Origin of the sequence: Limnohabitans sp. TEGF004 (assembly GCF_027924965.1) — a bacterium.
In the GTDB taxonomy this organism is placed as follows: Bacteria; Pseudomonadota; Gammaproteobacteria; order Burkholderiales; family Burkholderiaceae_C; genus Limnohabitans.
The window spans coordinates 166057-221434 of record NZ_AP027056.1 but is presented as its reverse complement, the minus strand read 5'-3'; the positions used below and the strand labels follow the sequence as shown (position 1 = coordinate 221434).

General features: G+C 55.7%; 62 protein-coding genes and 1 tRNA gene (2 of these 63 running past the window's edge). 22 read left to right on the top strand and 41 right to left on the bottom strand.

The window, feature by feature from the left end:
• The 4 genes from LINBF2_RS01200 to LINBF2_RS01185 form a co-directional block, all read left to right on the top strand.
• On the top strand, positions 1-506 hold the 3' portion of the coding sequence (locus tag LINBF2_RS01200) for a TRAP transporter small permease subunit (protein ID WP_281889773.1). 121 nt of this gene lie to the left of the window's left edge; 506 of the gene's 627 nt are visible here — the last part of the coding sequence; the start codon falls outside the window, past its left edge; its stop codon occupies positions 504-506.
• Complete coding sequence (locus LINBF2_RS01195; RefSeq protein WP_104796701.1) at positions 503-2413, top strand: TRAP transporter large permease subunit; 1911 nt, start codon at positions 503-505, stop codon at positions 2411-2413. The genes LINBF2_RS01200 and LINBF2_RS01195 overlap by 4 nt, the downstream gene beginning before the upstream one ends.
• A 172-nt stretch (positions 2414-2585) precedes the next feature.
• On the top strand, positions 2586-5879 hold the full coding sequence (gene icmF, locus LINBF2_RS01190) for a fused isobutyryl-CoA mutase/GTPase IcmF (protein ID WP_281889770.1): 3294 nt from the start codon (positions 2586-2588) through the stop codon (positions 5877-5879).
• Positions 5880-5934: 55 nt separating this feature from the next.
• The gene (locus tag LINBF2_RS01185) at positions 5935-7428 is read left to right on the top strand and encodes an AMP nucleosidase (RefSeq protein ID WP_281889768.1); all 1494 of its coding nucleotides are present in this window, start codon (positions 5935-5937) and stop codon (positions 7426-7428) included.
• A gap of 3 nt (positions 7429-7431) precedes the next feature.
• Here the strand turns inward: LINBF2_RS01185 and asd are convergent, their stop codons facing one another.
• Complete coding sequence (gene asd, locus LINBF2_RS01180) at positions 7432-8259, bottom strand: archaetidylserine decarboxylase (RefSeq protein ID WP_281889766.1); 828 nt, start codon at positions 8257-8259, stop codon at positions 7432-7434.
• Positions 8260-8400: 141 nt separating this feature from the next.
• On the opposite strand from asd, the gene LINBF2_RS01175 reads away from it, so the two are divergent.
• The 5 genes from LINBF2_RS01175 to LINBF2_RS01155 all read left to right on the top strand — a co-directional run bounded on the left by LINBF2_RS01175 (position 8401) and on the right by LINBF2_RS01155 (position 13353).
• A complete protein-coding gene (locus tag LINBF2_RS01175; protein ID WP_281889764.1) occupies positions 8401-9324 on the top strand; it encodes an ATP-binding cassette domain-containing protein in 924 nt (307 codons plus the stop codon).
• A 5-nt stretch (positions 9325-9329) separates the two neighbouring features.
• Positions 9330-10103 carry an ABC transporter permease gene (locus LINBF2_RS01170; RefSeq protein WP_281889762.1) on the top strand — a complete coding sequence of 258 codons (774 nt, stop codon included), beginning with the start codon at positions 9330-9332 and terminating at the stop codon, positions 10101-10103.
• A gap of 174 nt (positions 10104-10277) precedes the next feature.
• Complete coding sequence (locus tag LINBF2_RS01165; RefSeq protein WP_104796707.1) at positions 10278-11126, top strand: 3-hydroxybutyryl-CoA dehydrogenase; 849 nt, start codon at positions 10278-10280, stop codon at positions 11124-11126.
• A gap of 32 nt (positions 11127-11158) precedes the next feature.
• A complete protein-coding gene (locus LINBF2_RS01160) occupies positions 11159-11923 on the top strand; it encodes a metallophosphoesterase (protein WP_281889760.1) in 765 nt (254 codons plus the stop codon).
• Entirely contained in the window at positions 11920-13353 is a 1434-nt protein-coding gene (locus LINBF2_RS01155; RefSeq protein WP_281889758.1) for a bifunctional serine/threonine-protein kinase/universal stress protein, read from the top strand. Before LINBF2_RS01160 ends, LINBF2_RS01155 begins: the two co-directional genes overlap by 4 nt.
• A 65-nt stretch (positions 13354-13418) precedes the next feature.
• On the opposite strand, the gene LINBF2_RS01150 is transcribed toward LINBF2_RS01155, so the two are convergent.
• The 8 genes from LINBF2_RS01150 to LINBF2_RS01115 form a co-directional block, all read right to left on the bottom strand.
• On the bottom strand, positions 13419-14399 hold the full coding sequence (locus LINBF2_RS01150; protein ID WP_281889756.1) for a tripartite tricarboxylate transporter substrate-binding protein: 981 nt from the start codon (positions 14397-14399) through the stop codon (positions 13419-13421).
• Between the two features lie 105 nt (positions 14400-14504).
• Positions 14505-15749 (bottom strand): AMP-binding protein, encoded by a 1245-nt coding sequence (locus LINBF2_RS01145; RefSeq protein ID WP_281889753.1) that lies wholly within the window; start codon positions 15747-15749, stop codon positions 14505-14507.
• Between the two features lie 11 nt (positions 15750-15760).
• On the bottom strand, positions 15761-16570 hold the full coding sequence (locus LINBF2_RS01140) for an ABC transporter ATP-binding protein (protein ID WP_104796712.1): 810 nt from the start codon (positions 16568-16570) through the stop codon (positions 15761-15763).
• Positions 16571-16699: 129 nt separating this feature from the next.
• Positions 16700-18022 carry an ABC transporter substrate-binding protein gene (locus LINBF2_RS01135; RefSeq protein WP_281889751.1) on the bottom strand — a complete coding sequence of 441 codons (1323 nt, stop codon included), beginning with the start codon at positions 18020-18022 and terminating at the stop codon, positions 16700-16702.
• A 43-nt stretch (positions 18023-18065) separates the two neighbouring features.
• Entirely contained in the window at positions 18066-19142 is a 1077-nt protein-coding gene (locus LINBF2_RS01130; protein WP_281889749.1) for a branched-chain amino acid ABC transporter permease, read from the bottom strand.
• Between the two features lie 11 nt (positions 19143-19153).
• Positions 19154-20083, bottom strand: a complete 930-nt coding sequence (locus LINBF2_RS01125; RefSeq protein WP_104796715.1) for a branched-chain amino acid ABC transporter permease — start codon at positions 20081-20083, stop codon at positions 19154-19156.
• 10 nt (positions 20084-20093) lie between these two features.
• On the bottom strand, positions 20094-20876 hold the full coding sequence (locus LINBF2_RS01120; protein WP_104796716.1) for an ABC transporter ATP-binding protein: 783 nt from the start codon (positions 20874-20876) through the stop codon (positions 20094-20096).
• Positions 20873-22819, bottom strand: coding sequence for an AMP-binding protein (locus tag LINBF2_RS01115; RefSeq protein ID WP_281889745.1), 1947 nt, complete (start codon positions 22817-22819; stop codon positions 20873-20875). Before LINBF2_RS01115 ends, LINBF2_RS01120 begins: the two co-directional genes overlap by 4 nt.
• 173 nt (positions 22820-22992) lie before the next feature.
• Between LINBF2_RS01115 and LINBF2_RS01110 the strand changes: the two genes are divergently transcribed.
• The 4 genes from LINBF2_RS01110 (at position 22993) to LINBF2_RS01095 (ending at position 27378) form a co-directional block, all read left to right on the top strand.
• On the top strand, positions 22993-23700 hold the full coding sequence (locus tag LINBF2_RS01110; RefSeq protein ID WP_201746942.1) for a Crp/Fnr family transcriptional regulator: 708 nt from the start codon (positions 22993-22995) through the stop codon (positions 23698-23700).
• A gap of 12 nt (positions 23701-23712) precedes the next feature.
• Positions 23713-24570 carry a pseudouridine synthase gene (locus LINBF2_RS01105; protein ID WP_281889741.1) on the top strand — a complete coding sequence of 286 codons (858 nt, stop codon included), beginning with the start codon at positions 23713-23715 and terminating at the stop codon, positions 24568-24570.
• A 95-nt stretch (positions 24571-24665) separates the two neighbouring features.
• Positions 24666-26627 carry a molecular chaperone HtpG gene (htpG, locus tag LINBF2_RS01100; protein ID WP_281889739.1) on the top strand — a complete coding sequence of 654 codons (1962 nt, stop codon included), beginning with the start codon at positions 24666-24668 and terminating at the stop codon, positions 26625-26627.
• 19 nt (positions 26628-26646) lie between these two features.
• On the top strand, positions 26647-27378 hold the full coding sequence (locus LINBF2_RS01095; protein WP_281891256.1) for a haloacid dehalogenase type II: 732 nt from the start codon (positions 26647-26649) through the stop codon (positions 27376-27378).
• Here the strand turns inward: LINBF2_RS01095 and LINBF2_RS01090 are convergent.
• The 21 genes from LINBF2_RS01090 to rplN form a co-directional block, all read right to left on the bottom strand.
• Positions 27375-28379, bottom strand: coding sequence for a serine/threonine protein kinase (locus tag LINBF2_RS01090; protein WP_281889738.1), 1005 nt, complete (start codon positions 28377-28379; stop codon positions 27375-27377). The two genes, LINBF2_RS01095 and LINBF2_RS01090, sit on opposite strands and share 4 nt — an antisense overlap.
• Positions 28372-28716 (bottom strand): DUF1840 domain-containing protein, encoded by a 345-nt coding sequence (locus LINBF2_RS01085; protein WP_281889736.1) that lies wholly within the window; start codon positions 28714-28716, stop codon positions 28372-28374. Before LINBF2_RS01085 ends, LINBF2_RS01090 begins: the two co-directional genes overlap by 8 nt.
• A gap of 47 nt (positions 28717-28763) precedes the next feature.
• Positions 28764-29630 (bottom strand): alpha/beta hydrolase, encoded by an 867-nt coding sequence (locus tag LINBF2_RS01080; RefSeq protein WP_281889734.1) that lies wholly within the window; start codon positions 29628-29630, stop codon positions 28764-28766.
• A gap of 55 nt (positions 29631-29685) precedes the next feature.
• Positions 29686-29762, bottom strand: a tRNA-Met gene (locus LINBF2_RS01075).
• Between the two features lie 22 nt (positions 29763-29784).
• Positions 29785-30180, bottom strand: coding sequence for a 50S ribosomal protein L17 (gene rplQ / locus LINBF2_RS01070; protein ID WP_108283421.1), 396 nt, complete (start codon positions 30178-30180; stop codon positions 29785-29787).
• A 75-nt stretch (positions 30181-30255) separates the two neighbouring features.
• Positions 30256-31248, bottom strand: coding sequence for a DNA-directed RNA polymerase subunit alpha (rpoA, locus tag LINBF2_RS01065; protein WP_281889731.1), 993 nt, complete (start codon positions 31246-31248; stop codon positions 30256-30258).
• 111 nt (positions 31249-31359) lie between these two features.
• The gene (gene rpsD / locus LINBF2_RS01060) at positions 31360-31983 is read right to left on the bottom strand and encodes a 30S ribosomal protein S4 (protein WP_104796726.1); all 624 of its coding nucleotides are present in this window, start codon (positions 31981-31983) and stop codon (positions 31360-31362) included.
• A 102-nt stretch (positions 31984-32085) separates the two neighbouring features.
• Complete coding sequence (rpsK, locus tag LINBF2_RS01055; RefSeq protein ID WP_100133809.1) at positions 32086-32487, bottom strand: 30S ribosomal protein S11; 402 nt, start codon at positions 32485-32487, stop codon at positions 32086-32088.
• A gap of 12 nt (positions 32488-32499) precedes the next feature.
• Positions 32500-32865 (bottom strand): 30S ribosomal protein S13, encoded by a 366-nt coding sequence (gene rpsM, locus LINBF2_RS01050; protein WP_104796727.1) that lies wholly within the window; start codon positions 32863-32865, stop codon positions 32500-32502.
• 25 nt (positions 32866-32890) lie between these two features.
• Complete coding sequence (gene rpmJ, locus LINBF2_RS01045) at positions 32891-33004, bottom strand: 50S ribosomal protein L36 (RefSeq protein WP_011481465.1); 114 nt, start codon at positions 33002-33004, stop codon at positions 32891-32893.
• A 69-nt stretch (positions 33005-33073) separates the two neighbouring features.
• Positions 33074-34387, bottom strand: a complete 1314-nt coding sequence (gene secY, locus LINBF2_RS01040) for a preprotein translocase subunit SecY (protein WP_281889728.1) — start codon at positions 34385-34387, stop codon at positions 33074-33076.
• Between the two features lie 26 nt (positions 34388-34413).
• Entirely contained in the window at positions 34414-34845 is a 432-nt protein-coding gene (rplO, locus tag LINBF2_RS01035) for a 50S ribosomal protein L15 (protein ID WP_104796729.1), read from the bottom strand.
• A gap of 10 nt (positions 34846-34855) precedes the next feature.
• A complete protein-coding gene (gene rpmD / locus LINBF2_RS01030; RefSeq protein WP_104796730.1) occupies positions 34856-35038 on the bottom strand; it encodes a 50S ribosomal protein L30 in 183 nt (60 codons plus the stop codon).
• 14 nt (positions 35039-35052) lie between these two features.
• Positions 35053-35571 (bottom strand): 30S ribosomal protein S5, encoded by a 519-nt coding sequence (rpsE, locus tag LINBF2_RS01025; protein WP_104796731.1) that lies wholly within the window; start codon positions 35569-35571, stop codon positions 35053-35055.
• 18 nt (positions 35572-35589) lie between these two features.
• Positions 35590-35955, bottom strand: a complete 366-nt coding sequence (gene rplR, locus LINBF2_RS01020; protein WP_281889725.1) for a 50S ribosomal protein L18 — start codon at positions 35953-35955, stop codon at positions 35590-35592.
• An 11-nt stretch (positions 35956-35966) separates the two neighbouring features.
• Positions 35967-36500 carry a 50S ribosomal protein L6 gene (gene rplF, locus LINBF2_RS01015; RefSeq protein WP_281889723.1) on the bottom strand — a complete coding sequence of 178 codons (534 nt, stop codon included), beginning with the start codon at positions 36498-36500 and terminating at the stop codon, positions 35967-35969.
• A gap of 24 nt (positions 36501-36524) precedes the next feature.
• Entirely contained in the window at positions 36525-36920 is a 396-nt protein-coding gene (rpsH, locus tag LINBF2_RS01010; protein ID WP_104796734.1) for a 30S ribosomal protein S8, read from the bottom strand.
• 17 nt (positions 36921-36937) lie between these two features.
• A complete protein-coding gene (gene rpsN, locus LINBF2_RS01005) occupies positions 36938-37243 on the bottom strand; it encodes a 30S ribosomal protein S14 (protein WP_104796735.1) in 306 nt (101 codons plus the stop codon).
• Positions 37236-37790, bottom strand: a complete 555-nt coding sequence (gene rplE / locus LINBF2_RS01000; protein ID WP_281889720.1) for a 50S ribosomal protein L5 — start codon at positions 37788-37790, stop codon at positions 37236-37238. Before rplE ends, rpsN begins: the two co-directional genes overlap by 8 nt.
• Before the next feature lie 2 nt (positions 37791-37792).
• Positions 37793-38113 carry a 50S ribosomal protein L24 gene (gene rplX, locus LINBF2_RS00995; protein WP_281889718.1) on the bottom strand — a complete coding sequence of 107 codons (321 nt, stop codon included), beginning with the start codon at positions 38111-38113 and terminating at the stop codon, positions 37793-37795.
• A gap of 10 nt (positions 38114-38123) precedes the next feature.
• Complete coding sequence (gene rplN, locus LINBF2_RS00990) at positions 38124-38492, bottom strand: 50S ribosomal protein L14 (protein WP_053172537.1); 369 nt, start codon at positions 38490-38492, stop codon at positions 38124-38126.
• A 219-nt stretch (positions 38493-38711) separates the two neighbouring features.
• Here rplN and proC point away from each other — a divergent pair, with 219 nt between their 5' ends.
• Positions 38712-39542, top strand: a complete 831-nt coding sequence (proC, locus tag LINBF2_RS00985; protein ID WP_281889716.1) for a pyrroline-5-carboxylate reductase — start codon at positions 38712-38714, stop codon at positions 39540-39542.
• 52 nt (positions 39543-39594) lie between these two features.
• Entirely contained in the window at positions 39595-39825 is a 231-nt protein-coding gene (locus LINBF2_RS00980) for a hypothetical protein (RefSeq protein WP_104796739.1), read from the top strand.
• Between the two features lie 81 nt (positions 39826-39906).
• Here LINBF2_RS00980 and LINBF2_RS00975 read toward each other — a convergent pair whose 3' ends face one another.
• The 4 genes from LINBF2_RS00975 to LINBF2_RS00960 are packed head-to-tail and all read right to left on the bottom strand — an operon-like array spanning position 39907 to position 45114.
• On the bottom strand, positions 39907-40809 hold the full coding sequence (locus LINBF2_RS00975) for a 4-hydroxybenzoate octaprenyltransferase (protein ID WP_281889713.1): 903 nt from the start codon (positions 40807-40809) through the stop codon (positions 39907-39909).
• A gap of 11 nt (positions 40810-40820) precedes the next feature.
• Positions 40821-41786 carry a LysR substrate-binding domain-containing protein gene (locus LINBF2_RS00970; RefSeq protein ID WP_281889711.1) on the bottom strand — a complete coding sequence of 322 codons (966 nt, stop codon included), beginning with the start codon at positions 41784-41786 and terminating at the stop codon, positions 40821-40823.
• A gap of 14 nt (positions 41787-41800) precedes the next feature.
• On the bottom strand, positions 41801-43936 hold the full coding sequence (gene recG / locus LINBF2_RS00965) for an ATP-dependent DNA helicase RecG (protein ID WP_281889709.1): 2136 nt from the start codon (positions 43934-43936) through the stop codon (positions 41801-41803).
• Positions 43937-43962: 26 nt separating this feature from the next.
• The gene (locus LINBF2_RS00960) at positions 43963-45114 is read right to left on the bottom strand and encodes a hypothetical protein (protein ID WP_281889707.1); all 1152 of its coding nucleotides are present in this window, start codon (positions 45112-45114) and stop codon (positions 43963-43965) included.
• A 195-nt stretch (positions 45115-45309) separates the two neighbouring features.
• Between LINBF2_RS00960 and LINBF2_RS00955 the strand changes: the two genes are divergently transcribed.
• Positions 45310-46065 (top strand): hypothetical protein, encoded by a 756-nt coding sequence (locus LINBF2_RS00955; protein ID WP_281889706.1) that lies wholly within the window; start codon positions 45310-45312, stop codon positions 46063-46065.
• Here the strand turns inward: LINBF2_RS00955 and LINBF2_RS00950 are convergent.
• The gene (locus tag LINBF2_RS00950; protein ID WP_281889704.1) at positions 46062-46316 is read right to left on the bottom strand and encodes a helix-turn-helix transcriptional regulator; all 255 of its coding nucleotides are present in this window, start codon (positions 46314-46316) and stop codon (positions 46062-46064) included. The two genes, LINBF2_RS00955 and LINBF2_RS00950, sit on opposite strands and share 4 nt — an antisense overlap.
• A gap of 104 nt (positions 46317-46420) precedes the next feature.
• Between LINBF2_RS00950 and LINBF2_RS00945 the strand changes: the two genes are divergently transcribed.
• The 3 genes from LINBF2_RS00945 (at position 46421) to tgt (ending at position 49499) form a co-directional block, all read left to right on the top strand.
• Positions 46421-47116, top strand: coding sequence for a hypothetical protein (locus LINBF2_RS00945; RefSeq protein ID WP_281889702.1), 696 nt, complete (start codon positions 46421-46423; stop codon positions 47114-47116).
• Between the two features lie 84 nt (positions 47117-47200).
• Complete coding sequence (queA, locus tag LINBF2_RS00940) at positions 47201-48298, top strand: tRNA preQ1(34) S-adenosylmethionine ribosyltransferase-isomerase QueA (RefSeq protein ID WP_281889700.1); 1098 nt, start codon at positions 47201-47203, stop codon at positions 48296-48298.
• Positions 48299-48308: 10 nt separating this feature from the next.
• Positions 48309-49499, top strand: a complete 1191-nt coding sequence (gene tgt / locus LINBF2_RS00935; protein ID WP_281889698.1) for a tRNA guanosine(34) transglycosylase Tgt — start codon at positions 48309-48311, stop codon at positions 49497-49499.
• 25 nt (positions 49500-49524) lie between these two features.
• Here tgt and LINBF2_RS00930 read toward each other — a convergent pair whose 3' ends face one another.
• The 5 genes from LINBF2_RS00930 to LINBF2_RS00910 all read right to left on the bottom strand — a co-directional run bounded on the left by LINBF2_RS00930 (position 49525) and on the right by LINBF2_RS00910 (position 53053).
• Positions 49525-50805 carry an FIST N-terminal domain-containing protein gene (locus LINBF2_RS00930; RefSeq protein ID WP_281889696.1) on the bottom strand — a complete coding sequence of 427 codons (1281 nt, stop codon included), beginning with the start codon at positions 50803-50805 and terminating at the stop codon, positions 49525-49527.
• Complete coding sequence (locus LINBF2_RS00925; protein WP_281889694.1) at positions 50802-51461, bottom strand: PhaM family polyhydroxyalkanoate granule multifunctional regulatory protein; 660 nt, start codon at positions 51459-51461, stop codon at positions 50802-50804. Before LINBF2_RS00925 ends, LINBF2_RS00930 begins: the two co-directional genes overlap by 4 nt.
• 62 nt (positions 51462-51523) lie before the next feature.
• Positions 51524-52018, bottom strand: a complete 495-nt coding sequence (locus LINBF2_RS00920) for a copper chaperone PCu(A)C (RefSeq protein WP_281889692.1) — start codon at positions 52016-52018, stop codon at positions 51524-51526.
• 15 nt (positions 52019-52033) lie between these two features.
• The gene (locus LINBF2_RS00915) at positions 52034-52585 is read right to left on the bottom strand and encodes a YcnI family protein (RefSeq protein WP_104797135.1); all 552 of its coding nucleotides are present in this window, start codon (positions 52583-52585) and stop codon (positions 52034-52036) included.
• Positions 52586-52696: 111 nt separating this feature from the next.
• Positions 52697-53053 (bottom strand): DUF2946 family protein, encoded by a 357-nt coding sequence (locus LINBF2_RS00910; protein ID WP_281889689.1) that lies wholly within the window; start codon positions 53051-53053, stop codon positions 52697-52699.
• A gap of 137 nt (positions 53054-53190) precedes the next feature.
• Between LINBF2_RS00910 and LINBF2_RS00905 the strand changes: the two genes are divergently transcribed.
• Entirely contained in the window at positions 53191-53556 is a 366-nt protein-coding gene (locus LINBF2_RS00905) for a TraR/DksA family transcriptional regulator (protein ID WP_281889688.1), read from the top strand.
• Positions 53557-53568: 12 nt separating this feature from the next.
• Positions 53569-53940 (top strand): hypothetical protein, encoded by a 372-nt coding sequence (locus LINBF2_RS00900; protein WP_281889687.1) that lies wholly within the window; start codon positions 53569-53571, stop codon positions 53938-53940.
• Between the two features lie 78 nt (positions 53941-54018).
• On the opposite strand, the gene LINBF2_RS00895 is transcribed toward LINBF2_RS00900, so the two are convergent.
• The gene (locus tag LINBF2_RS00895; protein ID WP_281889686.1) at positions 54019-54978 is read right to left on the bottom strand and encodes a fumarylacetoacetate hydrolase family protein; all 960 of its coding nucleotides are present in this window, start codon (positions 54976-54978) and stop codon (positions 54019-54021) included.
• 11 nt (positions 54979-54989) lie between these two features.
• Between LINBF2_RS00895 and LINBF2_RS00890 the strand changes: the two genes are divergently transcribed.
• Positions 54990-55378 carry the 5' end (the start) of a DUF3108 domain-containing protein gene (locus LINBF2_RS00890; RefSeq protein WP_281889685.1) on the top strand. It continues 724 nt past the right edge of the window, so only the first 389 of its 1113 coding nucleotides appear in the window; the start codon lies at positions 54990-54992; its stop codon lies off the right edge, out of view.

Here is a 55378-nt window from a genome sequence, read left to right as displayed (position 1 = left end):
ACAATCCGCACCCTTGGGCCTTTGACGTCATGAGCATGATGTACGGCTCGCTGTTCATGATGGCCGGCGCTTACACCTTGTCTAAAAACGGGCATGTGCGCGGCGACGTGTTGTACGGCTTTTTCACACCGCGCTTGCAAGCAGGTTTGGATTTGGCGCTGTACATCATCTTCTTTATTCCAGGCATCGTGGCCTTGGCTTGGGCTGGCTTTGAATTCGCTGGCGAATCTTGGGCCATCAGCGAGCACTCCAACATCACGGCCGACGGCCCACCTGTTTACCCGTTCAAAACCATCATTCCAATTGCAGGCGTGCTACTGCTGCTGCAAGGCTTGGTCGAGATCGTGCGCTGCGTGGTTTGTTTGCAGCAAGGCGAATGGCCCTCGCGTGGTGATGACGTGGACGAAGTCGACGTTGAAAAACTCAAAGAAATGGTCAACGTGAAAGACGAAGACATCGCCAAGCTCGATGCCTACGTTGTGGGTGACAAGGAAGCACACAAATGAAAAAAGAAATATGGTTCGGCTTATCCATCATGGCCATGGTCGTGTTGGCAGCCTTTATTTTCCTGCCGCCTGCGGCAGAGATGACCAACGGTCACCTAGGTTTACTGATGCTTGCGCTGGTGGTGGTTGCCATCATGTTGGGCTTCCCCACCGCCTTTACCCTGATGGGCATGGGCATGATCTTCGCGTGGCTGGCCTACCGAAGTCAAAACCCTGATCTCGCCGTCATGCAGACGCTTGACCTGATGGTGCAACGCACCTATTCGGTCATGTCTAACGATGTGCTGATTTCAATCCCGCTGTTTGTGTTCATGGGTTACCTCATTGAACGCGCCAACTTGATTGAAAAGCTCTTCAAAAGCATGCACTTGGCCGCAGCTCGCGTGCCTGGCTCTTTGGCCGTGGCCACCATCATTACCTGCGCCATCTTCGCGACTGCGACCGGCATTGTGGGTGCAGTCGTGACCTTGATGGGCTTGCTGGCTTTGCCCGCCATGTTGCGCGCGGGTTACAGCGTGCAGTTGTCGGCGGGTGCGATTACTGCAGGCGGTTGTTTGGGTATCTTGATCCCACCCTCCGTCATGTTGATCGTCTACGGTGCAACCGCCGGCGTGTCAGTGGTTAAGTTGTATGCAGGTGCGTTCTTCCCCGGCATCATGTTGGCCACTTTGTACGTGGGCTACGTGATCATCGTGGCCAAGCTCAAGCCACACTTGGCCCCGCCCATGTCGGCTGAAGACCGCTATGTGCCGCTGCCACCTGTGGCACAAGAGTTGGCCACCACCATCAGCGACAAAGCTGTGCCCGCCTTGATCGCTGCGATCAAAGGCAAGCGCAACGCCGCTGTGCCAATGAACGAACTGCTCAAGCAATTGGGCATTGCCCTGTTGCCTGCCATTTCGGCAGTGGTGATCATGGGCGCGATCTTCATGGCCGTGACTGCACCTGCTCCGGTTGAAGACACGCAAGGCGTGGTCGAGATGAGCAGCGGCTTTGACGACGCAGCCCCTGAAGAGGAAGCTGGCGGCTTGGCTGAACCTGATGCCTTGCAAGCACCTCCCGGCTCTGAAGCCCCGGTGGCCAAAGTGGCTGCCGAAGTTGCACCTGCTGCAGAAGTAGCTCCTACCGAGCCTGCAGCTGCGCAAGAGCGCTTGGATGCGCCTGCAGCTTTCTGGATCGGCTTGGTCAGCGTGATTGTGGCCATGGTCATCTTCTACGCCTACTTCAGCTTCACGCGTCTTGAGATTTTCAAGATGTTGCTGGGCTCGTTCTTCCCACTGGCCTTGATGATCTTGGCCGTGCTGGGCACCATCGTGTTTGGCTTGGCCACACCAACGGAAGCTGCGGCGATGGGATCGATGGGCGGCTTGTTGCTGGCCGGTGCTTACCGCCGCCTCAACATGACGGTGATGCGCGAATCGGTGTACCTAACGGCCAAGACCAGCGCCATGGTGTGCTGGTTGTTTGTGGGCTCTAGCATCTTCTCGGCAGCGTTTGCGCTGTTGGGCGGACAAGAGCTGATCAACACCTGGGTGCTGGGCATGGACCTGACGCCAACTCAGTTCATGATCTTGGCGCAAGTCGTGATCTTCTTGCTGGGCTGGCCGCTGGAGTGGACTGAAATCATTGTGATTTTCATGCCCATCTTCATCCCCTTGCTGCCGCACTTCAACATCGACCCGCTGTTCTTCGGCTTGTTGGTGGCGTTGAACCTGCAAACCGCCTTCTTGAGCCCACCTGTGGCGATGGCAGCGTTCTATCTGAAGGGTGTGAGCCCTCCTCATGTGACGTTGAACCAGATCTTTGCGGGCATGTTGCCGTTCATGGCGATCCAAGTGTTTGCCATCTTCTTGCTGTACATGTTCCCAGCAATTGGCATGTGGCTGCCTAACGTGCTTTACAAATAAGCCCTGACAGCCCCCTTAAAAGCCGCAGCGCCTTTGGCCCTGCGGCTTTTTTATTAGGGCAAATCCTCCCCAATTTCTGCCCACACAGGCAGCCAAATCGTTATGATTGACGTTTACGTAAACGTAAGCTTCAAAGCTTGCGTGACTTCAGCCGTTTTATCGGAGCCACCACATGTCTGACCTGTCCGCCGAATTCCAAGCCCTTGCCAACTACAAGCCAACGCAAAAAGTGCGCTTTGTCACGGCTGCATCTTTGTTTGACGGCCACGATGCCGCCATCAACATCATGCGTCGCATCTTGCAAGGCATGGGCGCTGAGGTGATTCACTTGGGCCACAACCGCTCTGTGGACGAAGTGGTGACGGCTGCGCTGCAAGAAGACGTGCAAGGCATTGCCATTAGCTCGTACCAAGGCGGCCACGTGGAGTACTTCAAGTACATGGTCGATTTGCTGCGCCAACGCGGTGGCGAACACATCCAAGTGTTTGGCGGCGGTGGTGGCGTGATCGTGCCCCCAGAAATTCGCGAGCTGCAAGCCTACGGCGTGACACGCATTTACAGCCCAGAAGACGGCCAGAAAATGGGCCTGCAAGGCATGATTGGCGAGATGATCATGCGCTGCGACAAAGACTTGTCAAACTATGCGCCAACTGCTCTGAAAGAGATTCAAGGCCATGACGAAATGGCTTGGCGTAAATTAGCGCAGCTCATCACCGCGTTAGAAAACGAGAAGGCCGACCACAACATGGTTGAAGCGGTGCGCAAAGAATCGCTCACCCGTCATGTGCCGGTGTTGGGCATCACGGGCACTGGCGGTGCGGGCAAGTCGTCGCTCACCGACGAGCTGGTGCGCCGCATCCGTTTAGACCAAGGCGATGCGCTACGCATTGCCGTGATCTCTATCGACCCATCACGCCGTAAGAGCGGCGGCGCATTGCTGGGTGACCGCATCCGCATGAATGCCATTTCGCCTTGGAGCAGCGGTCAGCGCGTGTTCATGCGTTCACTCGCCACGCGCGACTTTGGCAGCGAAATCAGCGCCGCCCTGCCCGATGTATTGGCCGCCACCAAGTGCGCGGGCTTTGATCTGATCATTGTGGAAACCTCAGGCATTGGCCAAGGCGATGCCGCCATCGTGCCGCACGTAGATGTGCCCATGTATGTGATGACGCCCGAGTTTGGCGCCGCCAGCCAGCTGGAAAAAATCGACATGCTGGACTTTGCCGAGTTCATCGCCATCAACAAATTCGACCGCAAAGGCGCCAGCGACGCGCTGCGCGATGTGGCCAAGCAAGTGCAACGCAACAAAGAAGCGTGGCACACACCGACCGAAGAAATGCCGGTATTCGGCACCATGGCCGCACGCTTCAACGACGACGGCGTGACCGCCCTGTACCAAGCCCTCAAAGGCCGCTTGACCGAGCTGGGCCTGACATTCAAAGAAGGCCGCTTGCCCTTGGTGAACGTGCGCCACAGCAGCAACCAAACACCCGTCGTGCCAGCCGCACGCACACGCTACTTGGCTGAAATTACCGACACCGTGCGCGGCTACAAAAAGCGTGCACGTACACAAGCCAAACTGGCCCGCGAAATTCAACAACTGCGCGAAGCCGCACGCATGTTGGCCGAAGACAAGCCCGGCCGTGCCAAAGCCTCTGAAGCCGCCATCGACTTGGCCTTTGCGCGCGAAGAAAACTTAGGCGGCGCAGAGCGCAAGCTGCTGGCCCAATGGCCAGACATGCAAGCCGCCTACGCAGGCGACGAGTACGTGGTGAAGATTCGCGACAAAGAGATTCGCACCGCACTCACCACCAAGTCACTCAGCGGCACGGTGATTCGCAAAGTGGCGTTGCCCACGTATGAAGACCACGGCGAAATTTTGAAATGGCTCATGCTCGACAACGTGCCCGGCAGCTACCCCTACACCGCTGGCACGTTTGCATTCAAGCGCGAAGGCGAAGACCCAACGCGCATGTTTGCCGGTGAAGGCGACCCCTTCCGCACCAACCGCCGCTTTAAGCTGGTGAGCGAGGGCATGGAGGCCAAGCGTTTGTCCACCGCGTTTGACTCGGTCACGCTCTACGGAAACGATCCAGACCCACGTCCGGACATTTACGGCAAGGTGGGCAACTCAGGCGTGAACGTGGCCACGCTGGACGACATGAAGGTGCTGTACGACGGGTTTGACCTGTGCAATCCCACCACCAGCGTGTCGATGACCATCAACGGGCCAGCACCGTCCATCTTGGCGATGTTCATGAACACGGCCATTGACCAAAACATTGAGAAGTTCAAAAAGGACAACGGCCGCGACCCGACCGAGACCGAGACCGCGAAGATCAAAGAGTGGGTCATGCAAAACGTGCGCGGCACGGTGCAAGCCGATATCTTGAAAGAAGACCAAGGTCAAAACACGTGCTTGTTCAGCACTGAGTTTTCATTGAAGGTAATGGGCGACATCGCGCAGTACTTTGTGCACAACCAAGTGCGCAACTTCTACAGCGTGTCGATCAGCGGCTATCACATTGCCGAAGCGGGTGCGAACCCCATCTCTCAATTAGCGTTCACGTTGTCGAATGGTTTCACGTTTGTGGAAGCCTACTTGGCGCGCGGCATGCACATTGACGACTTCGCGCCAAACCTGAGCTTCTTCTTCAGCAACGGCATGGACCCCGAGTACACCGTGATGGGCCGCGTGGCGCGTCGCATCTGGGCTGTGGCGATGAAAGAGAAATACGGCGCGAATGAGCGTTCACAAAAGCTGAAATATCACATCCAAACTTCTGGCCGTTCATTGCACGCGCAAGAGATTCAGTTCAACGACATCCGCACCACGCTGCAAGCGCTGATTGCGATTTACGACAACTGCAACTCCCTGCATACCAACGCGTTTGACGAAGCCATCACCACGCCCACCGAAGACTCGGTGCGTCGCGCCATGGCGATTCAGCTCATCATCAACCGCGAGTGGGGCTTGGCTAAAAACGAAAACCCAAGCCAAGGTGCCTTCATCATTGAAGACCTCACCGAGTTGGTGGAAGAAGCCGTGCTGGCCGAGTTCGAACGCATTGCAGAGCGCGGCGGTGTGTTGGGCGCAATGGAAACCGGCTACCAACGCGGCAAGATTCAAGACGAATCGATGACCTACGAAATGCTCAAGCACACCGGCGAGCTGCCCATCATCGGCGTCAACACCTTCCGAAACCCGCACGGCGAGCAAGTGATGGACAAGCTCGAACTGGCCCGCTCGACCGAAGAGGAAAAGCTGAGCCAACTCAACCGCTTGAACGACTTCCACACCCGCCACAAGGCCGAAGCCGAGGTGCAACTGGCACGCCTGCAACAAGCCGTCATCGACAACGCCAACGTGTTTGAGGTGTTGATGGACGCGGTGCGTGTATGTTCACTGGGACAAATCACCAACGCCCTGTTTGAAGTGGGTGGACAGTACCGTCGCAATATGTAATGGGGCTGTGACGAGCGCGGTCAGAAGTGACACAAAGCGCTCGTAACATTGGGGCATGAGTATTCGCCCACCCTTCACCGCCCCCACCCGTCACACCGACGCCGACAGCGCACTTGCACAAGTGCAGGCGCTGTACCAAACCAGCCTTGACCACCTGCGCCAAGCCATGCGCGAGTTTGTGGCGGGCACGCACTTTGAACAACGTGTGCGGGCGTTCTACCCGTTTGTGCGCATCCACACCAAGACGGGCGCATTGCAAGCCAACAGCGAAGGTGCAGGCTTGAGCTACGGCTTTGTAGCCGAGCCAGGCAGGTATGAGACCACCCTCACACGCCCCGATTTGTTTGCTGCTTATTACCGCGAACAGTTCAGCCTGCTGCTGCAAAACCACGGCGGCACGCTGGAGGTGGGTGTGAGCCATCAGCCGATCCCGGTGCACTTTTCGTTTGCGGAAAACGATCACATTGAAGGCGAGATGAGCGCCGAGCGCCGCCAGCTGATGCGCGAGGTGTTTGACCTGCCCGACCTGACGGCCATGGACGATGGCATTGCCAATGGCACGTTTGAGGCAAAGCCCAACGAGCCGCAGCCTTTGTCGCTATTCACCGCCGCACGCATGGACTATTCGTTACAACGTTTGCGCCATTACAGCGGTACTAGCCCTGAGCATTTTCAGAACTATGTGTTGTTCACCAACTACCAGTTCTACATTGACGAGTTTGTACGCTTGGGCCATGAGGCCATGCAAGACCCCAACAGCGAATACATCGCGTTTGTGGAGCCTGGCAACGTGGTCACGCGTCGCGTAGGCTTGCCCGCAGAAGCCAACGATATCTTGGGCAAAGTGCCACCTCGTCTGCCGCAAATGCCCGGCTACCACTTGGTACGCCCAGATCACACCGGCATCACCATGGTGAACATTGGCGTGGGCCCAGCCAACGCGAAGAACATCACCGACCACATCGCAGTGCTGCGCCCTCATGCGTGGCTAATGCTGGGCCACTGCGCGGGCTTGCGTAACACGCAGCAGCTGGGCGACTACGTGCTGGCCCACGGCTATGTGCGCGAAGACCATGTGCTGGACGAAGAGCTGCCGCTGTGGGTGCCTATTCCCGCGCTGGCTGAAATCCAAGTGGCGCTAGAGCAGGCAGTGAAAGACGTGACGCAGTGCGAAGGCGCAGAACTCAAACGCATTTTGCGCACAGGCACTGTGGCCAGCACCGACAACCGCAACTGGGAACTGCTGCCAGACAACACGCCCCAACGCCGCTTTAGCCAAAGCCGCGCGGTGGCGCTGGACATGGAAAGCGCCACGATTGCCGCGAATGGATTTAGGTTCCGTGTGCCCTACGGCACGCTGCTGTGCGTGAGCGATAAGCCGCTGCACGGCGAGATCAAACTGCCGGGCATGGCCAACCACTTCTACCGAGAGCGTGTGGACCAACATTTGCGCATTGGCATGCGCGCCATTGAGCTGCTGCGCCAGCAAGGGCCTGCACAACTGCACAGCCGGAAGTTGCGGAGCTTTGCTGAGGTGGCGTTTCAATAAGCTTTAAGCAGCATCACCCATCTTCTCGCCCAAGCGCACACCTTGTGCGGCTTGCCAAGCAGGGTTGAACGCAATGGTGTTCTTAGGCCACAGCAACACCACGGTGGAGCCCAACAAGAAGCGGCCCATTTCGTCGCCTTGTTTCAAGCTCAGGTCTTGGTCGTCATACGTCCACTCACGCACCGTGCCGGGGCGGGGTGGGTTGACCACGCCATGCCATGGCGTGGCCATGCTGCCCACGATGGTCGCACCGACCAACACCAACACGTATTGCTGAGGTTTTTCACCTGAAGCAGCAGGCATGTCAAATACGCACACCACGCGCTCGTTGCGCGCAAACAAGCCAGGCACGCCACGCGCTGTGGCGGGATTGACCGAGAACAAATCACCGGGCACATGAATCATGCGGCGCAAGCGGCCCGCGCTGGGCATGTGGATGCGGTGGTAGTCCTTGGGGCTGAGGTAAATCGTGGCGAATTCGCCATCTTGAAATTGAGCCGCCAAGGTCGCGTCCCCACCCACCAGCGCTTGCGTGCTGTAGCTGTGGCCTTTGGCTTGGAACACTTGGTCGCCATCGATGTGGCCCAGCTGGCTAATCGCGCCATCCACCGGGCACACAAACGCGGCATCAGCCAAGGGGCGTGCGCCAGGCTTTAAGGCGCGGGTGAAGAAGTCGTTGAAGCATGCGTACTGCGTGATGTCGGGCTGTGCCGCCTCGTCCATGTTGACTTGGTACTTGCCCACAAACCACTTGATGAGGGCATGCGTCCATTTGCCACAACGCGCACGCGCCACAGCGCCCGCAAGCTGTGTCAGCAGTTGCTTGGGCATCACATATTGGAAGAGAACAAATAAGGTATCGGACACAGCGTAGCCTTGAAGTAAGTTGCGTAGATTTTAGGCGCTTCACGCCATGTACCCGAGCGACAGACCGCACAGCGAAACTGCCGTGCCACAGGCACAATCAAACCTATGAGCACCCCACTTTTTGAATGCAATCACCTTCTCAAACGCTACGGTGACAACACCGTGGTGAACGACGTGTCTTTCAGCATTGCCCCCGGCGAATGCTTGGGCGTTATTGGACCCAACGGCGCAGGCAAAACCACCACGCTGCGCATGTGCCTTGGGCTTGCACAGCCGGACGGCGGCAGCATCAACGCCTTTGGCTTGTCCATGCCAGATGACGCACTGGCCATCAAAGCACGCTTAGGCGTGGTGAGCCAATTCGACACGCTAGACCCCGACTTCACCTGCGCTGAAAACCTGATGGTGTTTGGCCGCTATTTCGGCATGAAGAAGGCCGACATTCAAGCGCGCATTCCGCAACTGCTGGAGTTCGCTGCGCTTTCGCACAAGGCCAACGCCAAGCCCGGCGAGTTGTCGGGCGGCATGAAGCGCCGACTCAGCCTGGCGCGTGCCCTAATCAACAACCCTGACTTGCTGTTGCTTGACGAGCCCACCACGGGCCTGGACCCGCAAGCCCGCCACCTGATGTGGGAGCGCTTGCAGCAACTGCTGCAACAAGGCAAATCGATTTTGCTGACCACGCACTTCATGGACGAAGCAGAGCGTTTGTGCAACCGTCTGCTGGTACTGGACCACGGCAAAAAAATTGCCGAAGGCACACCGCGTGATTTGATTGCGCAACACCTAGAACCCGATGTGGTGGAGGTGTACGGTAACGGCGCGCTCGCGTTAGTCGACAGCCCGATCACCGGCTTGGCGCAACGTGTGGAAACGAGTGGCGAAACCGTGTTCTTTTACACCCAAGATGCGGCACAACTGCTGCAAGCCCTCAGTGCCCACGCGGGACTGCGCACGTTGCACCGTCCTGCCAACTTGGAAGACTTGTTTTTGAAAATGACCGGACGCCAAATCCGCGAGGAAGGCTAATCGCGATGCACACCTATTTCCGTTTCTGGCCCGTCTTCTTGCGCAACCTCTTGGTCTGGCGCAAGCTGGCTATTCCCAGCCTCGTGGCCAACATTGCCGAACCTTTGATGTGGCTCGTTGCCTTTGGCTACGGTCTTGGCGCCCTAGTTGGCGAAGTGACTTTGGACGAACAAAAAGTCCCTTACATCTTGTTTTTGGCCAGCGGCTCCATCTGCATGAGCGCCATGAATGCTGCGACGTTTGAAGCGCTGTACTCGGCCTTCTCGCGCATGCATGTGCAAAAAACTTGGGACGGCATCTTGAACGCCCCCATGCGTTTGGACGATGTGCTCTTGGCCGAAATGTTGTGGGCGGCCTTCAAAGCCCTGTTCACCATCACCGCCATTTTGGGCGTGATGTTTGCACTGGGCATCACCCAAAGCTGGAAGCTTTTGGCCGCGTGGCCGATCCTTTTGTGCGTGGGCATCACCTTCAGCTGCATCGCGCTCATCTTCAATGCACTGGCCAAAGGCTATGACTTCTTTACCTACTACTTCACGCTGTTCCTCACACCCATGATGTTCTTGAGCGGCGTGTTCTTCCCGCGTGATCAGCTGCCCGGCATCGTGCGCGACATCTCAGAATGGCTGCCCCTCACCCAAGCCATTGCATTGGTACGCCCTTTATTCCTTGACCAGTGGCCCACGAATACAGCGTTACACCTAGGGGTGCTGGCCGTCTACACAGTGGTCGCTTGGAAGATCGCCCTTCACCTAACGAAGAAACGCTTTCGCGCTTAACTACCCGTAAGCGAGTTGGCTTGGGGCGGCTGACGATTTCTGGTACTCCAGCATGAGGAAGACGCCCCAAGCCAACTCGCTGGAGCACAAGAAATTGACGCACGTCAGCCAAACGCAACCCTTCCCCCGCTAATATTGATTTATCAATTCAACCGACAAAACAAGGATTTCCCAATGAGCATTCAAACCGTAGGCATCATCGGCGCTGGCACCATGGGCAACGGCATCGCACAAGCATGTGCTGTGTCTGGCGTGAACGTGGTGATGGTCGACATCTCTGACGCAGCCGTGGCCAAAGGCCTCGCCACTGTGGCGGGCAGCTTGGACCGTTTGATCAAGAAAGAAAAAATCACCGAAGCCGACAAAGCCACTGCCTTGTCGCGCATCAAAACCAGCACCAGTTACGACGACCTCAAAGGCGCGCAACTGGTCATCGAAGCAGCGACTGAGAACTACGACCTCAAGGTCAAAATCGTCAAGCAACTCGACGGCATGCTGGCCCCTGAAGCCATCATCGCGTCCAACACATCATCTATCTCCATCACCAAGCTAGCCGCCGTCACCACCCGTGCCGACCGCTTCATTGGCATGCACTTTTTCAACCCCGTGCCGATGATGGCCTTGGTTGAAATCATCCGTGGCTTGCAAACGTCTGATGCCACACACGCGGCCGTGCATGACTTGTCCACACGCTTGGGTAAGAGCCCCATCACCGTGAAGAACGCTCCTGGCTTTGTGGTCAACCGCATCTTGGTGCCCATGATCAACGAAGCTTTCTTTGTGTTGGCCGAAGGTGTGGCCACCGCCGAAGACATCGATGCAGGCATGAAGCTCGGTTGCAACCAACCCATCGGCCCATTGGCCTTGGCTGACATGATTGGCCTGGATGTGTGTGTGGCCGTGATGGACGTGTACTTGCAAGAGTTTGGTGACAGCAAATACCGCGCTTGCCCCTTGCTCAAAGAGATGGTGGCTGCTGGCCAGCTCGGTCGCAAGACCGGCAAAGGCGTGTACACCTACTAAGCCACCGTCAACCCTCGCGTCGTACGCTGGCGATGAAATACGCCCTGCTCTCAGACATTCACAGCAACTTGCACGCGCTTGACGCGTGCTTGGCTCACGCACACACACAAGGCGTTGAGCGCGTGGCGCTGCTGGGTGATTTGGTGAGCTATGGTGCATTTCCAGGTGAGGTGGTGGCACGTTGCCAAAAGCTGCAACAAGACGGCGCCATCGTGCTGCGTGGCAACCACGAAGAGCTGATTCAAACGCACCACATCAACTCGGCCAACCCCAACCCTTCGCTGGGCAGTCAAACGGCGGAATGGACGCACAACCAGCTGTCACCCGCGCAGCGGTTTTGGCTGGAAATCTTGCCGCTCACCGCGCAGGTCGATCAGATGGTGTTGGTCCACGCCAGCGCGGATGCCCCTGAGCGTTGGCGTTATGTAGAAGACGAACGCACCGCAGGCCTGAGCCTAGATGCAGCCTGCGCCCACCCCGATGTGCGCTATGTGTTTGGTGGCCATGTGCATCACCAATCGTTGTACTACCGAGGCACGGGTCGCCAACTGATGGCGTTCAAACCTGCGCCTGGCGTGCCCATCCCCACACCCAAACACCGCCAATGGATTGCCACGATTGGCTCGGTGGGCCAGCCACGCGATGGCAACCCACGCGCCATGTACGCCGTGTTTGACAGCACCGCGGCCAAGCTCACCTTCCACCGCGTGGCCTATGACCACCGCGCCGCCGCTCGCGCTGTGCGCGAAGCTGGCTTGCCCGAATTTTTTGCCCAACGCTTGGAGACCGGTAAATGAAACGCTTAGAAGCAGGCACCGAGTTGGACGGGTTTCGCATCGGCGCTTGCTTGCATGCGGGCGGCATGGCACACATCTACAAAGTGACCTATGCCGACGAGCGCCCCGCGCCGTTTGACATGGTGATGAAAGTCCCCCGCATGACCGCAGGCGATGGCGCAGAAAACATTGTGGGTTTCGAGGTCGAACACCAAATCTTGCAAGTGCTGCACGGCACACATGTGCCACGCTTTGTGGCCGCAGGCGATTTGGTGAACCTGCCCTATTTGGTGATGGAGCATGTGCCAGGGCAGACCTTGCAGCAAGTGCTGGATGCGCACACGCACCACCGCACGCGCGCAGAAGTGAGTGACATCACACGCCTCGGCGCAGCCATCGCACGCGCCGCACACAGCCTGCACCAACAAAACACCTGCCACCTCGACATCAAGCCCGCCAACGTGCTGATGCACCCAAACGGCCACGCCGTGTTGCTGGACTTTGGTTTGTCATCCCACGCGCACTACCCCGACTTGCTGGCCGAAGAGCTGCGCAAGGCCGTGGGATCACCCGCGTGGATTGCCCCCGAACAAGTGGTGGGCGTGCGCGGGGACCCGCGCAGCGACATCTTTGCCATTGGTGTGATGCTGTACGAATTGGCCACCGGCGAATTGCCTTTTGGCAATCCGCAAACCGATGGCGGCATGCGCCAACGTTTGTGGATGGACCCGACCCCGCCACGCCGCTTGCGCGACGACTTGCCCGAGTGGTTGCAAGAGGTGGTGTTGCGCTGCCTAGAGCCCGAGGCGGTCAAGCGCTACCCATCGGCCGCGCATTTGGCATTTGACTTGGAACACCCTGAGCAGGTGAAAGTCACCAAGCGCGGCAAACAACTGGAAGGCACGCCGTTCTTCACCCACTTCAAACGCTGGCTCAAGGCGGCAGGCATGCACTACCAGCCCAGCCCATTGCCTTCGCAGCAAATTGACGAAGTGCCCATCCTGATGGTGGCCGTGCCGCACCATGAGGCCAGTGATGCCACCTTGTATTCACTGCGCCAAGCCGTGGCACGTTCGCTGGGCATTCGCCCAGGTGCTCGGCTGGCAGTGGTGACGGTGATTTCGCCCAACCAAACCAGCGCATCTGAAAGTGACAAGAGCGAGACCTCGGTGCATCGCCAATACCTCACGATGCTGCACCAATGGGCCCAACCTTTGGACATGGGCACACACCAAACCTCGTTCCATGTGCTCGAAGCCAGCGATGTGGCCAACGCCCTCGTGCGCTATGCAGAAGGCAACAACGTGAGCATGATCGTCATGGGTGCGGCCACGCATGGTTTGCAAATGCAACGTTTTGTGGCCACGGTGCCCATCAAGGTGGCGATGGAAGCGCCGTGCACGGTGATTTTGGTGAAGCAAGCATTGCCGTTTGAACACCTCAACGCCTGATAAATGCCCATGAAAAAAGCCACCCGAGGGTGGCTTTTCATTTGATCAAAACCTAGCGGCTTTGATCAGTCAGCGTACACGCCAGCGGCCTGGATGACAGGACCCCACTTGGCGATTTCAGCAGCCACAAACTTCTTGTGTTCAGCAGCGTCAGCGCGCTTGTCGCTCACGACCACAGCACCCAAGGCTTGTTGCTTCTTGATGAACTCTGGATCTTTCAAAGCAACCTTGAGGGCTTTGTTGATTTGAGTCGTGATGTCAGCAGGTGTGCCTTTAGGGGCGTACAAACCGTGCCAAATGGTGACTTCAAAACCTTTGAGGCCAGACTCTTGCAGGGTAGGCAAGTCTTTCAGTGCAGGCGTTGTCAAGCGCTTTGCAGTTGTCACCGCAAAAGCCTTGACGGTTTTGCCTTCGATTTGACCTGTGGTGTTGGTGGTTTGGTCACACAACAAATCGATTTGGCCGCCCATGAGGTCGTTCATAGCAGGCGCAGTACCTTTGTAAGGCACAGTGGTCATGTCCACTTTCAAAGCGCTTTGGAACATCAAGCCACACAGGTGTGAGGCGGCGCCCAAACCAGCGTTGCCCAAATTGATCTTGCCTTTGTTTTGCTCGATCCAAGTGGCCAATTCTTTGTAGTTGTTGGCTGGCAAAGTGGGGCGACCGATCAAGGTCATAGGCACGTCGTTGACCATGCCCAAGTATTCGAAATCTTCGAGCGTGTTGTAAGGCAGTTTGCGATACAGGGCTGGCGAAGTGGCCATGCCGATGTGGTGCAAGAAGATGGTGTGGCCATCTTGTGGGGCCTTGGCAACTTTGTTGGCGCCAATCGTGCCGCCAGCGCCTGCCACGTTCTCGACCACCACGGTGGTGCCCAAAGGCTTGCGCATGGCTTCAGCCAAATCGCGTGCCACACGGTCAGTTGGACCACCCGCAGCGAACGGCACCACGATGGTGACGGGCTTGTCTTTGATGGGGAAATCTGCGGCGTTTGCGCCTGTCAATGTGACCAACGCTAACACGCTCAAAGCGAACAATTTTTTCATGAAGTCTCCTTAATAACGGAACCTGTATTAGAGCCGATCAAGGGTCATTTTCATGACGGAAATTACTTATTTCCCCATCCCTCAAAGGCTTTTATTAGTGCGTACTTATTGATACGTTCGCGCGTCTTCAATCACCTTGCCATCGTTGGGCAAACTGCCCATGGCCACCAGCGTCACATCGGCACGTAGCTTGGTGATGTCGCGCACGGCATCGCCAATTTTTGCAGCCAAACCATCCACGTCTTGCGCTTCCACCCTGAGGCTCATTTGGTCGTTGGCCATCTCGCCCGTCACCACCAAACGCGCGCGTTTGATTTCGGGGAAACGCTTGACCACCTCAGCCACTTGGCCTGGGTGCACGAACATGCCACGCACCTTGGTGGTTTGGTCGGCACGTCCCATCCAGCCTTTGATGCGCACGTTGGTGCGACCTGTGGGGCATTGGCCTGGCAGCACAGCGGACAAGTCGCCTGTGCCAAAACGAATCAGTGGGTAATCGGGGTTGAGTGAGGTCACCACCAACTCACCCACTTCACCTTCGGGCACAGGATCACCGGTGCCTGGGCGAACGATTTCAACAATCACGCCTTCGTCAAGCACCAAGCCTTCGCGGGCTTCAGTTTCATACGCAATCAAACCGAGGTCGGCAGTGGCGTAGCACTGATAACCGGCAACACCACGCTCAGCCAACCAGTCACGCAAGCTAGGCGGGAACGCTTCGCCAGACACCAAGGCTTTGGTGACGCTGGGCAACTTCACGCCCATCTCGGCGGCTTTTTCCACAATGATTTTCAAGAAGCTGGGCGTGCCGATGTAGCCCGCAGGCTTTAGCTCGGCCATCGCATCCACTTGCTGTTCGGTCTGTCCCGTGCCGCCCGCAAACACAGTGCAACCAATGGCGTGTGCGCCGGTTTCCATCATCGAACCCGCAGGCGTGAAGTGGTAACTGAAGCAGTTGTGCGCGAGTTCGCCTTGACGGAAACCTGCGGCGTAAATGGCACGGGCCATGCGCCAGTAATCAGCACGTGCGCCTTCAGGCTCATAAATAGTGCCGGGACTGGCAAACACGCGCGGCATGGCCTTGCCAAAACCAATGGCAGCAAAGCCACCAAACACATTGGTGGCGCGCTGCTCTTGCTGTTGGGCCAACAACTCGTATTTACGAATCACGGGCAATTTGGCCAACGCTTCGCGGGTGGTCACGCTGGCAGCGTTCACACCTGCCAAAGATTTGGCAAATGCAGGTGAATGTTTTTGTGCGTGCGCGATTTGCGCAGGCAACGCAGCCATGAGCGCCGCTTCGCGCTCGACAGGGTTGCGGGTTTCGAGCGCGTCGTAGTGCTTGGACATGTGCGCGCCCCTTATGCCAACCAACGCTTGCGGCGCTTGTAGCTCTTGGCGTCTTTGAAGCTCTTGCGCTCACCTCCGCCCATACCGAGGTAGAACTCTTTCACGTCTTCGTTGTTGGCCAGATCAGATGCAGCACCGTCCATCACAATGCGGCCCGACTCCATGATGTAGCCGTAGTCGGCGTACTTCAAAGCCATGTTGGTGTTTTGCTCAGCGATGAGAAAAGTGACTTTTTCTTTCTCGTTCAAATCTTTCACGATATTGAACACCTCTTCCACGATTTGCGGGGCCAAGCCCATAGAAGGTTCGTCGAGCAACACCATGCTGGGGTTGGCCATGATGGCGCGTCCAATCGCGCACATTTGCTGCTCGCCACCCGAGGTGTAGGCAGCTTGTGATGTGCGGCGTGTTTTCAAGCGAGGAAAGTAGTTGTAGACCTTCTCCAAGTTGGCTTCAATCTCACCTTTGCTGCTGCGCGTGTAGCTGCCAGTCAGCAAGTTCTCTTCGATGGTCAAGTGGGCAAAGCAGTGACGGCCTTCCATCACCTGCACCACGCCACGCTTGACCAAGTCAGCGGGGGTCAGGTTTTCGATGCGTTCGCCGCGCAACTCAATGCTGCCTTTGGTGACCGCCCCGCGCTCGCCTTGCAGCAAGTTGGAAATGGCCCGCAAGGTGGTGGTTTTGCCAGCGCCGTTACCGCCCAGCAAAGACACGATGCTGCCTTCTGGCACATTGAGCGAGACGCCCTTGAGCACCAAGATGACGTGGTTGTAAATGACTTCAATGCCATTGACGTTGAGAACGATGTTGTTGGCGCTCATAACTTACCTTGCTAAAAAAACGTTGTTGGACTGGACCAAACCTCAAAGCAAACGGGAGGTTTACCTCTGAGGTTTGGCGGCTCGTGAGAGCCGCCAAATCATCAGCCCATCGGGCTGATGTGCGTCACATTAAGACTGGCAATCTGCAGCTGTACGACGTGTGAGTTTTTTCTCAGTGGCGTACTTGTCTGCGAACTGCTTGACCAATGGCTTGATGATGGATTCATCGGCCTCGATCCAGTCAGAGGTGAAGTTCCACTTCTTACCGTCCCATGTGTGAACACGTGCAGAACGTGAACCTTCGTGGTCTAAGCACGAAGTGCTGAGTGGTTTCATGACCGTGCCCAAGCCGAGCTTGTCGAGTGCTTTTTGGTCGAGCGTCAAGTTCTCCAAGCCCCAACGGATTTGTTCACCCGTCATGACCTTGCCTTTGCCAAAACGCGTTTGGGCTTGGCGAACACCTTCCACAGCCAAAGCTGCGCTGACCATGCCACGGTTGTAGAGGGTTGAACCCACTTCTTCCACGGGGCCTGTGCCTGTCTTTTTGCCATGCACGTGTGTCTTGATGTCAGCAATGATCTTGCCGCCTTCACCTGTGACCACCAAGCCGTTGTAGCCTTTGGCAGCTTCGCCCACGTCTTTGACGTCTGGCTCAGCAGCTGACCACCACACGCCGTACATTTTTTCGCGTGGGTAGCCTGTGGCCACAGCTTCTTTCAAAGCAGCTGAGTTCATCACGCCCCAGCCCCACAGCAAGACGTAGTCAGGACGGGCTTGACGCACTTGCAACCAAGTGGCTTTTTGCTCAACACCAGGTGCTGTCACGGGCAAAAGTTGCAGGTCGAAACCTTGCATCTTGGCGCGCTCTTGCAAGAGTGGGATTGGCTCTTTGCCGTATGGGCTGTCGTGGTAGACCAAAGCGATCTTCTTGCCCTTGATGTTGCCACCTTCTTTTTTGGTGATGTGCTGCATGATGATGTCAGCGCCAGACCAATAGGTGCCCATCAATGGGAAGTTCCACTTGAACACTTGACCATCGCTGGACTCTGAACGGCCATAGCCGCCAGTGATGAGCGAGTTTTTGTCGTTCGGTGCTTTCTCAGTCAAAGCGAAGGTGATGCCAGTCGACAAAGGCTGGAAGATCGCGCCTTGTGATTTGCCTTTCAAGCGCTCGTAGCATTCCACGCCACGGTCTGTGGCATAGGCGGTGTCGCACTCTTCAAAAGAGATCTTCACGCCGTTGATGCCGCCATCGCGTGCGTTGATGACTTTCAAATAGTCGGCATAGCCGTTGGCCCATGGCACACCGTTGGGTGCATAAGCGCCAGTGCGGTAAGGCAACACTGGGAAGAACTGCTCTTTGGCTTGCGCTTGAGCGGATGTGGTGACCACAGCGCTGGTCAAGCCAGTTGCTGCAACGGCCACGGCCATCATGAGGGAACGAATTTTCATTGAAGTCTCCTTAGAAAAATTATGCGAACACCAGAAAACCAACTCAGTGAGGGAAAGGCCACAGACGCAGCTTTTGTTTGCCCACACTCCACAACTTGGCCAAGCCGTGAGGCTCGACGATCAAGAACCAAACAATCAAAGCACCGAAGATCATTTGTTCAGCATGTGTCAAAGCGGCAGTGCTGACCTCGACCCCCACCACGGCACCCAGCGATGGCAAGACCAAGTTGATGATGATCGGCAGCACCACGATGAACGCAGCGCCAAAGAAGCTACCCATGATGGAGCCCATGCCACCCAAGATGACCATGAACAGCAATTGGAATGAACGGTCGACCGAGAAAGCCGCAGGCTCCCAAGAACCCAAGTAAACGAAGGCCCACAAAGCGCCCGCTACACCCACAATGAACGAACTCACGGCAAATGCACTGAGCTTGGCGTACATGGGGCGAATGCCAATCACGGCAGCGGCCACGTCCATGTCGCGGATGGCCATCCACTCACGGCCAATGGCACTGCGCACCAAGTTTTTAGCGAGCAAACCAAACACCACCAAAAAGGCCAGACAGAAGGTGTACTTCTCAAAAGGTGTGTTGATGGGCATGCCAAACACTTGTAAATCGGCCACAGAGGCTGTGCCAGATGCTGAGTCGTTGGTGAACCATTTGATGCGCAAGAACGCCCAGTCACAGAAGAACTGCGCAGCCAATGTGGCGACGGCCAAGTACAGGCCCTTCACACGCAAGCTAGGAATGCCAAAGAACATACCCACCAGCGTGGCGAAGAAGCCTCCCATCAGCACAGCCAAGATGAGTGGCATGCCATCGATACGCACAAAGAAGTTGTAAGCGGCATACGCGCCCACAGCCATGAAAGCGCCTGACCCCAAAGAGATCTGACCGCAGTAACCCACCAAGATGTTCACGCCCAAAGCGGCGAGCGACAAGATGAGGAAGGGAATCAAAATCGCACGCAACATGTATTCGTCAGCGAGCATGGGCACGCCGATGAATGCAAAGGCAATGAGCAGCAACACACCAATGCGGTCTTGCGTGATCGGGAAGATTTGCTGGTCTTCCTTGTAAGTCGTTTTGAATTGACCGTTTTCTCTGTAAAACATGATTCTTTTCCTTACACGCGGTCGATGATCTTCTCGCCAAACAGACCTTGTGGACGAACCAGCAAGAAGCCCAAGGCCAAGACGTACGCAAACCAAATTTCAATACCGCCGCCCACATAGGGGCCGAGGAACACTTCAGACAATTTCTCGCCAACACCGATGATCAAGCCGCCGATGATGGCGCCAGGCACAGAGGTCAGGCCACCCAAAATCACCACAGGCAAAGCACGCAAAGCCACGGTGGAAAGTGAGAACTGCACGCCCAACTTAGAGCCCCAAATCATGCCGGCCACCAAGGCCACCACACCGGCCACGCACCAAACGATGACCCAAATACGGTTGAGTGGAATACCAATGGATTGCGCCGCTTGATGGTCATCCGCCACAGCGCGCAAGGCTCGACCAGTGGTGGTTTTTTGGAAGAACACGCTGAGCAACGCCACCAAGGCTGCTGCGATGAACGCAGCCACCAAGTCTTCTTGGTTGATCATGATGCCGCCGTCAAAGGTGGATTCCATCAACATCAACGGCTCTTTGGGCATGCCCACATCGATCTTGTAGATGTCGCTGCCAAAGATGGATTGCCCCAAACCGTCGAGGAAATAAGTGATACCCAAAGTGGCCATCAACAAAGTGGTGCCTTCTTGGTTCACCAAGTGACGCAACACCAAGAACTCAATCACCCAAGCCACCACAAACATCACAGCAGCAGCGCCAGCGAAGGCGAGCAAGTTGACGAGAACGAAGTTGTCGATGCCTGTGAGCGCGGGAATCCATTCGCCAAAGCGGGCCATGGCCAGCGCAGCAAACAACACCATCGCACCTTGCGCAAAGTTAAACACGCCAGAGGCTTTGTAAATCAGCACGAAGCCGAGGGCCACCAACGAATACAGCATGCCTGCCATGAGGCCGCCGAAAAGGGTTTCAAGAAAAAATGCCATGTTCTTGTCCTTAGTGTGAAGTGCCGAGGTAAGCGCTGATGACTTCCTCGTTGTTGCGCACCTCATCGGGGGTGCCGTCGCCGATCTTCTTGCCGTAGTCGAGCACGACCACGCGATCAGAAATATCCATCACCACGCCCATGTCGTGTTCGATCAACACGATGGTGGTGCCAAATTCGTCGTTCACGTCCAAGATGAAGCGACACATGTCTTGCTTCTCTTCCACGTTCATACCGGCCATCGGCTCATCGAGCAACAACACTTGGGGCTCAAGGGCCAGCGCACGACCTAAGTCGACGCGCTTTTGCAAGCCATAAGGCAACTGGCCCACAGGCGTTTTACGGAAGGCTTGAATTTCCAAAAAGTCGATGATGCGCTCGACTTTTTCGCGGTGCATCATTTCTTCGTTTTCGGCCGGGCCAATGCGCAAGGCTTGCATGAGGATGTTGCTCTTCATGCGCAGGTTACGGCCGGTCATGATGTTGTCGAGCACGCTCATGCCTTTGAACAAGGCCAAGTTTTGGAAGGTGCGCGCAATGCCCATGGTGGCCACTTGGTGGCTGTCCATGTGGTCAAAGGTTTGACCGCGAAAAGTGATGGAGCCTTCTTGCGGTGCGTACACACCGTTGATGCAGTTGAGCATAGAGCTCTTGCCAGCGCCGTTGGGGCCAATGATGGCGCGCACTTCGTGCTCTTTGACGTTGAACGAAATGTCGGTCAGCGCCTTGACGCCACCGAAACGCAAACTGATGTTTTTGACGTCAAGGATAACGTCGCCGATTTTCTTGCTCATGCTGCTTTCCCCACAGGCGTGAAGGTTTTGGCATCAGACAGCTTGAGCGTGGCGCTCACGCTGCCAGTGCGACCGTCTTCAAACTTCACCACGGTTTCAATGAATTGCTCGGTGGCACCGTTGTACAAGGCACCCACTAAGGCGTCGTATTTTTCAGCGATGAAACCGCGACGCACTTTGTTGGTACGTGTCAGTTCGCCGTCGTCAGCATCCAACTCTTTATGCAAGACGAGGAAGCGGCTCACTTGGCTGCCGGCTAAAAGTTCGTCAGCCGCCAAATCTGCGTTGACTTTCTCAACGCATTCTTTGATCAACTGATACACCTCCGGCTTTTGCGCCAAATCGGTATAGCCGGCGTAAGGCAAGTTGTGACGCTCAGCCCAGTTGCCCACGGCTTCCATGTCGATGTTGATCATCACGCACACTTTTTCGCGCTGGTCGCCATAGGCCACCACTTCTTTGATGTGCGGGAAGAACTTGAGTTTGTTCTCCACATACTTGGGTGCAAACATGGCGCCGTCGTTTGAACCACCTTTGATGCGGCCCACGTCTTTGACGCGGTCAATGATCTTCAGGTGGCCATGCGCATCCAAGAAACCGGCGTCGCTGGTGTGGTACCAGCCATCGGCCGTCAGTACTTCAGCCGTGGCAGCATCGTTCTTGTAATAGCCTTTGAGCAGGCCGGGTGACTTGACCAAGATTTCGCCGTTGTCAGCCACTTTGATTTCCACGCCAGCGCAAGGCACACCCACGGTGTCGGCACGTGCTTCGTGGTCAGGCTGCAAGCAAACAAACACAGCGGTTTCGGTAGAACCGTAGAGCTGCTTCAAGTTCACACCAATGGCGCGGTAGAAGCTGAACAAATCTGGGCCAATCGCTTCACCTGCGGTATAGGCCACACGCACGCGGCTCATGCCGAGGTTGTTACGCAAAGGGCCGTACACAAAGAAGTTACCCAAGGTGTAGAGCAAGCCGCCCACCAAACCAATCGACTTGCCATCCATCTTGGTGGGGCCGTATTTGCGGGCCACATCCATGAAGTAATGGAACATGCCACGCTTGATCGCGCCTGCATCTTCCATGCGAATCATCACACTGGTGAGCAAGCCTTCAAACACGCGGGGAGGTGCGAAGTAGTAAGTGGGGCCGACTTCTTTCAAGTCGATGGTGACGGTGGCAGCCGACTCAGGACAGTTCACCACATAGCCGCAATACAACCACTGGGCGTAGCTGAAAATGTTTTGGCCAATCCAAGCCGGTGGCAAATAGGCCAACACGTCTTCATGCGAGGTGAGCTTGTCAAACAGCGCGCCCGCTTCGGCACGGTTGATGAGCGAGTTGTGCGTGTGCACCACACCTTTGGGGTTGCCCGTGGTGCCGGAGGTGAAGAACATCGCGCCCACATCGTCCGTGTGAGCTTTTTCAACTTCGTCTTTGTAAAACTCAGGATGTTGCTTGGCAAACACGGCACCAGCAGCGAGCAACTCTTCGAGTGAGGCCAAGCCGGGCTCGTCGTACTTGCGCAGACCGCGAGGATCGTCAAAAAAGATGTGTGCGATTTGCGGGCATTGCTCACGGATCTCCAACAGCTTGTCGACTTGCTCTTGGTCTTCGACCACACAGAAGCGCACTTCGGCGTTGTTCAATGGAAATACGCACTCAGGGCCTGCGGCGTCTTGGTACAAGGGGATCGGAATCGCGCCCAACGATTGGGCGGCCAACATGGTGGCGTACAGGCGGGGACGGTTGGAGCCAATCACCACCAAATGCTCGTTGCGTGTCAAACCGGCTTGGTGCAAGCCGCACGCCATGTGCTCCACCATCTGAGCCATGTCGGCCCAAGACGTGGTTTGCCAAATGCCGTATTCCTTCTCGCGCATGGCGGGGGCGCCTGGGCGCTCGCTGGCATGCTTGAGTAACAGTCGTGGGAACGTGGTCTGCATTCCTAATCCTTGCTTTGTGTGTCGACAAAAAATCGTGACGCGCATGTGACGCGTTTCTCACGTTGGGTGCGATCGTAGGCTCCGGTTTGACGCCAAGTTGTCGTTTCGACGACAATTTAGGGTAGACACTGAGCAGTGATTACCCGAATAAAACTTTTCTATTGATCAGAATCATGGCGCAAACACCCACCGTTTACCAGCGACGACGCTCTCTCACGGAGCAAGAGCTCAAGCTCATCCCGTGGTTTGGCTTGCTCAAAGAAAACGAGCGCAACCGCATCGAATCGCAGCTGGTGGTGAGCGACCCCATGCCTGGTGACTACGTGTGCCGCATGGGGCGCCAAGCCACGTATTGGTTTGGCGTGGTGGAAGGTCTGTTGAAGATGAGCACGGACAGCGCCAGCGGGCGCACCATCACCTTCACGGGTGTGCCGCCCGGTGGTTGGTTTGGTGAGGGCACGGCCATCAAGCGCGAGACCTACCGCTACAACATCATGGCCCTTCGCCGCAGCGTGGTGGCGGGGCTGCCAATTGACACGTTTCATTGGTTGCTGGACAACTCGATTGGGTTCAACCGCTTTGTGATGAACCAACTCAACGAACGCTTAGCGCAATTCATTGAGGCTCGCGAGATTGACCGCTCCAGCGATCCAGATGTGCGCGTGGCACGCAACTTGGCAGCGCTGTTCAACCCCACTTTGTTTCCGGGCGTGGGCGAGATTTTGCGCATCACGCAGCAAGAGCTGGCCTACCTGGTGGGCCTGTCGCGCCAACGTGTGAACGTGGCACTGAATCGATTGGAAGAACAAGGCGCGATTCGCATTGAATACGGCGGCATGCGCGTGCTGAACCTTGCCGCGCTGCGCGCCAGCGGCACTTAGAATTTGCCCCTTATGTCAGACACCCCCACAGAACTCACACGCCTCAACAAACGCATGGCCGAACTTGGCCTTTGCTCACGCCGCGAGGCCGACGCGTGGATAGATCAAGGCTGGGTGTTGGTCAACGGCCGTCCCGCCGAAATGGGCGTGAAAGTGGGCCCCAATGACCGTGTGGAGGTGGACCCACGCGCCAAGGGGCACCAAGACACACAAGTCACGATCCTCCTGCACAAGCCCATGGGCTACGTGAGCGGGCAAGCCGAAGACGGGCATGAGCCCGCGATCATGTTGATCAACCCTCGCACGCATTGGGCGGGCGACTCATCCAAGCGACGCTTCACGCCCACACAGTTGCGCAGCCTCGCCCCATCGGGCCGACTCGACATCGACTCCACAGGCTTGTTGGTGTTGACGCAAGACGGCCGCGTCGCACGTCAACTGATCGGCGAAGACTCGGAGATGGAAAAAGAATATTTGGTGCGCGTGACCTACACCGGTCAAGAAAACATTGCCGCAGCCACCGCTGCATCCGCCACCTATGGCGGCAGAGCCAACCAACTCAGCGCCATTGGCGACCACGATCGCGTGACCAACAATGTCCAGTCGGTATTTCCAAAGGCTCAACTCGAACGCTTACGCCACGGCTTGAGCTTGGACGGCAAGCCCCTCAAACGTGCCCAGGTGGAATGGCAAAACCCAGAGCAACTTCGGTTTGTGCTGACCGAAGGCAAGAAGCGCCAAATTCGCCGCATGTGCGAACAAGTCGGCCTTCAGGTCGTGGGCCTCAAGCGCATTCGCATCGGGCACGTCCAACTGGGGCAACTGCCTGCTGGGCAATGGCGCTACCTGGGTGCCCACGAGCGCTTTTGAGTTGCGCGAATTCCCTGCGTTTTATCCCTCTTGAAATTTAGGCCAACGCCCCACACCTTGGGGCGTTGTTTTTTGTAATTTAGTTTTTAAAGACCATGACCAAACAAACCCATTCCTTCCAAGCCGAAGTCTCACAACTGCTGCACCTCGTCACGCATTCGCTGTATTCGAACAAAGAAATCTTCTTGCGCGAACTGGTGTCCAACGCCTCTGATGCCTGCGACAAGCTGCGCTACGAAGGCCTGAACAACGATGCCTTGTTTGAAGGCAACGCCGACCTTGAAGTGCGCGTGAGTTTTGACAAAGACGCTCGCACCCTGACCATTGCCGACAACGGCATTGGCATGAGTCAAGAAGAAGCCATTGCCCACCTCGGAACGATTGCCAAGAGCGGCACGCGCGAATTCATGGGCAAACTCAGCGGCGACCAGAAGACCGATGCCAAAGACCAAGGCGCTTTGATTGGCCAGTTTGGTGTGGGTTTTTACTCGGGTTACATCGTGGCCGACCGCATCACGGTGGAATCTCGCCGCGCAGGCCTGAAGGCAGAGGAAGGCGTGCGCTGGAGCAGCACCGGCACGGGCGACTTTGAGGTGGAGACCATCACCCAAGCAGAGCGCGGCACAAAAATCATTCTCCACCTGCGTGACGATGCCGAGGAATACCTGAGCGCGTGGAAGCTCAAGTCGGTCATCAACAAATACTCTGACCACATTTCTTTGCCCATCCGCATGCGCAAAGAAGAATGGAAAGAGGGCGAGAACGACCAACCCGGCGAAATGGTGCTGACCGACGAGTGGGAAACCGTCAACCAAGCCAACGCGCTTTGGGCACGCCCCAAGAAGGATGTGAGCGACGAGCAGCACGCCGAGTTCTACAAGCACATCAGCCACGATTTTGAGCCACCTTTGGCTTGGAGCCACAACCGGGTGGAAGGCAGCACCGAATACACACAGCTGTTGTACATCCCAGGCAAGGCGCCGATGGACTTGTTCAACCGCGAAAAGAAAGCAGGCTTGAAGTTGTATGTGAAGCGCGTGTTCATCATGGACGACGCCGAAGCGCTGATGCCCTCTTACCTGCGCTTCATCAAAGGCGTGGTGGACTCGGCCGATTTGCCACTGAACGTGAGCCGCGAATTGCTGCAAGAAAGCCGTGACGTCAAAGCCATTCGCGAAGGCAACACCCGCCGTGTGTTGGCCGTGCTGGAAGACTTAGCCAAGTACGACAAAGCACCTGTTGCGGGCGACGATGGCGTGGCTGATGTGTTGAGTGACGAAGACAAAGCCAAAGAAGGCAAGTACAGCCAGTTCTATGCAGAATTTGGCGCGGTGCTGAAAGAAGGCTTGGGCGAAGACTTTGCCAACAAAGACAAGCTCGCCAAACTGCTGCGTTTTGCCAGCACTTCAACGGACACCGTAAGCGTGTCCTTCGCAGACTACAAGGCACGTATGAAAGAAGGCCAAGAGGCCATTTACTACATCACCGCTGACACATTGGCTGCCGCCAAGAACAGCCCGCAACTGGAAGTGTTCCGCAAAAAAGGCATCGAGGTTTTGCTGATGACCGACCGCGTGGACGAGTGGGCCTTGAACTTTGTGCAAGAGTTTGATGGCACGCCCATGCAATCTGTCGCCAAAGGTGCGGTGGACTTGGGCTCGCTGCAAGATGAAGCTGAGAAGAAAGCTGCGGAAGATGCTGCTGAAAACTTCAAGCCTGTATTGGCCAAGCTCAAAGAAGCTTTGAAAGACAAAGCCGACGATGTGCGCGTGACCACGCGCTTGGTCGACTCACCTGCTTGCTTGGTAGTCAAAGACCACGGCATGTCCATGCAATTGGCTCGCATGCTCAAACAAGCTGGGCAACAAGCGCCTGAGATGAAACCCATCTTGGAAGTCAATGCTGAACACGCTTTGGTCAAGAAACTCAGCGGTGACGCCAACCCCAACTTCAACGACTTGGCGCACATTTTGTTTGACCAAGCTTTGTTGGCTGAAGGTGGTTTGCCAGATGATCCTGCCGCCTATGTGAAACGGGTGAACGCACTCTTGGTGTAAAACACGGTCCATGACACACATGGACACACCTAACCCCGCGTCTCTAGACGACTTGAAGGCCAACACGCATGTGTTGGCCTTTGACATTTTTGGCACTGTGGTCGATTGGCACGGCAGTATCGTGCGCGAAATGCAAGCGCTTTACCCTTCTTTGGATGCCAACGCTTTTGCATTGGCTTGGCGTGCTGGTTATCAACCTGCGATGGCGCGTGTTCGCTCGGGCGAACTGGGCTGGACGCGCATTGATGAGCTGCATCGGTTGGTCTTGGAAGACTTGCTGCCTACGTTCGGCTTGTCGCATTTGACTGAAGCTGAGCGCGTGCACCTCAACCGCGTATGGCACCGCTTAGATGCATGGCCCGACAGTGTCGCTGGCTTGCAGCGACTTAAAAGCAAATTCACCATTTGCACACTTTCTAACGGCAACATCGGATTGCTCACCAACATGGCAAAGCATGCAGGTTTGCCGTGGGACTGCGTTTTGTCTGCCGAGGTGTTTCGTGCGTATAAGCCTGACCCTGCCACCTATCTAGGCGTCGCATCAACATTTGACTTACAGCCTCAACAAGTGATGCTTTGCGCCACTCATCATGATGACTTAGAGGCAGCGCGGGCTTGTGGTTTACGCACGGCCTACATCGAACGGCCTTTGGAGTTCGGCGCATCGCAGCCTAAAGATGTGTCACCACAAGCCGGCAACGATTTGCATGCGCGCGACATACATGCGCTGGCCGATTTACTCGGCTGTTAAGCGTACAACGGCTCTTCTTGCATGGCTTCGCATTGCTCCACCAGCATGTGCGTTTGCCCTCCCCAATAGTCACTGCTACCAAACCATGAGAAATGCTGCACAAAAGCGGGATCGTCTTTACGTCTTGCTAGCCAAGCGCTGTAGTGAATCAAACGCAGGGTGCGCAAAGGCTCGATCAACGCGAGTTCGCTGCGGTTGAGTTCACGCATTTGTTCATAGCCATCCAGCAACATCGATAGCTGCTGTGTGCGCTGCGCACGCTCACCGCTGAGCAACATCCATAAGTCTTGAACCGCAGGCCCCATGCGGGCATCGTCCAAGTCCACAAAGTGTGGGCCGCCATTGGGCAGGTCTATGGGTGTCCACAAAATATTGCCGGGGTGGCAGTCACCGTGCAAGCGAATCTGCTTCGCAGGATGCGCTGCAAATTTCTCTTGCGCCATGTCAATGGCTTGGTTGCAGACCGCCAGCCATTCAGTTTGCTGGTCCATGGGAATGATGCCGTTTTCCATCAGCCAGTCACGTGACTCAGTGGCAAACGTGCTCACATTCAAAGTGGGGCGCGTGACAAAGCTATGTTGCGCGCCCACGTTGTGAATGCGCGCGATGAAGCGCCCTATCCACTCCAACACCTCAGCGTCGTCCAGCTCAGGCATGCGTCCACCACGACGAGGGCTGACGCTGAATGCAAAACCGTGTGCATGGTGCAAGGTTTTGTCGTGCAGCATGAGTGGCCCCACCAATGGCACTTCGTCGGCCATCAGCTCTGCAGCAAAGCTGTGTTCTTCCAAGATTTGAGCATCGCTCCAACGCTCCGGCCTGTAAAACTTAGCGACCACCGAGCTGTTGTTATCCAACATAGCTTGGTACACGCGGTTTTCATACGAGCTCAAGGCGGTGAGCCGACCATCGACTTCAAGCCCTAAATCAGAGAGCGCATCCAGCACCACATCGGGCGTGAGTGCTTCATAGGCATGATGCTTGGGCGTGTCATCAAACACCCCAAACCACCTCTTTGTCTTCGGCGTGTGCGCGACGCAGCATGTCAATGAAGGGGACGACGCGTTGCTTCAAGCTGATGGCGCGAGGGCCATCTACTGCGGGGGCTGCGCCCGTCTCCTGCACGTTGCCGTTCTGCGCGGCCTCTTTGGCTGCTTGATGTGCCAACTCTTCTTGTGCGACAGCCGCATTCAAGGACTCAATGGCCGTCAACATCTCGCGGGGCAAGATGATGCCTTGGGCTCCTGGCTCTTTGCCAATGAGTTTGAGGATGTGTTTGCCTTGGGGCTCCAACATGATGAGGTCGCCCGTGGCTTTTGATTTGAATTTGTACAGCATGGTTTCATTGTGCGCGCTTGAGACGCGACGTCAAGTTGGCTGATGCTTCAGCGGCTTAGTAGTGGGGCCACCGCTGCATGAAATGCGTCTGGTTTTTCAAACATGACCCAGTGGCCGGCATCGGGAACCACCGTGAATGAGGCCATCGAAGACAACACCTGTGGGACTTGAGCCAACGTGCCTTGGTAAAGCGCGTCACACACGCCCCACACGCCATGCACGGGACATGTCCAGTGTGTTTGCGCTTGTGCCAGTACATCCGTGCGGGCAACGCGTCTGCGTCGCAAGCGGTCACGTGCAACGTTGGCTTGCTGCAAGTCAATCACGTCATCGGTCACGCTGTCTGGATGCACAAACATCATGGCATTCAGGTTGTGGCGATGCACCTTGCGCTGCGACTCTTCATCCATGTCAGGCGTCATGCCTCGCATTGGCAACTCTTTGCTAAATAAGCCTAAGCCAGGCGCGCCGACCAAAATCAATTGCCGGATGAGGTTGGGATATTCAGCGGCTACCAAACCCGCCGTCATGGCGCCGAAAGAAAAGCCCATGACATCCACGCCATCACCTCTAAAAGAGTTCGCGAGTATTTCAGCCACGTAAGGAACTAAGCCATCGGCATCGCTCACACCGCTGGGCAAGTCGGAGTCACCAAACCCAGGAATGTCTAATGCCCAAATTGTTCGGATCTTCGCCAAGTGCTCGACATTGCGCAGCCAATGCGTCCAGCTGCCAGAACCACCATGTAGCAGCACAAGAGGCTGCTTTGAGGCATTGCTTCTGGTATCGGCGACTTGGCCTTCTAGGCCCTGCTCAGCGGCCTGACCAGCACCCCAAACGTGCCATACAGCGTTACCCCATGCATAGGGTTGCACGATGCGTTGTGACAAGGCTTCGACGCGACTGATTTCCATGTGTGGACTTCCCAAGAAAAACGCCCACTGAATAAATTCAGCGGGCGTTTTAAAGTGGTTGCGCGAGTAGGATTTGAACCTACGACCTTTGGGTTATGAGCCCAACGAGCTACCAGGCTGCTCCATCGCGCGTCAAGAGGATTAGTATAACCTATTAAGCGGCTGTTTCGGTAGAAGAAGCCTCAGAAACTTCTGCGCGGTCTACCAATTCAACATAAGCCATTGGTGCGTTGTCGCCCACGCGGAAACCCATTTTCAAAATACGGGTGTAACCACCTGGACGTGTCTTGAAACGTGGGCCCAATTCGTTGAACAACTTCACAACGCTGTCGCGATCGCGCAAGCGGTCAAATGCCAAGCGGCGGTTTGCAACGGTAGGCTCTTTGGCCAAAGTGATCATCGGTTCGATGACGCGACGCAATTCTTTGGCTTTAGGCAATGTGGTTTTAATGGCTTCGTGCTCGATGAGCGAATTCATCATGTTGCGCAACATAGCCAAACGATGTGAGCTAGTGCGGTTGAGTTTGCGAAGTCCGTGTCCGTGGCGCATTTTGATTTCCTTTGATGTTTTACCGGCCGCCGTATCAGGTACGGCCAGGGGACTTTAAAAGTCAGTGATTCTAAATTAACGACGCTCTAAACCGGCAGGTGGCCAGCTTTCGAGTTTCATGCCCAAAGTCAAGCCGCGTGAAGCGAGCACTTCTTTGATTTCGTTGAGTGACTTGCGACCCAAGTTAGGGGTCTTGAGCAACTCATTCTCAGTGCGCTGAATCAGATCACCGATGTAATAGATGTTTTCTGCTTTCAAGCAGTTGGCAGAACGAACGGTCAATTCCAACTCGTCGACAGGGCGCAACAAGATCGGATCGAACTGTTGGCCGCCACGTGGAGCAGCAGCTTCCATGATGCCGTTGATGGCGTCGCCTTCCAACTGTGCGAACACAGCCAGTTGCTCAACCAAGATCTTTGACGAAGCGCGCACAGCGTCTTCAGCAGAGATGGCACCGTTGGTTTCGATTTCCATGACCAAGCGGTCGAGGTCCGTACGTTGTTCCACACGTGCGTTTTCAACGCTGTAGCTCACGCGACTGACGGGAGAGAAAGCGGCATCCAACACGATGCGTCCGATGGACTTGCTTGGCTCTTCGCCGTAACGACGCACAGTACCTGGCACATAGCCACGACCTGTTTCAACTTTGAGTTGGATGTCGATCTTGCCGCCGTGCGACAAGTTCGCAATCACGTGCTCAGGGTTGATGATTTCAACATCGTGAGGCACTTGGATGTCTGCAGCAGTCACAGCGCCTTCGCCGTCTTTGCGCAAGCTCAGAGTCACTTCATCGCGGTTGTGCATTTTGAACACAACGCCTTTGAGGTTCAACAAGATGTTGACCACATCTTCTTGCACGCCATCGATAGACGAGTACTCGTGCACAACGCCAGCGATGGTGACTTCAGTCACTGCATAGCCAACCATAGAAGACAACAAAACGCGACGCAGAGCATTGCCCAACGTGTGGCCATAGCCACGCTCAAACGGCTCCAAGGTAACCTTGGCGCGGTTGTGACCCAATTGCTCGACGTGAATATTTTTTGGTTTCAGCAAGTTTGTTTGCATTCAGATTTCCTTCAATACCCCCGGTTCGTTACACCGGTAAGGCTGGGTGTCTGGACCACGCTGCGCGAGCAGGCAGCGTGGGGTGCGTTAGGTTGAAAACTTCAACCAGGATTAACGCGAGTAAAGTTCGACGATCAAAGATTCGTTGATGTCCGCAGCGAATTCGTCACGGTCTGGCGTCTTCTTGAAGACACCTTCAGCTTTTTCAAGGTTGACTTCAACCCAAGCAGGCATACCCACTTGTTTTGCCAACTCGAGGGCTTCCAACACGCGGCCTTGTTTCTTAGACTTTTCGCGCACAGCAACCACGTCACCGGCTTTCACCAAGTAAGAAGCGATGTTGACTTGATGGCCGTTCACGGTGATGGCTTTGTGTGACACCAGCTGACGTGCTTCAGCACGTGTAGAGCCGAAGCCCATGCGGTACACAACGTTGTCCAAACGTGTTTCCAAAATGGTCAACAGGTTTGCACCGGTGTTACCTTTTTGGCGATCGGCAGCTGCGAAGTAACGGCGGAACTGACGTTCTAACACACCGTACATGCGTTTGACTTTTTGTTTTTCGCGCAATTGCAAACCGAAGTCAGACGTACGTTGACCTGATGTGCGGCCGTGTTGGCCTGGTTTGCTGTCGAATTTGCACTTGTCGCTGATAGAGCGGCGTGCGCTCTTCAAGAACAAGTCGGTGCCTTCACGGCGTGAGAGTTTGGCCTTGGGGCCTAGGTAACGTGCCACTTGAATTTCCTTATCTGATCAGCTGCTCGCAAGAAGCGAGGAGCCGCTGGGGGTTAGCCAGCGGCGGTGGGCTTGTGGTTAACAGTAAAAAGCGAAGAACGCTTAGATACGACGACGCTTTTGTGGACGGCAGCCGTTGTGCGGCACTGGAGTCACGTCAGCAATCGAGTTGATGCGAATGCCCAATGCGGCCAAAGCGCGCACTGAAGATTCACGGCCAGGGCCTGGGCCTTTGATCTCGACATCAAGGTTCTTGATGCCTTGATCAACGGCAGCGCGACCAGCAACTTCCGAAGCCACTTGAGCTGCGAAAGGTGTGGACTTGCGTGAGCCCTTGAAACCTTGACCACCTGACGAAGCCCATGACAAAGCATTGCCTTGGCGGTCAGTGATGGTGATGATGGTGTTGTTGAACGACGCGTGCACGTGCGCGATGCCGTCAGCAATGTTCTTACGAACCTTTTTACGTACGCGTGAAGCTGCGCCGCTTGGAGATTTAGCCATTGTTCAGTCCTATTATTTCTTCAACGACTGGGCTGCTTTACGCGGACCCTTGCGTGTACGAGCGTTGGTACGCGTACGTTGACCACGCATAGGCAGACCACGACGGTGACGGAAGCCGCGGTAGCAACCGATGTCCATCAAACGCTTGATGTTCATTGTTGTTTCGCGACGCAAGTCACCTTCAATCGTGAATTCAGCGATCTGGTCACGGATCTTTTCGAGGTCCGAGTCAGTCAGATCTTTGATCTTCTTTGCGTAATCAATGCCACATGCTTCGCAAATTTTGCGAGCGCGTGTGCGACCAATACCGAAAATCGATGTCAAACCGATTTCAGCGTGTTTGTGCGGCGGAATGTTAATGCCAGCGATACGTGCCATGTGCGTCCTCTTTAAACCAGTTCAATCAACCTTGACGCTGTTTGTGGCGTGGATCTGTACAGATCACACGAACCACGCCCTTGCGGCGGATGATTTTGCAGTTGCGGCAAATTTTTTTGACCGAAGCCGAAACTCTCATTTCATTCTCCTAAAACTCATTTCATTTCACACCCTCATTGGCATGAAACACGACTTTTTACTTGGCCCGTTAGAGCGTTGTTTTGAAACTTGCTTTCTTCAACAGCGAGTCATATTGTTGGCTCATCATGTAGTTTTGCACTTGGGCCATAAAGTCCATGGTGACAACCACAATAATCAGCAACGATGTACCACCGAAGTAGAAAGGCACGTTGTATTTCAAGATCATGAACTCAGGTAACAAACACACAAAGGTGATGTACACGGCGCCTGCGAGCGTGAGTCGAACCAAAATTTTGTCGATGTATTTGGCAGTGTGGTCGCCGGGACGAATACCCGGGACAAAAGCACCACTCTTCTTCAGATTATCCGCTGTTTCTCGGCTGTTAAAGACCAAGGCAGTGTAAAAGAAGCAAAAGAAAACAATTGCAGCTGCATACAACATCACGTAGACAGGCTGTCCAGGTGCAAGTGCTGCAGAAATATCTTTTAGCCAAAGCATGCTATCGCCTGAGCTGAACCAGCTCACGATAGTTGCAGGCAACAGAATGATGGACGAAGCGAAGATAGGAGGAATCACACCCGCCATGTTCAACTTGAGGGGCAAGTGAGACGATTGACCGCCATACACTTTGTTACCCACTTGGCGACGTGCATAGTTCACCAAGATTTTGCGCTGACCGCGCTCAACAAACACCACGAAGTAAGTGACCAGAGCCACAACAACAACAATGATGATGGCAGCCAAGATGCTCATAGCACCTGTGCGCACCAGCTCGAGTAAGCCACCGATTGAACCGGGCAGGCCTGCTGCGATACCAGCAAAAATCAAGATAGAGATACCGTTACCCAAACCACGCTCAGTGATTTGTTCACCCAACCACATCAAGAACATGGTGCCTGCGGTCAAGCTGACCATGGCTGTCATGCGGAAACCAAAGCCTGGCACGTTGACCAAACCGGCTGATGCTTCCAACGCCATGGCAATACCCATGGACTGGAACAAAGCCAAGCCCAAAGTACCAAAACGTGTGTACTGAGTGATCTTGCGACGACCTGCTTCGCCTTCTTTTTTAAGCTGCTCCAAAGAGGGCAACACATAAGTCAGCAACTGCATGATGATCGATGCAGAGATGTAAGGCATGATGCCCAACGCGAACACGGTAAAGCGCGACAAAGCGCCACCCGAGAACATGTTGAACAGGCTCAAAATGCCGCCCTGCTGACCCTTGAACAATTGTTGCAATTGGTCAGGGTTGATGCCGGGCACAGGAATATGGGCGCCCACGCGGTAAACCACCAAGGCGAGCAGCAAGAAGACCAGTCGGCGACGGAGGTCGCCGAACTTGTCGTTGTTACCGATCGATGGAGAGGTAGTAGCCACGGAGCGCTGTTCCTGTTTTCTAACGATTAAGCGACGGAGCCGCCAGCGGCTTCGATCGCAGCTTTGGCACCAGCAGTAGCACCGATACCATTGAGCTTGACAGCAGTCGTCAATTCGCCAGTCTTCACAACCTTGACGACACGAGCGATAGATGCCACGAGGCCAGCGGCCTTCAATGTCAACATATCAACTTCAGCAGCGCCGAGTTGTTGCAAGTCAGCCAATGTCACTTCGTCGTTGTACTTCAAAGTGGTGGACTTGAAGCCGCGCTTAGGCAAACGACGCTGCAAAGGCATTTGACCGCCTTCGAAACCAACCTTGTGGTAGCCGCCTGAACGAGACTTTTGACCTTTGTGACCACGACCAGCAGTCTTGCCGAGGCCAGAGCCGATACCGCGACCAACGCGACGCTTGGCGTGTTTTGCGCCAGGTGCGTGGGTGATGTTATTGAGTTCCATCTTCAACCTTTTACAGCACTTTGACCAGATAGCTGATCTTGTTAATCATGCCGCGCACTGCTGGCGTGTCTTGCAACTCGCTCACAGAATTCAGTTTGCGCAAGCCCAAGCCACGAACGGTGGCGCGGTGCGATTCTTTGGTGCCAATTGGGCTACGCACCAATTGGATCTTCACAGTTTGAGGGGTAGTCATTGAATGCTCCGAGATTAAGCGAAGATTTCTTCGATGTTTTTGCCACGCTTAGCCGCCACTTCTGAAGGCGTCGTGGAATTGTTCAAAGCATCCAAGGTTGCACGAACCATGTTGTATGGGTTTGATGTACCGTGGCTTTTTGCCACGATGTCAGTAATACCCATCACTTCGAACACAGCGCGCATTGGACCGCCTGCGATGATGCCGGTACCCTTAGGTGCGGGGATCATCATGACGTTTGCAGCACCGTGACGACCGTGCACCTTGTGGTGAATCGTGCCGTTTTTCAAAGTGACTTTGGTCATGTTGCGACGGGCTTCTTCCATCGCTTTTTGGACAGCAGCTGGCACTTCTTTCGATTTACCTTTGCCCATGCCCACGCGGCCATCGCCGTCACCAACCACAGTCAAAGCTGCGAAACCGAGAATACGGCCGCCCTTAACCACTTTGGTGACGCGGTTGACCGCGATCATTTTTTCGCGGAGTCCGTCTTCTGGACCGTCACCCTGCGCTTTAGCTTGAAATTTAGCCATGTGTAATTTCCAATCCGATTAGAACTGCAAGCCAGCTTCGCGGGCTGCGTCGGCCAAAGCCTTGACGCGACCGTGGTAAGCAAAACCTGAACGGTCAAACGCCACTTTTTCGACGCCAGCTTTTTTCGCTTTTTCAGCGATCAGCTTGCCAATCACTTGCGCTGCATTGACGTTGCCGCCTTTGCCTGTTGCGCCCAGTTGCTTGCGCACATCGGCTTCTGCTGAGGATGCTGTCGCCACGACTTTCGTGCCGCAAGCGGAAACAACTGTCGCATAGATGTGCAAGTTGGTGCGGTTCACCATCAAACGTGCAACGCCTTGGTTGGCGATGCGAATACGTGTTTGACGTGCCCGGCGGAGTCGCTGCTCTTTTTTGGTCAACATTTTGCAGCTCCTTATTTCTTCTTGGTCTCTTTGATCGTGATCTTCTCATCCGAATAACGGATGCCCTTGCCTTTGTAAGGCTCAGGGGGACGAACAGCACGAATCTCAGCAGCCACTTGACCGACGCGTTGACGGTCAGCACCTTTGATCAGGATTTCAGTTGGGGCTGGCGTCTCAACCTTGATACCTTCAGGCATATCGATATTGACTGGGTGAGAGTAGCCCACTGCCAAGTTCAATTTAGAACCTTGCGCAGCAGCTTTGTAACCCACACCTACCAAAGTCAGCTTTTTCTCGAAGCCTTTGGTCACACCAGTCACCATGTTGTTGACCAATTGACGCAAAGTACCGCTCATGGCGTTCGCTTCACGAGAATCATCAGCAGGCGCGAATGTCACTTGGCCAGCTTCGTTGACAACCTTCACCAATGCATTAGCAGCGATCGACAGCGTACCGCCTGCGCCCTTCACACTGATTTGGGTATTGTTAATAGACACATCCACACCTTGGGGGACGGTCACAGGCATTTTTCCTACTCGGGACATTTCAGTCTTTCCTTTAGGCTGCGGTTAAGCGACGTAGCACAACACTTCGCCACCGACACCGGTAGCGCGTGCTTTGCGGTCAGTCATCACACCTTGAGGTGTTGTGACAATTGCCACACCCATGCCATTCATGACTTGGGGGATAGCGCCGCAGCCTTTGTAAACGCGCAGGCCGGGACGGCTCACGCGCTCAATGCGTTCGATCACTGGACGACCTGCGTAGTACTTGAGAGTGATCTCAAGCTCAGTCTTACCAGCGTCTTTTTTAATTTGAAAACCGTCGATGTAGCCTTCGTCTTTCAGCACTTGCGCAATGGCGATCTTCACTTTAGAAGAAGGCACCATCACGGTGGGTTTAGCCACCATTTGCGCGTTGCGGATGCGAGTCAGCAAGTCGGCGATTGGATCACTCATGCTCATATTGAATCTCCTGCCTATTACCAGCTGGCTTTGGTGATGCCGGGAATGTTGCCTTGGAAGGCTAATTCACGGATCTTGGCGCGGCCAAGGCCGAATTGGCGGAACGTGCCACGTGGACGACCGGTGATTGCGCAACGGTTACGTTGACGTGTTGGGTTCGCGTTGCGTGGCAGCTTTTGCAGACCCAAACGGGCCATTGCGCGCTCTTCATCGCTACGCTTGAAGTCGTTGGCGATAGCCTTCAACTCTGCGTGCTTAGCAGCATACTTTGCAACCAAACGGTCACGCTTGAGCTCGCGCTCGATCAATGCTTGTTTAGCCACGTGCCACCTCTGTCTTGAATGGGAAACGGAAACCAGCGAGAAGCGCCTTGCACTCTTCGTCAGTCTTAGCCGTCGTGGTGATGCTGATGTTCAAACCGCGCAAAGCGTCAACTTTGTCGTATTCGATCTCAGGGAAAATGATTTGCTCTTTAACGCCAATGTTGTAGTTACCACGGCCATCGAAAGCGCGAACAGAGATACCACGGAAGTCACGAACGCGAGGCAAAGCCACGGTCACGAAACGATCCAGGAATTCATACATCTGAACGCCGCGCAAAGTCACCATGCAACCGATAGGCTGGCCTTCACGGATTTTGAAACCCGCAATCGCCTTTTTAGCCTTGGTCACCACAGGCTTTTGGCCTGCAATTTTGGTCAAGTCGCTGACTGCGTTGTCCATGACTTTCTTATCAGCCACAGCTTCGCTCACACCCATGTTCAACGTGATTTTGGTCAAACGTGGAACTTGCATGGGCGACTTGTAACCAAACTTTTCAGTCAGCTCAGCAGCCACTTTTTCACGGTAGTGTTGTTGGAGTCGTGCCATATTTATGCCGCCTTGATTTCTTCGCCGCTGGACTTGAAGACACGCACTTTGCTGCCGTCTGCCAGGACTTTGATGCCAACACGATCAGCCTTACCTGTAGCAGCATTGAAGATAGCTACGTTGGACTGATGGATGGGCATTGTTTTATCAACGATGCCACCTTGCGTGCCAGCCATTGGGTTTGGCTTGGTGTGTTTTTTCACCAAGTTAATGCCGTCGACCACCAAGTGGCTGTCATCTTTACGCAGCGACACAACGCCACGTTTACCTTTGTCGCGTCCAGTAAGGACGATGACTTGGTCGCCTTTGCGAATCTTGTTCATTGTTTAGTCCTTACAGAACTTCAGGAGCCAATGACACGATCTTCATGAACTTCTCAGTGCGCAACTCGCGCGTCACTGGGCCGAAGATACGGGTGCCGATAGGCTCCAACTTTGCATTGAGCAACACAGCTGCGTTGCCATCGAATTTGACGAGCGAACCGTCGCCACGGCGGATGCCTTTGGCAGTACGGACCACAACAGCGCTATACACCTCGCCTTTTTTGACGCGGCCACGCGGAGCGGCTTCTTTAATGCTCACCTTGATGATGTCGCCCACGCTTGCATAGCGACGCTTAGAACCGCCGAGCACTTTAATGCACAAAACGGACTTCGCACCGGTGTTGTCAGCGACATCTAACCGTGTTTCAGTTTGGATCATTTCAATATTCCCAACTTGCATCAGTCTTCACACAACTTACGTTATGCACCGGACCGATCAGTCTTGGGCCCGTCATCCACATCGCGAACCACTCGCAACGCTTCAACTTGGGGCAGATAAACCCCGCTTTTTTTAGCGGAGCCGCAAATTATGCCATAACTTTTTGGCCCGCGTCAAACTTTTTTCACGATTCTTTTTAGTTTGCCCGACAATTCTTCTATGTCTACACCTTCTACCACCTCTCAAACCCTTGCATTCATTGGCGGCGGCAACATGGCCAGCGCCATCATTGGTGGCCTCATCAAGCAAGGCACGCCCGCCAATCACATCTTGGTTGTCGAGCCTTTTGAAGAAGCGCGCCAGCGCCTGCTGGCCCAATTTGGCGTGCGCGTTTTAGCCGCAGCCGATGCCACATTAGCCGAAGCAGGCTTGGTGATTTGGGCTGTAAAACCACAAACCTTCAAAGAAGCTGCTCAACAAACACGCGATTTCTGCGCCCACTCGCTGCACCTGAGTGTGGCTGCTGGCATTCGCAGCGACAGCATAGCCAATTGGCTAGGTACTGAACGCGTGGTGCGCGCCATGCCCAACACGCCCGCTTTGGTTGGCCTCGGTCAGACGGGTCTTTTTGCTCGCGCCGCCGTAACAGACACAGACAAAGCATGGATCGAACAAGTCATTGCAACCACCGGCGCTCTGCTGTGGGTCAAGGACGAGCCCTTGCTGGATGCGGTCACCGCCATCTCGGGTTCTGGCCCTGCTTATGTGTTCTTCTTCATCGAAGCCATGGTGGAAGCCGGCGTGAAGATGGGCCTAACCGCTGAACAAGCGACACAGCTGGCCATCGGTACCTTTGAGGGCGCATCACAACTGGCGAAAACCGCCAGCGAACCCCCTTCTGTGCTGCGCGAGCGCGTCACATCCAAGGGCGGCACAACTTACGCAGCGCTCACCTCCATGCAAAACGCCCATGTGAGCGATCTATTTCAAGCGGCGCTCAAAGTCGCAGAACTACGCGCCCACGAGCTCGGCGACGAGTTTGGGGCTTAAATCCCTACAAGTAATGAGACAATGCGCCATTGTTTTTTAATCCTCTGTCTCCATGAACAAACTCCTTCTTTCTCTTTTATCCGTTGCCGCTTTAGGTATGCCATTGGCATCTGAAGCACAAGCGCCCGCCATGCCTACGGCACCTGTCGCTCAACCCGACCAAGCTGCGCCTAGCAACACCAATGCCGCACCAGCAGCTCCTGCTAAAGCGGACAAAAAAGCCAAAAAGGCCAAGAAAAAGAAATTGAAAAAGAAGAAGTCTAAAAAGGCAAAAGCTCACTAAGCCAACCGCTTAATACTTGCAAACAAAAAGCGCTTGAGGCATCTGCCACAAGCGCTTTTTTCATATTTAAGTCTCAGCGATTCAACGCATGGCATAACCCAAAGCCACACCAGCAAATACGGTTGCACCCAACCAGTGGTTCAACCGAAACGCTCTAAAGCAACCATCTCGTGAACGATCCAAGATCAGCAAAAAGTGCCACAGCGCTTGCAGGCTCGCCAAGATCAAAGCAAACGTCCAAGCGCTGCCTAACTTCTCTGACTCAAGCAAGCCATACCAGCCGCACAGATAGACCGCATAAAACGCCATGATGGCCGATATGTCGTGACGACCCAAAGTGATGGCCGAGGTCTTCATACCAATGCGAATGTCGTCGTCACGATCCACCATGGCGTACTCAGTGTCGTAGGCCAACACCCAAAACAAATTGAACAACATCAAACCCCAAGCCTGCATGGGTACAGCGTCGCTCAAGGTTTGCAGGTTGATGTCTTGCCACGCCAAGTCGGCACTGCCAACCGCTACAAACGCCAAAGGAATGCCAAAGCTAAACGCCACGCCCAACACCGCTTGCGGCATCGACACATAGCGTTTGGCGTAGGGGTAAATCAAGGTCACAGCCAAGCCTGCAAACGACCACGCGATGGTGGTAGGGTTGGTAGTGAGTACAAAACCAAAAGCAGCAAGCGCCAGCACAGCGCCCACTAGCAAGGCCTCGCGCACAGACACTGCCCCTCGCGTGACGGGCCGCTCTGCCGTGCGTTTGACGTGACGGTCAAAATCACGGTCGGCCACATCGTTGATGCAGCAGCCCGCACTACGCATCAGGATCGTGCCCAACACAAACACCGCCACCAAATGCCAACCGGGCCAGCCATCGGCCGCCACCCACAAGGCAGAGAGAGAAGGCCACAGCAGCAGTAACCAGCCCGCTGGGCGGTTCCAACGAATCAAATCTAAATAGAGGCTCAGGCGTTCACGCATGCACACACCTATTACGACAAGCGGTTCACGCCTGGCAGTTCGCAGGCATAGATGGCATTGCGCAAAGCGGCAATCGCCTCGTAACGCGTGAAGCTGCGACGCCACGCCAACACCACACGGCGCGTGGGCGGCTTGCCCCCCTTATCGTCGGTAATGGGCAAGTAGCGCACATACGTCTCTTCGCTTTTTTTACGCTTGGCTTGTGTGTTCAGTGCCTCTTTCGGCACGCTCAAACGCGGCACCAGTGTCACACCCATACCAGCGGCCACCATGTGCTTGATGGTCTCCAACGACGAGCCTTCGAAACTCTTTTGAATACCCTCAGCATTGCTAGAGAAACGCGCAAATTCTGGGCACACCTCCAGCACATGGTCGCGAAAGCAATGACCATTGCCCAACAGCAACATGGTTTCGTTCTTCAACTCATCCGCACTGACATGCTTCAAGGTCGCCAGCGGATGATTGCTGGGAACGGCGGCCATGAAGGGCTCGTCGTACAAGGGCGCGGTAGCCAAGCCCGTGTCTGGGAACGGCTCTGCCAAGATGGCGCAATCAATCTCGCCTGTTCGCAACATCTCCATCAACTTGACAGTGAAATTTTCTTGCAGCATCAGCGGCATTTGCGGTGTTTTAGAAATGGCTTGTCGCACCAAGCTTGGCAGCAAGTACGGACCAATCGTGTAAATCACACCCAGCTTCAACGGGCCGGCCAATGGGTCTTTGCCGCGCTTGGCAATTTCTTTGATGTTGGCGGCCTGCTCCAACACACTTTGCGCTTGGCGGATGATTTCTTCGCCCAAGGGCGTGACGGTCACTTCGTTGGCGCTGCGTTCAAACAGCTTCACATCCAACTCTTCTTCGAGTTTTTTGATGGCCACCGACAGCGTGGGTTGCGACACAAAGCAGGCCTCGGCTGCTCGACCAAAGTGCTTTTCGCGGGCAACGGCCACGATGTATTTGAGTTCGGTCAGGGTCATGTGCGTTTCTAAAGTTAAGCCTTCAAGAAATCCGATTTTCCACCCAACCAGCGGCTCACGTGTCGCTCGGCCAACTCGGAGTACATGTCCAGCATCAGCGGGGCCAACTCTCTGGCCCATTGCAACAGCTCACCGTCTTCTGCCAAGTCTGCAAAACGCAGCAATGCGGCACCCGATTGGCGTGCGCCCAAGAACTCGCCGGGGCCACGAATTTCTAAATCGCGTCGTGCAATTTCAAACCCATCCGAGGTTTCCACCATTGCACGCAGCCGCTCGCGCGCCGTCTCGCTCACGCGCCCACTCTCGCCCGTGGCATACATCAGCACGCAGGCAGAAGCAGCCGCGCCGCGCCCTACACGCCCACGCAACTGGTGCAACTGACTGAGGCCAAAACGCTCGGCGTGCTCAATCACCATCAGCGAGGCATTGGGCACATCCACGCCCACTTCAATCACGGTGGTGCTGACCAGCACGCCCATGGCGCCACTTTCAAACTGCGCCATCACCGCCTTTTTGTCAGCAGGTGGCATGCGCGAATGCAGCAGCCCCACCAACACCGGCTTTGTGCCAGGGTAGTTGAGCGCATCCATCAACAAGGCATGCGTTTCGGTGGCATTGGTCAAATCGAGCGCTTCGCTTTCTTCAATCAACGGGCACACCCAATACACCTGACGGCCTTCATCGAGCTGGTGGCGAATGCGTTCAATCAACTCATCACGTCGTGACTCTGATACCAGCTTGGTCACCACCGGCGTGCGGCCTGGTGGCAATTCGTCTAACGTCGACACATCGAGGTCGGCGTAATAGCTCATCGCCAAGGTGCGCGGAATGGGCGTGGCACTCATCATCAGCATGTGCGGCTCTTGCTGTGGCATGCCGTCGTGTGTGAGCATCTTCTCGCGCAGCGCCAAGCGCTGTGCCACACCAAAGCGGTGTTGTTCGTCGATGATGGCCAGTGCCAAGTTTTTAAAGACGACCTGCTCTTGAATCACCGCATGCGTGCCCACCACCAAAGCAGCTTCGCCACTGGCGATGAGCCCCAACATTTCGGTGCGTTCTTTCTTCTTTTGGCTCCCCGTGAGCCATGCTACGCGCTTGCCCAACGGCGTGAGCAAAGGCTCTAGCCAACCAATCAGTTTGCGAAAGTGTTGCTCGGCCAAAATTTCAGTTGGAGCCATCAGCGCACATTGCCAACCGCCATCCATCGCCACCGCTGCAGCCAATGCCGCCACCACAGTTTTGCCCGAACCCACATCGCCTTGCAGCAAACGGTGCATGGGCACTTGGCGCATCAAGTCTTGCGCAATTTCTTCACCCACGCGGCGTTGCGCGCCGGTCAAACCAAATGGCAACACACCCAACAACTGCTCGTGCAAACCGCCTTTTTTCAGCACTAAGGCCGGCGCATGCAGTTCGTCACGCGCACGTTTGGACTGCAGTTGCGACAGCTGCTGCGCCAACAACTCTTCGGCTTTCAGCCGCTGCCACGCAGGGTGTGTGCGGTCTTCCAGCTGCGCCAGCGACACATCGGGCGTGGGGTGGTGCAAAAAGTGCAAGGCCTGCTCAAGGCTCCACGCCTTCGCGCCAGCACTCATGGCCGAGCGCGGCATGTGCTCGGGCGGAATCGTCTCGACAAACGCACCGTGTCGCGCCGCATGCACCAGCCCGCTGTGTACTGCCTTACGCAAATACACCTGCGGCAAACCTGCCGACGTGGGGTACACGGGCGTCAGCGCATTGGGCAGCTCGCCACCCGCCATACTGAAGCCGGGGTGCATCATCGTGCGCCCCATAAAGCCACCCTTCACCTCGCCGCGCAAACGCAAGCGATTACCCACGGCCAACGCCTTTTGTTGTGAAGGGTAGAAGCTGAAGAAGCGCAGCGTGCAAGTGTCTGAGCCATCGTCCACCACCACAAGCAATTGGCGGCGCGGTTTGTAGGCGATGTCACACGACACCACCGTAGCTTCGATTTGCGCCATGTCACCCTCGCGCGTGTCAGCCAGACGCACGATGCGCGTTTCGTCTTCGTAGCGCAGCGGCAGGTGCAGGGCCAAATCAATGTCGCGGTCCAGCCCGAGCTTGCGCAGCGCTTTTTGCGGTGCGGAGAGGGGTTTGGTCGAGGCTTTTTCTGCGGGCGGCATGGGCATTGATTGTGCCCGCCGCCAAGCGGTTTTTAAAACTGGTAGCCGAGGCGCATACCTAAGCCGTTGGCATGCATCGCTTTGTCATACCCGTAATAAGAGCTCGTGTCGACCAAACTGCTGCGCGTGAGCTGAACTGCGGTGAATAAGCCTTCGGGCCAATCATGTCGCCACGCCACAGAAAAACTTCGCTGTGTGTAATCTGAAAAATCTGGATACACCGTGTAGCCTGAATAGGGATAGTTGGTTCTAGTCAAAGCGTTGTGCATCAAAAACTTGGAGGCAGCAAATGCAAACACGTTCTGCGCATCCTGTTGGTAATTGAACTCCATCACATACGAGCGCCGTAACAGCACGTTGCCCCGGACGGTGTGCGGATAGCTAGAACCGGGCTCCACCACATTCTTGTTGGACATCGCGTGACGCAGTGTTTGCATGCGCACATTGAGCTTGGGCATCGCGTAAAAACTCACGCCTGCAAACGTGATGTCATACACCTGGTCCACCCGAAAGTCTGGCGCATTCCAGCCGCCATGGACTGCCTGCTCTTGCTGTGTGGCCAAGTATCCGAATCGAAACTCCGTCGCGGTATCCAAATTTAAGGCATTGATTGAGAAGCCTTGCTTGTTGTTCTTCTCGACGCGACTGTTTGAATACGTGAGGTTTGAAAATTCGGTCTTGTTATAGCCGAACCACAAAGGGCTGTAGACGCCAGCAATTCCCTGCAAACGATAAGCACCTACTTGCATATTCGTATACAGCTGCGCACCGGGCGCACCTCCGCTAGGGCCGCTGACATCCACCACCGTGCAAAACGGGTCGTTCTCACGCACCCAAGGCGAGTCAATGTCATATGTGCGGCACCAGCTGGTTTTGTAGTCCACCACGCCAAGCTTCACACCTAGACGCGGGGAAATTGCCCAATCTGCACTGAGCTCATCGACATGAGACCCCATCTCTTGGTTGCTGCGCGCCTTAAATGCCAACGTGGCCCTCGGGGAAACCATCAAGCGGCCATCAAAAGTACCCCACGGTGAAACAGGTCGGTAATGCCATTGCGCGTTGGTCGACATCATCAACAAAGGGTCGGGGCGGCCATTTGAAAACTGCCACGCATCCACGCCCAGCTGAGCGTTGTAACGCCCAAGCGGGTAATCCACTGCCTCATCGTGACCAGCTTGCATGACCTGTGCCGAAGCAAGCCCGCTCAAACAGAGCCCTACCAGCAACACCTGCATTCTTTGAACACGCATAGACAGCCTTTTCAGCACCACGATTGAGGATGAACTCGTCAAATCGCCAACTAGAAGTTAACTAGAAATAACCAGCAATGCAACAATTGTGATTCAATAACTTGTATTTAAGAATACAAAAATACAATGAAACATGAAGTCTTAACAAGTGTCTTAGTCTTGGCGCTCTCGCTCACAGCGTGCGGCGGTGGTGCTGGCAACGACGACTGGGCCAGCTCAGACCCCAGTGCGCGCGCCATTTCGGCCAGCAGCTTTGACATTCAAGATGCCTGGACGAACCTCAACAATGCACCGTACGCATCGCAACTCAAAGCCCACGGTCCATGTCCAGGCACATACATCTTGTCCAACAGCACGGCCAACATCGCAGGCGTTCAAGTTATGGCAAATGTCGTGTCAACCAATATTGCTTATGGCGCTGCAAGCCCTTGTGACTCGCCCTACGAAAACAAATCGGCAGCAAACATCACCAACATCTACTACTACTACGCTGTCGTCAACAGCCAATACAAAAACTACTACGCCTATGACAACTTATATGTTTATGTGTGGCGAGCAGTGGCTGCTTTTCCGACCTCAGCAAAAGTGGGGGATACGGGCGTCATTGGGGTTGTAGACAAATACACAAGTAGCAACTCTGCCAAAGTTGGCATACAAGTGTGGTCTTACGCTATCGAAGAAGACACGGCCTACTCTGTCATCTTTAATCTCATAGTCAAACACTACGATACGACCACCACCAGCTACGCCTCAGCGCCACTTGGCAAAACAGAACAGTTCCGTTACTTGGTAAATTTGAGCAACGGGGTCAATCAACTTCAACTGATTCAATATGACCGTCTTGACGCCGATGGCTTCACGGTTCAGGGCCGCTTGAACTAAGGCTTACCAGCCTGCGCCTGCTCCCGCACGCGCTCAAACAACTCAAACACCGTCAGCCCCAGCCCCACCGCGATGACCTCCATCGCATTGAGCGTGGGGTTCGCTTGGCCGTTCTCAATGCGGCTGAGGTAGGTCTGGTAGAACCCGCACTTTTCGCTGAACTCGACCTGCGTCATGCCATGTGCTTGCCGCAAGAAGCGGACACATTGGCCAAACGAACGAGAAAGGGGTTGCTGCACACTGAGGAGCATCCCAATTTATGCCTAATTCACATACACACTAATTCGTATATGAGGTGGATTAGGGGGTCTGCGCTATTAGCCTTGGTTGTCTTTACCAATTTAAGAAGCATTCCATGACAACCTTGAAACTCTTTTTTATTTCGGCCTTGCTTCTTTTGATTTCTGCGTGTGGAGGTGGCGGAGGTGGCGGCGGCTCAAGCGGACCAGTTTCATCAACAAACACTTTTGACATCCGTGCGGGGTATGCAAGACTCACTGCTAGCGGTTTTTCAACGACGCTCACGGTTAGCGGAACTTGCTCGGGAACTTTTGCGTTAACAAGTGGCCCTGCAACGACGAACACAGTATTTGAAGGATCGGCTGCGTTATCCAGAAGCTCTGTAGCCAGCCTAACAGTTTCTAACTGCACCCCAGCCTCTAACGTTGGAACAACCACAAGCTATTTCGACTCAAACTATGCACCTCTCGGATTCGCCATCGTGGGAGGGGATTACGGCGTTTGGACATCGCCACCATCCTTACCGAACAACGCACGAGTCGGAGATGTTGCCGTTGTAGGCACTATCAACAAATACACAAACAGCACAAAATCAACACCTTCAGGGACTCAGCAAAACAGTTACGTGATTGAGGCAGACACAGCCACTACCGCCATAGCAAACCTGATTTCAAAAACATACAACGCTTCTAACGTACTCACATCTACCGAACAAGATAGGTATCGAATCGCTGCCGACGGAAGTCTCACACTCATCTCTATTGATATCCAATACGCCAACGGTTCAACCACCCATCTCGTGATGAACTAAACCTAGTTAACGAGACACCTTAAACAGCCGTGCGAAAATCACGGCTGTTTTTACTTGGAACGGGCCCGTCCGGCCCTCAAGCACATGTCACACACTTACACGCTCAGCGATTTCGATTTCGAACTGCCTGAGTCCCTGATTGCCCAGCACCCCACCACCGAACGCAGCGCCTCGCGCTTGTTAGATGGTCGCAGCGATGAGCTGGCCAACCGCACTTTCAAAGACATTCCCTCTCTGTTGCAGCCCGGCGATTTGCTGGTGTTCAACGACACCCAAGTGGTGAAAGCGCGTCTATTTGGCGAAAAGGCCACGGGCGGCAAACTGGAGCTTTTGATTGAGCGCGTGCTCACCGGCCACGAGGTGGTGGCCCACATGAAGGTCAGCAAAAAGCCGCAGGTTGGTGCCGTGATGTACATGGCGGGTGGTTTGCATAACGGCGGCTTCACAGCCACGCTCTTGGGCCGCTGGCCCAATGAAGACGGCCAACTGTTTCGCTTCAAGTTCAGCGACGAGCCGCACACACTGATGCAAGCGCACGGCCACATGCCGCTGCCGCCCTACATTGCGCGCCACCAAAACACCGCTGACGCGCAGCACCAAACCGAGGAAGACAAAGCCGAGGACGAGCGCCGTTACCAAACTGTGTTCGCCAAGCACCCGGGTGCTGCGGCTGCACCCACAGCGGCGCTGCACTTTGACGAAGGTGTGTTACAGGGGTTAGAGGCCCAAGGCGTGTCACGCGCCAGCGTCACGCTGCATGTGGGCGCGGGCACGTTTCAGCCGGTGAAGACCGAGAACTTGGCAGAGCACAGGATGCACAGCGAGTGGTACAACATTCCGACCGAAACGGTGCAGGCCATTGCCGACTGCCGCGCACGCGGTGGCCGCGTGGTGGCTGTAGGCACGACGAGTGTGCGCACGCTGGAAAGCTGGGCGCAAAGTGGACTGACGAGTGGTGACACGCAAATCTTCATCACACCCGGCTTTGACTTCAAAGTGGTGGATGTGCTCATCACCAACTTTCACTTGCCCAAGAGCACGCTGCTCATGTTGGTCAGCGCGTTTGCAGGCTTTGACCACATGCACGCGCTGTACCGCCACGCCATTGCCCACCAATACCGATTCTTCAGCTACGGCGACGCCATGCTGCTAGAGAAAACCACCGCATCAAGAACCGCTTGAAAGACCGACCATGTTGAAGTTTGACGTTCTCAAAAAAGACACCCCTGCCGCAGACGGCAGCTACGCGGGCAGCCATGCTCGCCGCGGCACGCTCACGCTCAACCACGGCGTGGTGCAAACACCCATCTTCATGCCCGTGGGCACCTACGGCACGGTCAAAGGCGTGATGCCACGTAGCCTCGAAGAAATGGGCGCGCAAATTATTTTGGGCAACACCTTCCACCTGTGGATGCGCCCCGGCCTCGATGTGATGCAAAGCTTTGGCGGCCTGCACGAGTTTGAGCGTTGGAACAAACCCATCCTCACCGACAGCGGCGGTTTTCAAGTGTGGTCGCTGGGCGCGATGCGCAAGATCACCGAAGAAGGGGTGACGTTTGCCTCACCCGTGAACGGCGACAAGCTGTTCATGTCGCCCGAGGTGAGCATGCAAATTCAAACCACGCTCAACAGCGACATCGTGATGCAGCTCGACGAGTGCACACCCTATGAAACCAAAGGCCACCTCACCACGGAAGCAGAAGCCCGCAAGTCGATGGAGATGAGCCGTCGCTGGGCCGTGCGCAGCAAAGACGAATTTGCGCGCTTAGAAAACCCCAATGCCTTGTTTGGCATCGTGCAAGGTGGCATGTTCACCAACCTGCGTCAAGAGTCACTCGACGCGTTGGTGGAGATGAACTTCCCCGGCTACGCCGTGGGCGGCGTGAGCGTGGGTGAGCCCAAAGACCAAATGCTCGAAATCATGGCGCACACGCCCCACCGCTTGCCTGAGCACAAACCCCGCTACCTGATGGGCGTGGGCACCCCCGAAGACTTGGTACAAGGCGTGGCCGATGGCGTGGACATGTTTGACTGCGTCATGCCCACACGCAATGCGCGCAACGGCACGCTGTTCACCCGCTTTGGCGATTTAAAAATTCGCAACGCCCGCCACAAGGCAGACCACGGCCCGCTCGACAGCACCTGCACCTGCTACACCTGCGCAGGCCACACACGCCCCGACGGCACAACGAGCGGCGGCTTCAGCCGTGCGTACTTGCACCACCTCGACCGTTGCGGCGAAATGCTCGGCCCCATGCTGACCACCGTGCACAACCTGCACTACTACCTCAACCTCATGCGCGAAGTGCGTGAGTCATTAGAGGCTGGAGAGTTCGGCGCATTCCGTGCCAAGTTCAAAGAAGACCGCGCGCGCGGCGTTTGAACCACGCCACGAGGCTGCTGCGCCATCAAGCCTCGGAGGTGAACACCGTCAACACGCCGGTGTAACCATGCAGCTCTTGGTGGGCAATTTCGCCACCGGCAAAGAAACCCACCAACGGCACATCACCCAACGCGCGACGGATGATGTGCAACTCTGCACTGGGGGCGCCAAAGTGAGGGCCGCCTCGGCCCGCACAGCTCACGTAAATCGCGCCAGCCATACGACGCACAGGATGCGGGTTGATGTTGGTGTCGGCACTGAGTGCCCCAGCCAAATCAGCCGTCATTTCTTCGGGCTCTAGGGCCTCGCGAATTTCGGCGCAAATGCGCGTGAGGTCTGCGCGTGCCGCAGCGGCATTGCGTTCGCAAAACGTCAGGCGCATGCCCACCTCCACCGGCTGCGCCACGGCCACCGCTTCGCGTGCTGGGTCGATGCCGACGATGTGACGAACCAACACCGCATCGTCAAACTCACCCGTGCGTTTGATGGTGGCATCGTGTTCAGCCGACAAGCCCACCAGCGTGGCGCGCACTTTGGCAATGGCCGGTTGTTTGTCGGTCAAGCTGATTTTCAAATCGCGCTCCAACACATGAAGCGCTGGCTCGTTGTCTAAGGTGAGCACCACATGGTTGTCCGCGCTGGTGATGGTGTGGGTTGGAGCCACAGGCAAACAGCCTTGCGTGACACGCGACACCATAGCCACCTCAGCATCAAACGCCACACCGCTCAAGCCACCATGAAACACCCCTGAGGCTTTGCCTTGGCCTGCCATGTTGCCGTCACCGTTCAACGCGAACTGCACCACGTCTGTTCGGCTGGCCGACAAGCCACCAAACACGTAGCCGCTGGCCGTGCGTTGCGCCAGCTCGGCAATCAACTCGGGCACATCGGGCGTGTGTGCATCGGCATGCAACAAGGCCGTGTGCGGCACAAAGCTGCTGCCATGTTTGGCGCCCATGCCCGCTTGCGCCAACGGAGCCACACCGCTGAACACGCGGTAGTGCTCAGGCGAAATATCACACAACATCACACTGAGTGCAGGCTCGTCAAAGTACTCCACGTTGTTGGCGGCAATGCCCACGCCCACGGTGCCCGCCCAATCGGTCACCTCCGGCAGTTCAGCACTCAAATGCGACAAGATGTCTTGTGCGTGCGTGGCGTAATGGTCGGTGATGTACACCAAGCCGAGGTGCGGCGCACTGGCGTACTCGGGCAAGGCCATGTGCGCGCGCAACTGCGCCAGCACCAAGCCTGCGGCCATTTCCCACTGCGGGTGGGTGGCGTGACCGTAGGGAAAGAGTTTCATCGCTTGGATTTGGTTGCGGTTTTGCGCGCGGGTGTTTTGCGTGCAGCAGGTTTGCGCGCTGCTGTTTTGGCGGCCGTTTTTTTAGCAGCAGGCTTGGCAGCACCAGTGGTGGCGTGTGCTTGTGCACGATGCGCCATGTCATTCATGGCATGCGTAGCGATGTGCTGAAACTGGTCCGTCAAAGCACCCCACCAATGAGAAGGGTCCACACCAACAGCCGCTGCTTTTTTGCTACGTGACTTGCTGGCTTTGGCTGCAGCCTTGGGGGCCTCTTGCGCGGACGCTGCTTGCTCAGGGGCGGCTTGGGTGAATGAATATTTGGGTTGCGCAGGCTCTGCGGCTTCTTGCGGTTTGACCTTGAGTGACTCAGCCAAGTCGTTGAAGCTCATGTTCATGCCCTTCAATGTGTTGAGCGTCATGCGCTGCACTTCGAGGGCCTGGATGGTGGCGCCCACCGCCTTGCTGTTTTGCTCCAACCAAAATTGAACCGTCTTGAGTTCTTGAATGCGCTTCTCAAGCTCTTCAGGGTCTAGCGTTGGAGCCACCCAGCCAGGCGCAGCGGTGGTGGCAGATGCACCGCCTCCGGGCGTGAGGTTCTTTAAAAAGTCAAAGCCCGGAACGAACTTGGTGAAATCAAAACCGGCTGGGTTGGTCATGTCTGTCTCCTGTGTGTATAGGTCGCATTAAACCAAAACCCAGCCCACGCTTGGCTGACAGCTCAGTGCTTGTGGTCAGCGTGGTTGTGTTCCATCTGTTTTTGATGTTGCATCATGGGCGCTTGCATACCCACTTGCACTTTCAGCTCCACGTTGGACTTCACGCCTTTGGCGTCTTGAAACGTCAGCGTCACAGGCACGGTGGTGTCTTTGGCCAAGGGTGCTTTCAAGTCCATCAACATCACGTGGTAGCCGCCGGGCTTGAGCTCGACCGCTTTGCCAGCGAGCAAGTCTAGGCCGTTGGGCAAGGCGTTCATACGCATCACGTCTTTGTCCATCTTCATTTCGTGAATCTCAGCCACGCCTGCCACAGGGCTGCTCACACCCACCAATTTGGCGTTGTCTTTGGCGGTTATTTTCATGAATGCGCCGGTGGCCTTTTGGCCTTGCACGGTGGCGCGTGCCCATGCGTCGGTGATGGTCACGTTTTGGGCATACGCGTTGACCGCGCACACAGTGGCGAATGCGGCGGCGATGAGGTGTTTCGTAAATTTCATAAAAGCTCCTTTGAATTAATGGTGGTGTTCGTGTTTGGGTGCAGCTTGCACGTCTAGCAAAGCAGCAGGTGATTTGAGGCCGCGTGTCGAGGTGCCTTGGGTTGGAATGTCTGACCAATCATTTTGACTGTTCTCGCACACCTGCAACACCTTCACCCATAAAGGTCCTGCTTGGTTGGGCAAACGTCCCATGAAGGCGAATTCATCAAACTGGTCATCGGGCAGGGCATTGTCTTTGTGTGTCGCCGTCCAGCGCAACTCCACCACATCGTCGGTCACGGTTTTGCCATGGCTGATGTACGGCTTGTTCAGTTGGGCTTTACGGGTGGTGATGGTCCAGCCTACTTTGGGTTGCGGCTTGGCCCCTTCAAAGCCAGCGGGCACTTGCACGACCAGGCCATGGGTTGCCGCACCGTTGCAGCCATGCCCCACACGTAACGTAGCTTTGTAATAACTGCCAGCCACCGCTTGCGGTTCTGTCAAGACGATGTGGGCGTGTGCCTGCAGCGCCGTAGCCGCCAAGCAAGCCCAGATGCACTGGGCGAGTGTTTTGAAAAATTGATTCATCTTGTTTCCTTCTGTTTGAACTTGCGTCAATTGCATCTGACCTGTGTGCGAACGCGCAGCACAAAGCCAGCACACCAAGCGGCGGCACAAGGCCGCGCGCCCGTTTAAAACTCAGAGGAAAAGTTCAGGCGGCCCACGCGAAGGCAGCGGGGGCGCAGCGAGGGCCGCCATGTGCGCTGCAGCGATGGGCTGCATGACATAGGCCAGTGGGGAAGGTTGGGTCAACGCAGTGTTCAACGCAGGAGGTGGTGCGCTGATGGAGGCACACAAAGGGCAGTCCAGCGTGTGGCTGGATGCGGCAGCTTCATCGTCACCTTGCACCACCAGCTTCATGCTGCCCGTGCTGGTACAGACCAAGTCCATGCCCTGCGGGTTGACGATGGGCGATGCAATGGCCACGCCAACAGACAACGCAAACCACACCAGCACAAGGCGGGTGAGTTGGATGGCGTGACGCAAGCGTTGCATGTTTGAAATTATGTCTGACGCATTGGACATATTCGCAACGTCTGCCCTGCCTAGGTGAAAACGAGGATTCATTGACATCCATCAAGGAATGAAGCGCATGATGGGCGCAACATCAAACCATAAATAGAGGAGCTTCCATGGACGCACAACACGCCACAGCCTTCAAGCAAAAGCTTGAAACCCAACGCGCCGACTTGCTTGCACAAATTGCACAGCAACGCGGTGGCAAAGCCAGCCGCGCAGAAGTGGCGGCCGAGCACTTCGCGCACAACGAAGACTCAGACGCACAGGTCAACACCGCACGCGATTTGGAGTTCGCCATCAACGAACACGAAACCGCCGAGCTGGCTGCGATTGACGACGCCTTGGCTCGCTTAAGTGCTGGCACGTATGGCCATTGCGTCGATTGCGATGCCACGATTTCCGAAGCACGCCTGAACGCAGCACCCGAAGCAGCGCTCTGCATTGGCTGCCAAGAAAAATCTGAACACAACCACCACTAAGAAAGAAAACACATGACCACTTTTCACGCCGTTGTTTGGATGGACCACCAAGAAGCCCACGTGCTGATGTTCGACCGTGAGCACGTGGAGAGCCAACGCGTCAAATCACGCAGCCATCACAAACACCAAGGCAAGCCCAACGAAGTTGCGCATTTGTATGCCGACATTGCAAAGGCCCTTGAAGGCACGCACGAGGTATTGGTGACCGGCCCAGGCTTGGCACGCGACGAATTCCGTGACTGGTGCAAACAACACCACGCCCATGTGAACGTGGTGGACAGCATCGCCAGCGACCACCCCACCGACGCACAAGTGGTGGCCATGGCGCGTCAGTACTTCAAGAAGCTTGATAACTTAGGTGCAGACCCAGCGTTGATCAAGTAATCTTGGTTGGCGTTCGCGCCACCCACAAAAAAGCCCGCTTGGACTCAAGCGGGCTTTTTCTTTTGCACTGAACCTTTTTTAAGCGCTGAGTGGCGACAGCTCTTGCTCAATCGCACCAAACACGCTTTGCCCATCTTTGCCTTTCGCATCGATGCGCACAGTGTCGGCAAACTTCATGTACTCGGTGGTGGCCTTGCCATCGAGCGCGGTTTCCATGGCGCGTTTTTCGGCGATGCAGCTATAGCCTTTGGGCCACTCAGTTTTGCCGTTTTTCTCAAAGCCCGCATTGCTGACTGTGCCGCTGTTGACCACGGTGCCTGCGCGCAGTGCGCGGGTTTTGCTGGCGTGGGCCACGAGTTGGCCGAAGTGATGCGTCATGTCGGTGCCTGCGTCGCACATGCCGACCTTGCGGCCGTTCCATGCCACTTGCACGGTCAGGTGCACGCTGCCGTTGTCCCACGCGTCGCCCAGCTCATCCAGCGTCACGGCCACAGGGCTGAATGACACAGCGGGGTGGCTTTGCACGTTGTGTGTGACGTTGCGCAGGGTGATGGCGTTGGACAGCATAACCAAGCGGATGCTTTCAAGCGCATCGTCAGCCGATGCACCCACGGGCACGTCACCTGTGATGACGGCGATTTCAGCAGAAAAATCCACGCCTAAGTTTTCATTGGCACACACCACATGGTCGTTTGCGCCCATCAGTGCATCGCTGGCGGCTTGGTGCATCACCAAATCGCCCTCACCCTCGCCTAACAAGGCGGCGTGATTGGCGTAGGCATTGCCCGTCAAGCGCTGGTAGGCGCGGGGCAGCGGGGCCATGCAAAGTGCAGGGTCAAACGGGAAGGCGTGGCGCGCTTTGCCGTTGTTGAGAGTCTCATACAAGTCTTGCAGTTGGGGGGCGATGAAGCCCCAGTCGTCCAGCGCTTGCTGCATGCGGGTGGCGATGCCCGTCGCATAATGCGCGGTGCTCAAGTCGCGCGACACGACCACCAGTTGTCCATCGCGTGTACCGTCTTTGTATGTGGCTAATTTCATGCCACGATTCTATGAAAGAACACGCGCCCGCCATGCAGGTAGCCGCCCACGTCAACAACGCACCTGTTAGCCATCCGCATTTGCAGCGCAAACACGCGGTGCTGCTGGTGTCTGGCGTGTTGTTGATGCACCTCTGGCTGCTGGCAGGTGGCCCTATGTGGTTCACGCCAGAGCCGGGCCAGCCTTTGCATCCCCAAGCCATGGTGACGCGCCAAATCGAGGTCGCTGCACCACGCGCACCGCAAGTGCCAAAGCCTGTGCAGCCGGCCCGCACCCAACCCAAGCCAACTGATGCTGCGGATACAAATGCCAACGCAAGCGCTGTCGACGCATCGACATCCAAAACAAAACCATTGAACTTCGACGATTTCGGTGTCGACCTGGCTGCGCCTGTCGCCCT

Coding starts and splice junctions, on each gene's coding strand:
- rplO (WP_104796729.1), bottom strand. CDS start 34,845: ATGGAACTCAATAACATCACCCACGCACCTGGCGCAAAACACGCCAAG.
- rpsM (WP_104796727.1), bottom strand. CDS start 32,865: ATGGCACGTATCGCTGGCATTAACATTCCGCCGCACAAACACGCTGAA.
- LINBF2_RS01125 (WP_104796715.1), bottom strand. CDS start 20,083: ATGGCATTTTTTCTTGAAACCCTTTTCGGCGGCCTCATGGCAGGCATG.
- LINBF2_RS01145 (WP_281889753.1), bottom strand. CDS start 15,749: ATGTCCAAGCACTACGACGCGCTCGAAACCCGCAACCCTGTCGAGCGC.
- LINBF2_RS01150 (WP_281889756.1), bottom strand. CDS start 14,399: ATGAAAAAATTGTTCGCTTTGAGCGTGTTAGCGTTGGTCACATTGACA.
- htpG (WP_281889739.1), top strand. CDS start 24,666: ATGACCAAACAAACCCATTCCTTCCAAGCCGAAGTCTCACAACTGCTG.
- LINBF2_RS01105 (WP_281889741.1), top strand. CDS start 23,713: ATGTCAGACACCCCCACAGAACTCACACGCCTCAACAAACGCATGGCC.
- LINBF2_RS00905 (WP_281889688.1), top strand. CDS start 53,191: ATGGACGCACAACACGCCACAGCCTTCAAGCAAAAGCTTGAAACCCAA.
- rpsH (WP_104796734.1), bottom strand. CDS start 36,920: ATGAGCATGAGTGATCCAATCGCCGACTTGCTGACTCGCATCCGCAAC.
- LINBF2_RS01095 (WP_281891256.1), top strand. CDS start 26,647: ATGGACACACCTAACCCCGCGTCTCTAGACGACTTGAAGGCCAACACG.
- LINBF2_RS00915 (WP_104797135.1), bottom strand. CDS start 52,585: ATGAATCAATTTTTCAAAACACTCGCCCAGTGCATCTGGGCTTGCTTG.
- LINBF2_RS01130 (WP_281889749.1), bottom strand. CDS start 19,142: ATGTTTTACAGAGAAAACGGTCAATTCAAAACGACTTACAAGGAAGAC.
- LINBF2_RS00895 (WP_281889686.1), bottom strand. CDS start 54,978: ATGAAATTAGCCACATACAAAGACGGTACACGCGATGGACAACTGGTG.
- rplN (WP_053172537.1), bottom strand. CDS start 38,492: ATGATCCAAACTGAAACACGGTTAGATGTCGCTGACAACACCGGTGCG.
- rpmD (WP_104796730.1), bottom strand. CDS start 35,038: ATGACTACCCCTCAAACTGTGAAGATCCAATTGGTGCGTAGCCCAATT.
- LINBF2_RS01155 (WP_281889758.1), top strand. CDS start 11,920: ATGAAACGCTTAGAAGCAGGCACCGAGTTGGACGGGTTTCGCATCGGC.
- rpsK (WP_100133809.1), bottom strand. CDS start 32,487: ATGGCTAAATCTCCAAGCGGCGCAGCTTCACGCGTACGTAAAAAGGTT.
- LINBF2_RS00975 (WP_281889713.1), bottom strand. CDS start 40,809: ATGCGTGAACGCCTGAGCCTCTATTTAGATTTGATTCGTTGGAACCGC.
- LINBF2_RS01080 (WP_281889734.1), bottom strand. CDS start 29,630: ATGGAAATCAGTCGCGTCGAAGCCTTGTCACAACGCATCGTGCAACCC.
- asd (WP_281889766.1), bottom strand. CDS start 8,259: ATGCCCAAGCAACTGCTGACACAGCTTGCGGGCGCTGTGGCGCGTGCG.
- rpmJ (WP_011481465.1), bottom strand. CDS start 33,004: ATGAGAGTTTCGGCTTCGGTCAAAAAAATTTGCCGCAACTGCAAAATC.
- LINBF2_RS01185 (WP_281889768.1), top strand. CDS start 5,935: ATGAGTATTCGCCCACCCTTCACCGCCCCCACCCGTCACACCGACGCC.
- LINBF2_RS00955 (WP_281889706.1), top strand. CDS start 45,310: ATGAAACATGAAGTCTTAACAAGTGTCTTAGTCTTGGCGCTCTCGCTC.
- LINBF2_RS00910 (WP_281889689.1), bottom strand. CDS start 53,053: ATGCAACGCTTGCGTCACGCCATCCAACTCACCCGCCTTGTGCTGGTG.
- LINBF2_RS00945 (WP_281889702.1), top strand. CDS start 46,421: ATGACAACCTTGAAACTCTTTTTTATTTCGGCCTTGCTTCTTTTGATT.
- LINBF2_RS01140 (WP_104796712.1), bottom strand. CDS start 16,570: ATGAGCGCCAACAACATCGTTCTCAACGTCAATGGCATTGAAGTCATT.
- LINBF2_RS00960 (WP_281889707.1), bottom strand. CDS start 45,114: ATGCAAGCTGGTCACGATGAGGCAGTGGATTACCCGCTTGGGCGTTAC.
- LINBF2_RS00920 (WP_281889692.1), bottom strand. CDS start 52,018: ATGAAATTTACGAAACACCTCATCGCCGCCGCATTCGCCACTGTGTGC.
- rplR (WP_281889725.1), bottom strand. CDS start 35,955: ATGTTGACCAAAAAAGAGCAGCGACTCCGCCGGGCACGTCAAACACGT.
- rplX (WP_281889718.1), bottom strand. CDS start 38,113: ATGAACAAGATTCGCAAAGGCGACCAAGTCATCGTCCTTACTGGACGC.
- proC (WP_281889716.1), top strand. CDS start 38,712: ATGTCTACACCTTCTACCACCTCTCAAACCCTTGCATTCATTGGCGGC.
- LINBF2_RS01085 (WP_281889736.1), bottom strand. CDS start 28,716: ATGCTGTACAAATTCAAATCAAAAGCCACGGGCGACCTCATCATGTTG.
- rplQ (WP_108283421.1), bottom strand. CDS start 30,180: ATGCGCCACGGACACGGACTTCGCAAACTCAACCGCACTAGCTCACAT.
- LINBF2_RS00980 (WP_104796739.1), top strand. CDS start 39,595: ATGAACAAACTCCTTCTTTCTCTTTTATCCGTTGCCGCTTTAGGTATG.
- rplF (WP_281889723.1), bottom strand. CDS start 36,500: ATGTCCCGAGTAGGAAAAATGCCTGTGACCGTCCCCCAAGGTGTGGAT.
- LINBF2_RS01170 (WP_281889762.1), top strand. CDS start 9,330: ATGCACACCTATTTCCGTTTCTGGCCCGTCTTCTTGCGCAACCTCTTG.
- rpoA (WP_281889731.1), bottom strand. CDS start 31,248: ATGCAAACAAACTTGCTGAAACCAAAAAATATTCACGTCGAGCAATTG.
- LINBF2_RS01175 (WP_281889764.1), top strand. CDS start 8,401: ATGAGCACCCCACTTTTTGAATGCAATCACCTTCTCAAACGCTACGGT.
- LINBF2_RS00970 (WP_281889711.1), bottom strand. CDS start 41,786: ATGACCCTGACCGAACTCAAATACATCGTGGCCGTTGCCCGCGAAAAG.
- LINBF2_RS01160 (WP_281889760.1), top strand. CDS start 11,159: ATGAAATACGCCCTGCTCTCAGACATTCACAGCAACTTGCACGCGCTT.
- LINBF2_RS01120 (WP_104796716.1), bottom strand. CDS start 20,876: ATGAGCAAGAAAATCGGCGACGTTATCCTTGACGTCAAAAACATCAGT.
- LINBF2_RS01195 (WP_104796701.1), top strand. CDS start 503: ATGAAAAAAGAAATATGGTTCGGCTTATCCATCATGGCCATGGTCGTG.
- LINBF2_RS01165 (WP_104796707.1), top strand. CDS start 10,278: ATGAGCATTCAAACCGTAGGCATCATCGGCGCTGGCACCATGGGCAAC.
- LINBF2_RS00925 (WP_281889694.1), bottom strand. CDS start 51,461: ATGACCAACCCAGCCGGTTTTGATTTCACCAAGTTCGTTCCGGGCTTT.
- LINBF2_RS01135 (WP_281889751.1), bottom strand. CDS start 18,022: ATGAAAATTCGTTCCCTCATGATGGCCGTGGCCGTTGCAGCAACTGGC.
- LINBF2_RS01110 (WP_201746942.1), top strand. CDS start 22,993: ATGGCGCAAACACCCACCGTTTACCAGCGACGACGCTCTCTCACGGAG.
- LINBF2_RS01115 (WP_281889745.1), bottom strand. CDS start 22,819: ATGCAGACCACGTTCCCACGACTGTTACTCAAGCATGCCAGCGAGCGC.
- LINBF2_RS00950 (WP_281889704.1), bottom strand. CDS start 46,316: ATGCTCCTCAGTGTGCAGCAACCCCTTTCTCGTTCGTTTGGCCAATGT.
- recG (WP_281889709.1), bottom strand. CDS start 43,936: ATGCCCATGCCGCCCGCAGAAAAAGCCTCGACCAAACCCCTCTCCGCA.
- tgt (WP_281889698.1), top strand. CDS start 48,309: ATGTTGAAGTTTGACGTTCTCAAAAAAGACACCCCTGCCGCAGACGGC.
- rplE (WP_281889720.1), bottom strand. CDS start 37,790: ATGGCACGACTCCAACAACACTACCGTGAAAAAGTGGCTGCTGAGCTG.
- LINBF2_RS00900 (WP_281889687.1), top strand. CDS start 53,569: ATGACCACTTTTCACGCCGTTGTTTGGATGGACCACCAAGAAGCCCAC.
- rpsE (WP_104796731.1), bottom strand. CDS start 35,571: ATGGCTAAATTTCAAGCTAAAGCGCAGGGTGACGGTCCAGAAGACGGA.
- icmF (WP_281889770.1), top strand. CDS start 2,586: ATGTCTGACCTGTCCGCCGAATTCCAAGCCCTTGCCAACTACAAGCCA.
- LINBF2_RS00930 (WP_281889696.1), bottom strand. CDS start 50,805: ATGAAACTCTTTCCCTACGGTCACGCCACCCACCCGCAGTGGGAAATG.
- queA (WP_281889700.1), top strand. CDS start 47,201: ATGTCACACACTTACACGCTCAGCGATTTCGATTTCGAACTGCCTGAG.